The organism is Kiritimatiella glycovorans (genome assembly GCF_001017655.1).
In the GTDB taxonomy this organism is placed as follows: domain Bacteria; phylum Verrucomicrobiota; class Kiritimatiellia; order Kiritimatiellales; family Kiritimatiellaceae; genus Kiritimatiella; species Kiritimatiella glycovorans.
Genome location: NZ_CP010904.1, coordinates 2699803 through 2757473, shown reverse-complemented (window position 1 = coordinate 2757473; position 57671 = coordinate 2699803). Strand labels below are relative to the sequence as shown.

General features: G+C 61.6%; 43 protein-coding genes and 2 pseudogenes (1 of these 45 running past the window's edge). 33 read left to right on the top strand and 12 right to left on the bottom strand.

Annotation, left to right across the window (positions count from 1 at the left end; all coding sequences use genetic code 11):
* Positions 1–4 precede the first annotated feature (4 nt).
* From L21SP4_RS12605 to recN, 4 genes and pseudogenes are all read right to left on the bottom strand, one after another.
* Positions 5–802, bottom strand: a pseudogene (locus L21SP4_RS12605) (transposase); the annotation flags it as partial.
* A 30-nt stretch (positions 803–832) separates the two neighbouring features.
* Positions 833–1594: a transposase gene (locus L21SP4_RS12600; protein WP_074041416.1), complete on the bottom strand. Its 762-nt coding sequence runs from the start codon at positions 1592–1594 to the stop codon at positions 833–835.
* A 289-nt stretch (positions 1595–1883) separates the two neighbouring features.
* The gene (locus L21SP4_RS11430; RefSeq protein ID WP_052882774.1) at positions 1884–2762 is read right to left on the bottom strand and encodes a helix-turn-helix domain-containing protein; all 879 of its coding nucleotides are present in this window, start codon (positions 2760–2762) and stop codon (positions 1884–1886) included.
* 61 nt (positions 2763–2823) lie between these two features.
* The gene (gene recN / locus L21SP4_RS11425) at positions 2824–4503 is read right to left on the bottom strand and encodes a DNA repair protein RecN (RefSeq protein ID WP_052882773.1); all 1680 of its coding nucleotides are present in this window, start codon (positions 4501–4503) and stop codon (positions 2824–2826) included.
* Between the two features lie 178 nt (positions 4504–4681).
* On the opposite strand from recN, the gene L21SP4_RS11420 reads away from it, so the two are divergent.
* The 3 genes from L21SP4_RS11420 (at position 4682) to L21SP4_RS11410 (ending at position 9345) form a co-directional block, all read left to right on the top strand.
* Positions 4682–6007: a MiaB/RimO family radical SAM methylthiotransferase gene (locus L21SP4_RS11420; RefSeq protein ID WP_052882772.1), complete on the top strand. Its 1326-nt coding sequence runs from the start codon at positions 4682–4684 to the stop codon at positions 6005–6007.
* 7 nt (positions 6008–6014) lie between these two features.
* Positions 6015–7730, top strand: a complete 1716-nt coding sequence (locus L21SP4_RS11415; RefSeq protein ID WP_052882771.1) for a hypothetical protein — start codon at positions 6015–6017, stop codon at positions 7728–7730.
* A gap of 79 nt (positions 7731–7809) precedes the next feature.
* Positions 7810–9345 carry a sulfatase family protein gene (locus L21SP4_RS11410; protein WP_052882770.1) on the top strand — a complete coding sequence of 512 codons (1536 nt, stop codon included), beginning with the start codon at positions 7810–7812 and terminating at the stop codon, positions 9343–9345.
* Between the two features lie 61 nt (positions 9346–9406).
* Here the strand turns inward: L21SP4_RS11410 and L21SP4_RS11405 are convergent, their stop codons facing one another.
* From L21SP4_RS11405 to L21SP4_RS11380, 6 genes are all read right to left on the bottom strand, one after another.
* Entirely contained in the window at positions 9407–12238 is a 2832-nt protein-coding gene (locus tag L21SP4_RS11405; protein WP_052882769.1) for an alpha-L-rhamnosidase-related protein, read from the bottom strand.
* Positions 12239–12293: 55 nt separating this feature from the next.
* Positions 12294–13328: a LacI family DNA-binding transcriptional regulator gene (locus L21SP4_RS11400; RefSeq protein ID WP_052882768.1), complete on the bottom strand. Its 1035-nt coding sequence runs from the start codon at positions 13326–13328 to the stop codon at positions 12294–12296.
* A 96-nt stretch (positions 13329–13424) separates the two neighbouring features.
* Positions 13425–14921, bottom strand: coding sequence for a flippase (locus tag L21SP4_RS11395; protein ID WP_052882767.1), 1497 nt, complete (start codon positions 14919–14921; stop codon positions 13425–13427).
* A gap of 364 nt (positions 14922–15285) precedes the next feature.
* The gene (locus L21SP4_RS11390; RefSeq protein ID WP_052882766.1) at positions 15286–17205 is read right to left on the bottom strand and encodes an ATP-dependent helicase; all 1920 of its coding nucleotides are present in this window, start codon (positions 17203–17205) and stop codon (positions 15286–15288) included.
* A 776-nt stretch (positions 17206–17981) separates the two neighbouring features.
* On the bottom strand, positions 17982–18776 hold the full coding sequence (locus tag L21SP4_RS11385; protein ID WP_052882765.1) for a family 1 encapsulin nanocompartment shell protein: 795 nt from the start codon (positions 18774–18776) through the stop codon (positions 17982–17984).
* Positions 18777–18791: 15 nt separating this feature from the next.
* On the bottom strand, positions 18792–19142 hold the full coding sequence (locus tag L21SP4_RS11380; RefSeq protein ID WP_052882764.1) for an encapsulin-associated ferritin-like protein: 351 nt from the start codon (positions 19140–19142) through the stop codon (positions 18792–18794).
* 892 nt (positions 19143–20034) lie between these two features.
* Here L21SP4_RS11380 and L21SP4_RS11375 point away from each other — a divergent pair.
* From L21SP4_RS11375 to L21SP4_RS11330, 11 genes are all read left to right on the top strand, one after another.
* Positions 20035–21000, top strand: a complete 966-nt coding sequence (locus tag L21SP4_RS11375; protein WP_052882763.1) for a hypothetical protein — start codon at positions 20035–20037, stop codon at positions 20998–21000.
* Between the two features lie 166 nt (positions 21001–21166).
* Positions 21167–21661, top strand: a complete 495-nt coding sequence (locus tag L21SP4_RS11370; RefSeq protein WP_160300823.1) for a GbsR/MarR family transcriptional regulator — start codon at positions 21167–21169, stop codon at positions 21659–21661.
* Between the two features lie 12 nt (positions 21662–21673).
* Positions 21674–22240, top strand: a complete 567-nt coding sequence (nusG, locus tag L21SP4_RS11365; RefSeq protein ID WP_052882761.1) for a transcription termination/antitermination protein NusG — start codon at positions 21674–21676, stop codon at positions 22238–22240.
* Positions 22241–23399: 1159 nt separating this feature from the next.
* Positions 23400–24221 carry a 3'(2'),5'-bisphosphate nucleotidase CysQ gene (gene cysQ, locus L21SP4_RS11360; protein ID WP_052882760.1) on the top strand — a complete coding sequence of 274 codons (822 nt, stop codon included), beginning with the start codon at positions 23400–23402 and terminating at the stop codon, positions 24219–24221.
* Between the two features lie 141 nt (positions 24222–24362).
* Positions 24363–26129, top strand: a complete 1767-nt coding sequence (locus tag L21SP4_RS11355; protein WP_052882759.1) for an SLC13 family permease — start codon at positions 24363–24365, stop codon at positions 26127–26129.
* Positions 26130–26394: 265 nt separating this feature from the next.
* Positions 26395–28122, top strand: a complete 1728-nt coding sequence (locus L21SP4_RS11350) for a bifunctional sulfate adenylyltransferase/adenylylsulfate kinase (protein ID WP_052882758.1) — start codon at positions 26395–26397, stop codon at positions 28120–28122.
* Between the two features lie 143 nt (positions 28123–28265).
* Positions 28266–29549 carry a Vi polysaccharide biosynthesis UDP-N-acetylglucosamine C-6 dehydrogenase TviB gene (gene tviB, locus L21SP4_RS11345; RefSeq protein WP_052882757.1) on the top strand — a complete coding sequence of 428 codons (1284 nt, stop codon included), beginning with the start codon at positions 28266–28268 and terminating at the stop codon, positions 29547–29549.
* A 70-nt stretch (positions 29550–29619) separates the two neighbouring features.
* Positions 29620–29940, top strand: a complete 321-nt coding sequence (locus L21SP4_RS11340; protein WP_052882756.1) for a nucleotidyltransferase domain-containing protein — start codon at positions 29620–29622, stop codon at positions 29938–29940.
* Entirely contained in the window at positions 29933–30343 is a 411-nt protein-coding gene (locus L21SP4_RS11335; protein ID WP_052882755.1) for a nucleotidyltransferase substrate binding protein, read from the top strand. The genes L21SP4_RS11340 and L21SP4_RS11335 overlap by 8 nt, the downstream gene beginning before the upstream one ends.
* A gap of 401 nt (positions 30344–30744) precedes the next feature.
* On the top strand, positions 30745–30951 hold the full coding sequence (locus L21SP4_RS13005; RefSeq protein WP_144413853.1) for a hypothetical protein: 207 nt from the start codon (positions 30745–30747) through the stop codon (positions 30949–30951).
* Entirely contained in the window at positions 30941–31318 is a 378-nt protein-coding gene (locus L21SP4_RS11330) for a PIN domain-containing protein (protein ID WP_052882754.1), read from the top strand. The genes L21SP4_RS13005 and L21SP4_RS11330 overlap by 11 nt, the downstream gene beginning before the upstream one ends.
* Before the next feature lie 511 nt (positions 31319–31829).
* On the opposite strand, the gene L21SP4_RS11325 is transcribed toward L21SP4_RS11330, so the two are convergent.
* Positions 31830–32858, bottom strand: coding sequence for an IS110 family RNA-guided transposase (locus tag L21SP4_RS11325; protein WP_052881618.1), 1029 nt, complete (start codon positions 32856–32858; stop codon positions 31830–31832).
* Between the two features lie 530 nt (positions 32859–33388).
* On the opposite strand from L21SP4_RS11325, the gene ltrA reads away from it, so the two are divergent.
* The 12 genes from ltrA to L21SP4_RS11265 all read left to right on the top strand — a co-directional run bounded on the left by ltrA (position 33389) and on the right by L21SP4_RS11265 (position 49262).
* Complete coding sequence (gene ltrA, locus L21SP4_RS11320) at positions 33389–34720, top strand: group II intron reverse transcriptase/maturase (RefSeq protein ID WP_052880802.1); 1332 nt, start codon at positions 33389–33391, stop codon at positions 34718–34720.
* Between the two features lie 183 nt (positions 34721–34903).
* Positions 34904–36028 carry an ATP-binding protein gene (locus tag L21SP4_RS11315; RefSeq protein WP_052882753.1) on the top strand — a complete coding sequence of 375 codons (1125 nt, stop codon included), beginning with the start codon at positions 34904–34906 and terminating at the stop codon, positions 36026–36028.
* Positions 36029–36213: 185 nt separating this feature from the next.
* The gene (gene wecB / locus L21SP4_RS11310; protein ID WP_201774636.1) at positions 36214–37353 is read left to right on the top strand and encodes a non-hydrolyzing UDP-N-acetylglucosamine 2-epimerase; all 1140 of its coding nucleotides are present in this window, start codon (positions 36214–36216) and stop codon (positions 37351–37353) included.
* 199 nt (positions 37354–37552) lie between these two features.
* Complete coding sequence (locus L21SP4_RS11305) at positions 37553–38509, top strand: NAD-dependent epimerase/dehydratase family protein (RefSeq protein WP_052882752.1); 957 nt, start codon at positions 37553–37555, stop codon at positions 38507–38509.
* A gap of 268 nt (positions 38510–38777) precedes the next feature.
* Positions 38778–39611, top strand: coding sequence for a sulfotransferase family protein (locus tag L21SP4_RS11300; RefSeq protein ID WP_052882751.1), 834 nt, complete (start codon positions 38778–38780; stop codon positions 39609–39611).
* A 6-nt stretch (positions 39612–39617) separates the two neighbouring features.
* Positions 39618–41087 (top strand): lipopolysaccharide biosynthesis protein, encoded by a 1470-nt coding sequence (locus L21SP4_RS11295; protein ID WP_052882750.1) that lies wholly within the window; start codon positions 39618–39620, stop codon positions 41085–41087.
* Entirely contained in the window at positions 41057–42946 is a 1890-nt protein-coding gene (asnB, locus tag L21SP4_RS11290; RefSeq protein WP_052882749.1) for an asparagine synthase (glutamine-hydrolyzing), read from the top strand. The genes L21SP4_RS11295 and asnB overlap by 31 nt, the downstream gene beginning before the upstream one ends.
* Positions 42946–44178, top strand: coding sequence for a glycosyltransferase family 4 protein (locus L21SP4_RS11285; RefSeq protein WP_052882748.1), 1233 nt, complete (start codon positions 42946–42948; stop codon positions 44176–44178). The genes asnB and L21SP4_RS11285 overlap by 1 nt, the downstream gene beginning before the upstream one ends.
* The gene (locus tag L21SP4_RS11280) at positions 44168–45631 is read left to right on the top strand and encodes a hypothetical protein (RefSeq protein WP_052882747.1); all 1464 of its coding nucleotides are present in this window, start codon (positions 44168–44170) and stop codon (positions 45629–45631) included. The genes L21SP4_RS11285 and L21SP4_RS11280 overlap by 11 nt, the downstream gene beginning before the upstream one ends.
* Positions 45624–46703: a glycosyltransferase family 4 protein gene (locus L21SP4_RS11275; protein WP_052882746.1), complete on the top strand. Its 1080-nt coding sequence runs from the start codon at positions 45624–45626 to the stop codon at positions 46701–46703. Before L21SP4_RS11280 ends, L21SP4_RS11275 begins: the two co-directional genes overlap by 8 nt.
* 34 nt (positions 46704–46737) lie before the next feature.
* Entirely contained in the window at positions 46738–47919 is a 1182-nt protein-coding gene (locus L21SP4_RS11270) for a glycosyltransferase (RefSeq protein ID WP_160300820.1), read from the top strand.
* On the top strand, positions 47916–49262 hold the full coding sequence (locus L21SP4_RS11265) for a phenylacetate--CoA ligase family protein (protein ID WP_052882744.1): 1347 nt from the start codon (positions 47916–47918) through the stop codon (positions 49260–49262). Before L21SP4_RS11270 ends, L21SP4_RS11265 begins: the two co-directional genes overlap by 4 nt.
* Before the next feature lie 331 nt (positions 49263–49593).
* On the opposite strand, the gene L21SP4_RS11260 is transcribed toward L21SP4_RS11265, so the two are convergent.
* Positions 49594–50538, bottom strand: a complete 945-nt coding sequence (locus L21SP4_RS11260; protein ID WP_082116728.1) for a sulfotransferase — start codon at positions 50536–50538, stop codon at positions 49594–49596.
* Between the two features lie 443 nt (positions 50539–50981).
* Between L21SP4_RS11260 and L21SP4_RS13565 the strand changes: the two are divergent.
* From L21SP4_RS13565 to L21SP4_RS11230, 7 genes and pseudogenes are all read left to right on the top strand, one after another.
* Positions 50982–51125: pseudogene (locus L21SP4_RS13565) on the top strand (methyltransferase domain-containing protein); the annotation flags it as partial.
* Between the two features lie 9 nt (positions 51126–51134).
* Positions 51135–51464: a hypothetical protein gene (locus tag L21SP4_RS11255; protein WP_236682493.1), complete on the top strand. Its 330-nt coding sequence runs from the start codon at positions 51135–51137 to the stop codon at positions 51462–51464.
* A gap of 13 nt (positions 51465–51477) precedes the next feature.
* Positions 51478–53619: a bi-domain-containing oxidoreductase gene (locus L21SP4_RS11250; RefSeq protein ID WP_052882741.1), complete on the top strand. Its 2142-nt coding sequence runs from the start codon at positions 51478–51480 to the stop codon at positions 53617–53619.
* Positions 53620–53720: 101 nt separating this feature from the next.
* Positions 53721–55544 (top strand): alginate lyase family protein, encoded by a 1824-nt coding sequence (locus L21SP4_RS11245; protein ID WP_160300819.1) that lies wholly within the window; start codon positions 53721–53723, stop codon positions 55542–55544.
* Positions 55529–56671 carry a glycosyltransferase family 4 protein gene (locus tag L21SP4_RS11240; protein WP_160300818.1) on the top strand — a complete coding sequence of 381 codons (1143 nt, stop codon included), beginning with the start codon at positions 55529–55531 and terminating at the stop codon, positions 56669–56671. The genes L21SP4_RS11245 and L21SP4_RS11240 overlap by 16 nt, the downstream gene beginning before the upstream one ends.
* A complete protein-coding gene (locus L21SP4_RS11235) occupies positions 56671–57339 on the top strand; it encodes a sulfotransferase family 2 domain-containing protein (protein ID WP_052882738.1) in 669 nt (222 codons plus the stop codon). Before L21SP4_RS11240 ends, L21SP4_RS11235 begins: the two co-directional genes overlap by 1 nt.
* Positions 57336–57671, top strand: partial view of a polysaccharide deacetylase family protein gene (locus L21SP4_RS11230; protein WP_052882737.1) — the 5' end (the start) only. The gene runs 450 nt beyond the window's last position; 336 of the gene's 786 nt are visible here — the first part of the coding sequence; the start codon lies at positions 57336–57338; the stop codon falls past the right edge of the window. Before L21SP4_RS11235 ends, L21SP4_RS11230 begins: the two co-directional genes overlap by 4 nt.

Genomic DNA, 57671 nt, shown 5'->3' with positions numbered 1-57671 from the left:
GGATTCACCATAAAGAGCATGAAGGGGTGAACATAATCCGTGGGGATGTCCCGAATCCTGTTGAAACTCGTTGGCGGTCTCGGTCTTCATTTCGATGTAGTTCCTTGTCATTCACTTGTCCAGTCCCTGTTCGGCAGTTCGCTTCGCTCTCTGCCTGGGGGTGAGGCGTCGTGGAGTGGAGCCCGTTCCCGCCGGAGGCGGGATGGCCCGGAGGGCCAAGGGCGGAGCGGAGCGACGCCTCAACAGCTTCCGATGGCCAGCCCAGGGATTTCAAAAGCACCGGGATCTGACGATAGCCTTTGATTCGACGGAACCCTTTCTCGGCCCTCAGAAGCGAATAGGCCAGCCAGCGTTCCGCCTGATCCGTCTCTGCGCGCCAACGCTTCACCCGCCCGATTTTTGCGCGTGTGTTTCGGAACGGGTTCTCGATGCAGTTTGTGTTCGTCAACGTGGTGTGTAGAGTGGACGGCGCATTCAGCTTGTGAACCGTAATGAGCTCCTCACCGGCCTCGTGCAGGGATTCCAGGGCCTTGTGGCTGTGCCGGCTCAGAAAGCGTTCCAGATCGGCGAGTGCTTCACGTCCGGCTTCTTCGCCTTCCACGGAGCGGAGACGCTTGAAAACGTCGCTCACGCTGCCGTGATGACGCCTGGAGAGACAACGCTTAATATTTCGTTCCTTATGCACCAGGCATCGTTGAATGCGCGCTCGCGGAAAATGCTTCAAGACGCTGTTATGAAGTGCCCGAGAACCGTCGAGAACCGCCAACGGATCGCCCTCGAACTCAAGACCGCGGTGGACAAGCCGGTCGAGCCAGCGATTCTCATTATGGCTTCACCCTTTTCGGTCGGGGTGGCACCCGACCCTCCCAGTGCCCGAAAATGCGTCGGATATCGACTCGGGAGGGACGGCTGCCACGCCGTCCGCGGTCGGAATGCGGCCATAATGAGAACGGCTGCGGTCGAGCAATGCGTCACACACTTCTGTCGATTCCTGTGCGCCTATTTCAAAATCCAGCATAACTTTGCGGCCGTCCAGCGTAATGCCCAGCCCCACAATGGCGCTGAGATCCTCGGACAGTACAATGCCGTCCAGCAGCATGCAGAAGAACCTCTCGGACTTCAGGTCGCGGTCACGGAGCTTCTGTATGCGCTGTCGGCCCTCGACAATCCAGGCGCGGGAAACCCTGCTGCGTCCGGGCGCTGAATCGGGATACAAGGTTTTCTGATCACGTGAACTGACTCCGGCAGCTGTGGCACGCAAGATACGGTCACGAAGGTCGTCGGCCCTGTTGACCGCGTCGTAACTTTTAAGCCTGACCTCCTTCGATGTGTCTGCCTCATGGCGACGTACACGCGGCTTGCGGATCTCCTCATCAATACCGTCAATTCGAAGTCCTACGCGGGTTCCGCCGGCACGTCGGCAGCCTCTGTCCCCTGCCGGCTTGTAGGCCGGACCACACAATTCTGTGACCTCTTCAGCCAGAATATCGGCGATCAGGGTTCGCATTTCACCACGCAGCCAGTCACGGAAAACATCTCCTGCTGCAGACGGTTCAACTTGTCCAAGGGCTTCAAGGACGCTATTGTCACTCATGGCGGTCTCCTTTCGGGTTGGTTTGCCCCGAGCGTCCAACATGGACGCTCAGGAGACCGCCTTCAAGTTTCAACAGTCAACGGGACACTTCCTAATCCGTACTCGTACTCGCACTCGTACTCAGCGAAGCGGTACTCGTACTCGAATTCCTTGAACAGGGGAAGTGGGATCGCGCCTTCGGCGCTCCGAGTACGAATCATGTTCTCTGTGAATCCCGATCCCGATTCTGATTCTTACTCCCCCCCTCAACCAATATGGTTAATCCCATTCTCTCCTCGCGATCGCGACGTTACTCGCGGCACTCGCTGGGGGCACGTCCGGTCTCTTTCTTAAAAACGCGCGAAAAGTAGTAGATCGACTCGAATCCGAGCCGCTCGGCAATCTCCCCGATGGGAAGGCGTGTGCGGCGCAGCATATCGCCGGCCCTGCGAATGCGCAGGGCGCGCTGGTAGCGGCCGGGCGGCAGCCCCGTGAACTGCTTGAAAAGGCGGCGAAAAGCGGAGTAACTGAGTCCCAGCATGCAGGCGAGTTCGCGGTAATCGACGGGGGTGTCCATGTGCTCGATCAGGTAGGCGCGCGCACGGCGGATCAGTTTCTCGTTTTCGCGGTCGGCGAATTCACCACGGCGCAGGTCGGCGAGAGCGCAGGCGACGATCTGCGAGGTTTTTGCGGCGATCACGTGTTCAAATCCGTAGGGCTGGGTTTCCGTCGCCTCGGCGATCTCGAGAAACAGTCGCAGCAACTCGTCGTCCTCCCCGACCTGAATCACAGGCTTGCGCGGCGTAAATCCCGTGTGGCTCATAATACGACGCGCCTGTTCGCCGTCGAACTCCACCCAGTGCTCGTCCCATCCGGTCTCGGCGTCGGGGCGGTAGCGGTGCCATTCGCCGGGAAACAGGATGAAGAGATCGCCCGCCGAGATGCGCTGCTCGCCGCCGCGCACCGAGTCGAAGACCCCGCCCCCGCGGGTGATGTAGACGAGCGTATAGGAATCCAGGGTCCGTCCCAGCTCCCACCTGAAATGGTGATCCTCCGGGTGCTGGTGGGGCGGATACGGCGTATGGGGAGGGATCAGCGTGTATCCCGCGTCGAGCACATATAATCCCCAGTCCTGTGCCTCCGGGGTCACCGGCAGATAGCAGAACCAGGATTTGTTGCGATCCGGCATCGCCGTACATGATGGGCCAGGGCGCCGTGCATGTCGAGTGCCGGAATGTGCCGCCGCCCCCTCAGCGGGAGGCGTCGCGGGCGGATTCGAGCAGTTCGGCGGCGTGCCGACCCGCGGCGGCGCTGCGTTCCGCTCCGCCCATCATTCGCGTGATCTCGTCGACGCGCGCCTGTTCGTCGAGCGGTGCGACGGCCGTATAAGTGCGTCCGTCGCGGACGGTCTTGCGGACGGCGAGATGGGTCGTGCCGCAGGCGGCCACCTGGGCGAGGTGGGTGATGCAGAGCACCTGGTGCGTCGCGGCCACGCGTGCCAGACGGTCGCCGACCGCGTGAGCCAGTTCGCCGCCCACGTTGGCGTCGATCTCGTCGAAGACCAGCAGCGGTATCAGGTCGTGACGCGCCAGCACCGTCTTGACGGCCAGCATTACGCGTGAGATCTCGCCGCTCGAAGCGATCGCGCTCATCGGCCGCATCTCCTCGCCGGGGTTCGGCGCGAACCCGAATTCGACCGTGTCCGTCCCGTACGGCCCCGGCTCGCTCTCATGGACGGCGACGTCAAAAAAACCGTGTGGGAAGCCCAAACCCGCCAGTTCGCGGGTGATCGACTCCGACAGCCGGTCGGCGGCCTCGGCGCGCTGCCTGTGCAGCTCGACGCCGCGCCGCATCATGGTGGAGTACCGCTCCTCGATCCGCCGGTCGATCTCCGCGCGCTCCTCGTCGATCCGCTCCAGCGCCGCCAGCTCCTCGCGCCACTGTCCGGCCATCTCGAGCAGGGCGGGGACGTCCGCGCGGTGTTTGCGCTGCAGCGACTGGTAGGTGGCGAGCCGCTCCTCCAGCCACTGCATCCGCTCCGGCCCGGCCTCCATGCCCCCGGCCCGGTCGGCCACGGCGCGGCTCAGTTCCTGGACCCGGGCGGAAATCTCCTCCAGTTCCGCGCGCGACGACTCCGCCTCGGGAACGAGGCGCGCAAGGGCGTTGAGCTCGCGTTGCGCGGCCGCCAGCGCGTCGAAGGCGCACGGCTCGCCTTCCGTCAGGGCCTGGCAGGCGGTCCGGGCGTGCTGAAGCACTTCCTGTGCGTTGGCGAGCATGGTGTGCTCTTCACGGACCCGAGCCTCGTCCTCCTCCGAGAGATTCGCCTGCTCGACCTCTTCGAGCTGGTAGGAGAGAAAGTCGATCCGTTGCGAGGGATCGCCCGAGGCGCGCCGCTCCAGTTCCTCCCGCTCATCCTTCGCCTGACGCCATGCGCGGAAGGCCTCGCGGCAGGCGCGCAGCGGCTCGTCGAGCCGCCCGAAGGCGTCGAGGACCTCGCGCTGGATCTCCGGGCGGAGCAGCGACTGGTGGTCGTGCGGCCCGTGCATGTCCACCAGCAGATCGCCGATGCTCTTAAGGACCTGCAGCGTGACCGCCCCGTCGTTTACGGTGTTCTGCCCCGATCCGGAGTCGCGGATGACGCGGCGTATAATCAGCCGGCCGTCTTCGCACGGGGCGAGACCCCGGTCCTCCAGGAGGGCGTCCACGGCGGACGGGTCGTCGAGCTGAAACACGGCTTCGGCTGAGGCGCGCGTCTCGCCGGTGCGGATCATCGAGCGGTCGGCGCGCTCGCCCAGCAGCAGCTTGAGGGCTCCGATCAACAGCGACTTCCCGGCGCCGGTTTCTCCCGTGATGACATTGAGTCCGCGGCGGAACTCGATATCCGCCTCGTCGACCAGGGCCAGGTTGCGGATGCGCAGGGTATTCAGCATATCGGTACTCCGCGCGAAGAGTAGCGGATCGCCGTGCGGATGAAAACAGGATAGCGGATCTTCCGCAGAAATCAGGGGGCTCGTATAATCTTGGCGCGTTCTTTACAAACCGCGCCCTGTCGATATCGTGTTAGCTCCCGCCGGGCGCGGACCCCGGTGTAATTTGAAGGCGAGGTCCATGACCCGGACACACCACGACATAACTCAGCCGCCCGCGTCTGCCTTCGGCGGCGCCCTCCCGTTTCGTGTGCGCGTGCTCGGATGCAAGGTCAACCAGTGCGAGGCGGAGGAGATCCGCGGGGCGTTGAGCGCACGTGGGCTCAGGGAGGCGGGTCGCGGCGAAAGCACCGCGGTCGCGGTACTGCACTCGTGCGCGGTGACCGCCGAGGCGGTGCGCAAGACGCGCCAGGCCCTTCGCAGGCTGGCGAAAGAGGAGCCGGACAGGCTGCTGCTCTCCGGGTGCGCGGCCGGCGAAGCGCTTACGGGGGAACTGAAACCGGACCCCGTGCGCGTCCCTGCCGGTCCGGGGTGGAGAGAACGGTTGGAGACCGCGCTGGACGGGGCCGGACTGGGGCGTGTCGCCGGCGGGCCCGTGCGCGCCTCCGACCCGCGCCAGATCCGCGCTTTTCTCAAGATCCAGGACGGATGCGATCTCGGCTGCGCGTACTGCATCGTGCCGTCTCTGCGCGGGACGCCGCGCGACCGCCCGCCCGGGGAAGTCCTCGCAGAGGCGCGCGAACTCGCGGGCAGGGGTCATCGGGAGATCGTCGTCACCGGCATCAGCGTGGGGCTTTACGGACGGGACGGAGGATACGACCTGCGGGAGGTGCTCGATCCGCTGACCCGGATGGAGGACGTGGCGCGCGTACGCCTGAGCAGTCTCCACCCCTCTGAACTGACGGACCCGCTGCTCGAGTTCTGGTCGCGGACGGGCAAGCTGATGCCGCACGTGCACCTGCCCCTGCAGTCGGGTTCGGACGCGGTGCTCGCGGCGATGGGACGGGGGTACGACGGCGCGCAATTCCGCGCGGCGGTCGCCCGGATGCGCGCGGCGCGGGAGAATCCTGCGATCACCACGGACGTGATCGTCGGTTTTCCCGGGGAGACGGAGGCGGATTTCGCGCGGACCATGGAACTCTGCCGCGGGACGGGCTTTTCGAGGATGCACGTGTTCCCCTTCTCCGTGCGGCCGGGGACGCGCGCGGCGAAGATGGGTCGCAGGGTATCCCCGGACGAGACCGCGCGGCGGGCCGCTCGTCTGCGGGCGCTGGGGGCTGAACTGTCGGCGGCCTATCACGCGCAGTTCGAGGGCCGGGAGGTCCGCGTCCTGCTGGAACGGACCGTCGGCGAAAGCGCGTCCGGCCTTCGTCCCGCAGACTTCCGCGGAATGACCGAACGTTACGTGCCGGCGGAATGTCGTATGCGGGGAGCCGCGCGTGGACAGGTCGCCACCGTCCGGGTAAAGTCTTCGTGCGGCGAGGGTGTAACGGCGGAGGAGGTCTGAACAGGATATGCGCACGAAGATCGTACAGGGGCGGGTCGCGTTGAGCGGGTTGATGCTGATTGCAGGCGCGCTCGCCTCGCCGGGGATGCCTTCGTCCGAAGCGGTGAGGCAGGGCGTGGTCGACTTTCTTCCGAGGGAACGCCGGGAGGCGGGGATTGAAAAGATGAGCCGGTTCGTGGCCTCGGCGTTTGCCGAGCGCAGCCGGCCGGGGCGGACCGAACTGGAGCGCGCGGCGGTCATTGCCGACGCGGTCGAACTCCTCAGGCTGCTCGAAGATCACGAGGTGCCTCGTGACGTGCCCGCTTGGGTGCTGGCGGAGGAGTCGAGGCTGCGCTCGCTCGCGGGTCTCGTGAGCGAACACGACGACCGTGGCCGGATGTGGGAGATCATCACCCGGCTGTACAGGCACGATCCGGACCGGCGCGACAGCTTTGACCGGCTGATCTTTGCGATGGCCGTGGTCTGGGACCGGACCGACCGCACGCCGATCCATCACCAGATGGGGCCGCGCCCGCCGGAGTACGAGGCGCGGGTTGCGGAGCGGTACGATTATTTCCGTGACCTGTATGCCTCCGGCGGGGCGGAACAGAATTACGCGGATCTGAGCGCACGCGACCTGGTATTCGTTGTGGATACACCCGTGCCGCTGGAAGAGCTGTACTGGGCCCGGGACCGCGTCGAGGGCCGCGCCTCCAAGTGGGGCGAGAAATTCCATCAGATCAGCTATGATCATGACCGGCTTGAGGCCGAACAGTACGACTGGCCTCACGGGCGCTACGCGCTCGACGACATCTGGCGGCGCGGGGGCATCTGCGTCGACCAGGCCTTTTTCGCCGTGATGACCGCACGGGCACACGGAATCCCCGCGATCTATTTTAACGCGATGGGCCGCAGCGGCGGGCACGCGTGGTTTTCGTACATGAAGCGGCCCGAGGAATGGGAACTCGACGTGGGCCGGTACGAGAACCAGTTCTACACCACCGGGTACGCGGTCGATCCGCAGACCGACCTTCGGATGAAAGACCACGAGATCGCCTATACCTGCGAGCACGAGTTGCACACGGACAAATTCACCTGGGCGCGGCGCTGCTCGCAGGTCGCCGAACTGCTCGTGCGCGAAGACGAGCGCGGGGCGGCGCTGGGGCTGGCGCGCCGGGCGCGCGAACTGGTCGACCGCTACGAACGCCCGTGGGACATCGAACTCGAGATCCTGCGTGAACGCGGCGACCTCGACGAGCTGCAGGAGACGCTGGCCGCCAAGGCGGAGGCGTTCCGGAAGTACACGGATACCTATGTCGAAGCGGTGCGCGCCCGCGCGGGCGTGCTCCGGGAGACGGGCGGACACGAGCGTGCCCGGGAGCTTATTCGCATGCTTCTGTCCAGGGTGAGCGATGACGGCCGTGACGATCTGACGCGCGAGCTGGGACTTGAGCTGGTGCGCCACACGGCCGCGCGCGTCGGGCCGGTGCGGGCCCGCGAAGATCTGGAGAAGATGCTCGAGGATCAGGTGGAACAGGGCAGCAAGGTGTTCCCGCTGATCGAAGCCTACCTGAAACTTACGAAGGAAAGCGATCAGGCCCGCGCCGCCTTCGACTTTCTGATCGACTACGCGGCCGAGCTGCGAGAAGAGAGTGAATTGATTGCAGCTTACGATCGCCGGCTGGACCGGCTTATCGACCGCGCCCGGGAGAACCTCTCCGGAGCAGCGTCCCGACCGGAATGATGGGGAATGATTTGCCATTCAATTCTTGTAGGGGGTCCCGGGTTTCGCTAAGTTTCTATTTCTATATTGGAGGCGTTTCATGAGCAGAAAGCCGAACATCCTGCTGATATTCACGGACCAGCAGCGCTGGGACACGATCGCCGCGGGCGGAAATCCGTATGTGCGGACTCCGAATCTCGATCGGCTGGCGCGGGAGGGGGTGCGCTTCGACGCGGCCTATTCGCCCTGTCCCGTCTGTGTTCCGGCCCGCTGTTCCATGATTTACGGTCAGCATCCGGGAAATACGGGGTGCTTTGAAAACAACTTCTCCATGCCGGAGGACGGGCGGCGCAGCATGATGAGCGCGCTGACCGGCGCCGGTTACCGGACGCACGGGATCGGCAAGATGCATTTTACCCCGGATCCTCATGCGATGCGGGGATTGGAGTCGAGGGAGACGCAGGAGGAGCTGGTCGACGACGCGTCGCGCGACGACTACCTCTGTTATCTCAGGAAACAGGGCTGCGAGTATGCGATTGAGCCGTATGGTGTTCGCGGGGCGGCGTATTACGTGCCGCAGCTTTCGCCGGTGCCGCCGCAGCACCATCCGACGCAGTGGGTCGGCGACCGGACGGTGAAATGGCTCGAGGAGAACGCGGGTAAGGATCGGCCGTTTTTCCTGTTCAGCAGTTATATTCACCCTCACCCGCCGTTCTCGCCGCCGACCCCCTGGCACAAGATTCACCGCGGACCGGACATGCCGCTGCCCAATCTCCCTCCGGACATGGAGAAGCTCACCACGTACACCAACCGCATTCAAAATCGGTACAAGGGCCGTGATACCGGGCGCGACACCGCGCTGGTGCGGCTGATCAAGGCCTATTACTGGGCCTCGATTTCGTTTATCGACGCGCAGGTGGGCCGCACGCTCGAGGTGCTCGAACGGAAAGGCGAGCTGGACGACACGCTGATCGTTTTCACGTCCGACCACGGCGAGTTTCTCGGCGATTACAACTGCTTCGGGAAGCGGAGCTTCCTCGACCCGGCGGCGCGGGTGCCGATGCTATGCCGCTACCCGGCGCGTTTCGACACGGGCGCGGTCTGTCGGCGGCCGGTATCGCTGATCGACCTGATGCCGACGTTTCTCGCCGCGGCGGGCTCGGATGCGGAGGCCATGGACGGGGTGGACCTGGCGGAGATCGCGTCCGGGGCCGGCGACCGCGAATGGGTGTTCGGACAGTATCAGGACGCCCGGGCCGGGATTTACATGGCGGTCAGCGAGCGCTGGAAATACATCTATTCGGCGCCGGACGACAGGGAATTCCTCTTTGACCGCGTGCGGGACCCGCGGGAGACGCGGAACCGCGCATATAATATCGTCTGCGCCGACATCGTGCTCGATGCGCGGGCGCGCCTGCAGCGTCACCTGCGCGCGCTCCCGGGCGGGGAGAAGATCGTCGGCGACGACGGCTGGATCGCGAAGGAACCGGTCGAGCTGGCCGACGACCCCGATGCCGGCCTGATCGTGCAGGACCCCCCCTGCTTCAAAGGCCGCATTCGTATTCCCGGCTACCTGGACTCCGTTCCCGAAGAACCCGAAAGCGCGGGCGCCGACTTCGACCCGCTGCGGGACTGAACCCGTACCGTAAAAAAAGTCACGACTGCTTTACGGTGAGGTGTAAATTGGACGCAGCTTTTTACCGGTCGATCTCGACCTCCAGCCCGTCCATCGACTGATTCGGCACGAATCGGATATCGATGTTTTCCGGGGCATCGATCCGGATGCGCAGGGTTTCTCCACGCCGCTTCCACGACACCCTGACGGGTCCGTGCGGGGTGGCCGTCGCGCCCTGCGCCTTTTCGAGGCCGCCGATCCAGGGACTGACGGTGAACGCGCGGCTGCCGACGCCTTCCGGGCGGATGCCGAGGGCGATCCGGTTCAGGAAGTACAGCGGGCTGGCTGACCAGGCGTGGCAGTGGCTCCTGGTGGGAAATCCTTCGGGAGAGCAGGTGCTGTTGGCGAACGTCTCCCACAGCGTGGTGGCGCCCTGTTCAATCATCGGCCCGAACTGCTCGCGGATGCCTTTGAGGATGGCCTCGTAGCGGCCGCATTTTTCAAGCGCCTCGTAGTAGAACTGGAGTGCGAAGGGCGAACCGATCCGCGTCATGCCCCGTGGCGGATGGAGCAGGTTCTCGAGCGCCTGTTCGCGGTGTTCGTCCGGGATGACGTCGCACATGATCGCGAGCATGGAGGTATGTTGGGAGATCTTCGGGCTCGGGGTGCCGTCTTCATGCACGCTGTCGGGATAGCTGTTCCGGGTTTCATCCCACCAGGCGTTGACGGCGCGCGCCAGCGCGTTGCGGCGCCGCTTCAGCCGGCGACGCGCCCGGTCGTCGTTCAACGCCCCGGCGCAGCGGATGGCCGCGTCGTACGCCCCGACCATCAGCATGCTGTTGTGCAGCACCGTGCGGTGGCCGTCATCGATCGGCGCCCACTCCAGCAGGTTCCAGTGGGCGGCGCTGAACAGTCCGTGTTCATCGAGGTACCCGTGGGCGCCCTCGAGGTTCTCAAGGACGGCGGGCCAGAGGCGTTTCAGGAACCTGCGATCTCCCGTATAGGCGTAATACTCCCACACCTGCATGCCCCACAGGAAGCTCCATGCCGGAAGCAGCACCGTCCACGAGGAGGGGATCTGGCAGCCGGTGATCGGGAAACGTTCCAGCGACTCCGCGCCGAGCTCCAGCCCGTTGCGCGAAACCGCCGTATCCCCGTACGTCGCGTAGGCGTAGAGCGCCTCGTTGCGCCCGTCGCCGACCCAGTAGACCTGCTCATAGAGCGGGCAGTCGGTGAAGGTGTCCTCCATACAGAGCTTGAGCGTGCGTTCGGCGACCGCGTGGATGCGGTCGAGCTGCGGGTCGTCCGACCGGAAGACGGCGACGGGTTCGACGGGGGCGGTCGATTCGATGACGCGCAGCCGGCGCAGTTCCACCGCGGCATGCTGGTTCCGGATCGTGAGGAACAGGTAGCGCCCGGCGCGGCGTTTGAGCGAAATAAAGCGGTTCACGCCCTTCTTCGTCACGTAGCGCACGCCGTTCCGGTTGGCATGGGTATGCTGGATGACCCCGTCGTCGCGAATGTATTCGACCGCGTGGAGATCGAGGATCACCCCTTCGTCCGCCTTGACGGTGAATTCGAAATATCCGCAGGTCTCCTCGCCCATGTCGTAGCATAGCTCCAGGTCGGCGCCGCGGGGCGGCCGGAGCACCGTCCGCCCCTGTCCGCCGCGACACACGGCCCCGCCGCGGTCCACGCTGCGCGCGGCGGAACCGAGAGGATCGCGTTCCTGGAATTCGGCGGTGAAGTCGCCGAAGAAGATTTCGTCGTCCTCCACATCGCGCAGGTGTGCTGCGAGAGCGGGCACAAGCGATTCGGGATTCCGGCAGGCCGTCGCGATGGAAGCGGACTTTTCCGCCCACCGTTTTTCGGCCTGTTCGACCTCCGGATGACAGAAATCCGCCCATATCATGTCGGTCTCCACGATGCGGCAGTCCGCGACCACGGCGAGCAGCCAGGTCCGTTCCGGCGCGTCGGGGTCGGGGGCGCGCCAGCGGGCGTGTTCGGGATACAGGAACGGAAAGGGGAATTCCTTTTCATGGCCGGATTCGCAGAGCGTCCGGCTGAAAAAGACGACGGCGTGTCGGCCGGGCTGGAGCGTGACCTTTCCGGTCTTGAGGCGTTTTCCGTTCACGACCGTCTGCCAGTGGTCGGAGGTGAAGTCGTAGCGGGTCTTCCGTCTGACCTCGAGCACGGAGGCGAGGATCACGGGGGTGCCCGAGTTGCGGTTGGATTCGATGACGCCGGGGTTGGCGAGCTGCGCGACGGGCACGCAGTGCCGCGGCCGGCCGCGGCGGACGCGGAGGGCCTCCCGGAAGGAGGACGGTTTGCGCGGCCGGCGCGTGAGCGCGGGGGTTTTGCGCGGCACGAGGTCCTTCCACGGACCGCGTGTCGCGGCATACTGTTCCACGGCGGGCTGGAAGTCCGATACTGCGGCCAGGCGCGCATCATACTCTTCAACCGGCTCCATCTGGATACCGACCTTGGGGGTTCGCGGTTCGTGCCCGAACGAGGGCGAGGCCTCCCATTCGCGGTCGGTGACGATCGATTCGGTCCTTCCGCGGCGGGTCAGGTCGATCCGTGCAATCAGGCCGCCCTGCCGCGGGATCTGGTGCATCGTGCCGACGCCGAAATAGCGTGCCGTGACCTCGATCCTGTTTTCTCCGTCCCTGAGCAGGTTGGTCACGTCGAGTTCGTCGTACTGGTAGTGTTCCGGCCAGGCGCGTGCGGGGCCGTCCTCAACCCATGTCCCGTTGACGTAAAGCCGGTAGGCGCTGTCGGCCGTAATGCGCAGCACGGCCTGCTCGGGCTGCCGCGTACTGAAGGTTCTGCGGAAGCATACGGTCTGGTTATAGGCATGCGGATCGTTCCGGGCGCACCAGATCCAGTGCGCGCCGCTGAAGGGAGAGGCCATGGCGGAGGGGTCCTTTCGGGTTTATCGGGTTCGTGTTCGTGACCGGGAAGCCTTGTCAGGGCTGGGTTTTTCGTACGGGACCGGTGCTCTGGCGGAGCACGAGTTCGCCGCGCATCCAGGGTTCGTGGGGATAGCGCTCGCGCGCCGTACCTTCGATCATATCATGCACCCAGCGCGCCGCGGTATAACCCAGCTTGCGGTTCGGGATGCGCATGACCGTGAGGGGCGGGCAGAGGTAGGCCACTTCCGGAGGGTCGTCGCAGGAGAGCAGGGAGACGTCCTCGGGCACTTTGAGTCCCCGCTGATAGAAGGCGTGCAGCGCCCCGACGGCCACGCGCTCGCCCATAACAAAAAGGGCGGTGATGTCCGGATGGCGGTCCAGAAGCGCGAGCGTTTCGCGGTTTCCGAACTCCAGGCCGTCCTCGCCGAACTCCGAAGCGACAATAACTTCCGGGTCCACCCCGAGTCCCGAGTCCTTCAGCGCCTTCCGGTAGCCCTTCAGCCGGTCACGGCCGGTGACCCCGTGGGCGGGGGTGACCAGCGTTCCGATACGCCGGTGTCCGAGTTGAATCAGATACTGAACCGCTTCGCACGCCGCCTGAACATTATCGATGCTCAGCAGGCGTTCCGAACGGCCGTCGTTGGTCAGCAGCGAACAGTAGGCGAAGTGCTGCTGTTCGAATTCCGCGTAAAACGCGCTGTCTTCGTCGGTGTTGATCAGCACGGCGCCATTGATCCCGCGCCGGCCGAGCTGCCTGAGCAGCAGCCCTGCGTTCAGCTTGCTCACCTCGTCGCGGTAGAGCGAAAATTCGAGCCCCGCCTCCTGGAGATACTTCAGCATCCCCTCCATGGCCGAGACCGTGTAGGGCGAAAAGCAGCTCATCTCCGACGCCGGGGTCTGGATCAGGGCGCAGATATTGGTGGTGCGTGAGACGATCGGCCGCGGCCGGAAGCCGTATTCGTCGGCCTTTTTACGGATGCGTTCGATGGTCGCGGGACTGATTTCCGGCGAATTGTTAAGGGCTTTGCTGATCGTGGCCGGACTGACCCCAAGCTCTTCGCTGAGCGTGTACACAGTAACCTTCTTCATCCGCGAACTCCTTTCACTTTCCGAAATACTGGCGAAACTTTCGCGGCAGATCAAGAAATGTTCCGTCTGAACCTGAAAATGCGGTCAATGATCCCTCTACCGCACGATTTTCAGGGCGTGGAGCAGGTGACGGAGGTCTTTGCGGGGGGGGATGCCGAGCAGAAGCGCGGCCGGGACGTACACGGCGGCTCCGACCGCGATCACGACGAAGAGGTTGTCGGATTCGACCGCGATCACGGCCGCGGACATCAGCGCGGCGGCGAGCAGTCCCTTGAGCCCGACGACGATGCTTTGCGGGCGCAGGATGCCGCGGGGCATGAGGTAGAGTGCGCCGCCCATCATGAGCAGCTCGGTCAGCAGGGTGGCCCAGGCGGCACCGATCCCGCCGTTGCCGTAGAGTTTCTGGGTGAGCGGGATCATCCAGGCATTCATGACCGGGTTGAACGCCGCCGCGGCTACGGCCATCCAGGCCCACTGTTTCTGGAGTCCGCGGGAGATCAGGATGGAGCCGAGCATGACGTCGATACACACCAGCACGATGCTCCCGCCGAAAATCTGCAGGTTGGGGATGGTATTCAGGAACGGACCCTCGCCGTAGAGCAGCCGTACGAGCGGGCCGGCGACCAGCGCGGTGCCTGCGCCGATGGGGATGGCGATGAAGAGGAGCAGGTTGAGCAGCCGCTCGGACGCCCGGGCGAAATCGGCGCCCTGTTCCTCGTCGGCGCCCATGCGCGCGAGCGGGGGGAACACCACCGTGTTGAGCATGTGCGGGATGAACAGCAGGGTGCTGTACAGCCGGAAGGCGGCGCCGTACCAGCCGACCACCGCCTTGTCGACCATCAGCGAAAGCATGAAGGCGTCGATGCGCGCATAGATCTGGCCGAAGATCACCCAGATCAGGAAAGGAAGTCCGCCGAGAAACACGGCGCGCATGATCGCTGCGTCCCAGACGGGGCGAAAGGAGATGCGCCGGAGCAGGAGGCCCAGTACGATCGCGAAGTTGAGCGCGGCGGCACCCACGTAGACCCAGCAGACGAGGAGAAGACCGTGGCCCGTCAGGAGCAGCGCGGCGGCGATGCCGGTCGTGAGGGCCTTCTCGGCGATCAGTCCGAAGTTGGGCGGCATCATGTTCTCGAACCCCTGGAACACACTGCCGAGCGTGAGGGTCATGTCGCCGATGCATACGGCCAGGGCGATGATCCAGACCGCGCGCACGGTCTCGCGGTCGTAGGGGAGAAGCACCACGGTTACGGCCATGAGCGCGTAGACCGCGACCGCGAGTGCGAGTTTCATGGCGAACACGCTGCCGAGCAGCCGGCGGATTTTCTCGCGGAAGACGTCCTGTTCATCACCCGGCTTATCGATGGGATTGAGGACGGCGACTTCTCTGACGAGGTATTTGTTGATCCCCAGGTTCAGCAGGGTCCCGAAGATCGTGCCGTAGGACAGGGCGAAGAAGAGCGTGCCGAAGCCTTCATCCCCCAGAAACCGGGGGAGCATGATCAGTAGAACCCAGGAGAGCGACCAGGTCAGGACCTGGGAGACCCCCTGGATCGCCGAATTGCGGAGCGCTCGCTGTGTCTTTCCCGGCATTCAGGCCTCACGCGTTTCGTGTTGCGATTCCTCATACCAGACTCCGCGGGGATTAGCGAGGGCCAAGAGCGGAGTGGGAATCGCCTTCGGCGGCCCGTCGTCCGGGGAAAGGCGGGGGGGCGGGACAGCGATTCTCATTATGGCTTCACCCTTTTCGGTCGGGGTGGCACCCGACCCTCCCAGTGCCCGAAAATGCGTCGGATATCGACTCGGGAGGGACGGCTGCCACGCCGTCCGCGGTCGGAATGCGGCCATAATGAGAACTGCTGGGGGCGGGAAGAAGGGACGTGGGGAAGAATCAGAGTCAGAGTCAGAGTCAGAGTAAGAGGGAGTGGGAGACCTGAAACTTGAGACCTGAGTGACACTAGAGTTCCAGTTCGACGCATTCGGCGGGGAGTTCGCGGAGGAAGCGCGAGGGTTCGCAGGGCATCAGTCCGCCGTCGCGGGTCTGCTTGCGTTCCGGGGTGCAGAGAAACAGGCGGTCTTCGGCGCGGGTGGTGGCGACGTAGAACAGCCGGCGTTCCTCGGCCAGTTTTTCCGTGTCGGCTTCCGCGCGGGCACTGGGGAACATCTCCTCGCTGAGCCAGATCACGAAGACGATCTTCCATTCGAGCCCCTTGGCCTGGTGGATCGTGCTGAGGCGGAGTCCGCCGGCGTCGGCGCCGGGACCGGAGGTGGTGGACTCGAGGCTGCTCAGGAGGGCGGTCTCGCTGAGGAATTGCTGCGTACTGGTGTAGCGCGACGTGAAGTCGATCAGCGCATCGATATCTTCGAGCCGGTTGCGGGCGTTATCGAAGGTCTCCACGGCGTATTCGCGGTAGAATTCCCTGACGAAGCGAAAGACGATCTCGCCCGGATCCTCGTCCAGTCCTTCCTCGCGGTAGGCGAGGAAGATCGGTTCGGCGGCCATCCACGAGGCCTTGGCGGCGCTCGGAAGCGAATCGCGCACCCGCACACACTCGTCGGGAGAGCGTGCACGGAACCGGCGCCCGATCTTATCCCAAATCTTCTGCGCCGTTTTGGCGCCGACTTTGGGGAACATTTCGAGCAGGCGTGCGAACGCCAGTTCGTCGCCCGGATTCTCCAGCAGTCGCAGCAGGGTGCAGACGTCTTTTATGTGGGCCTGCTCGAAGAAGCGGACGCCGGAGGTCAGGGTAAAGGGGAGGTTTTCGCGGGTGAGTTCGAGCTGCAGGTCGAGGGCGTGGAAGTGGGAGCGGTAGAGGACGGCCATGTCTTCGAGCGAAACGCCGTTGCGCTCGAACTCGCGTACGCGCTGAAGGACGTACCTCGCCTGCCGGCGGCTGTCGAGCATGCGGGCTAGCCGGGGCCTGGGAGCGTGCTCGCGCACGGCGCGCAGGTTTTTCTGAAACTGGTGCGGGTTACCGGCGATGCAGCGGTTGGCGACCTCGAGGATCTCGGGGCTGCTCCGGTAATTGGTCTCAAGTTTATAGACCCGGGCGTCCGGGTAGCGTTCCTGGAAATGCAGGATATTGCGGTAATTCGCGCCGCGCCACGAGTAGATGCTCTGGAAGTCGTCGCCGACCACCATCAGATTGCGGTGTCCGCCGGCGAGTAGATCGACCCACTCCGCCTGGATGGCGCTGGTGTCCTGGTATTCGTCCACCAGGATATAGCGAAAACGTTCCTGGTACTGTTCGCGCAGGTCCTGCTGATCGCGGATCAGGTTCAGGGCGTGAATGAGAAGATCGTCGAAATCCATCGAGTTGAGCGACCGTTTACGCTGTTCGTATTCATGGTAGACGTCGACCACCTGTTCGGGCTGCACGTCGCTGTCCTCGAACCACTCCCGGGCGAGGTCCTCGATCCCGCGCTCGGTATTCGCGGCCACACCGAACACGCTGGAGAGCACGCCGGGTTTCGGGAAGTGCTTTCCCTTCAGGCCCAGTTCGAGCGTGACGGTGCGCAGCAGCTTTTTCGTGTCGTCGGAGTCGAGGATGGTGTAGTCGAGCCCGAACCCGAGCCGGTCGGCGTGTCGCCGCAGCAGCCGGTTGGCAAGATGATGAAACGTCCCGCCCCAAAGCCCGCTGACTTCGTCGCCCGCCATCGAACGCGCCCGTTCGAGCATCTCGTCGGCCGCCTTGTTGGTGAACGTCAGCAGCAGAATTCGGTCGGGCGGGATTTCACGTTCGCAGACCAGGTGGGCGACCCGGCAGGTAAGCGTGCGTGTCTTGCCGGTACCCGCGGCGGCAATGGCGAGTACGGGTCCGTCGGGCGCCGTGACCGCGGCGGCCTGGGATTCGTTCAGCAGTTCAGACCAGTTCATGGAGATTCCTCAGGGTTCTTGGCAGACAAACGCTGCGTGGCTCGGGGGAACGTGAGGGGGGAACGTGGCAACGGCGCTGCGCGCCTCGGGGCAACGCTTCGCTCGGGGGGGACGCTTCGCTCGTGGAAACGGCCTTCGGCCTCGGGGGGGAAACGTGAAAACGGCGCTGCGCGCCTCGTGGGAACGGCATTTCCCCCGACTGCCACGAGGCCCGAGAGGGCCGTTGACACGACTTCCTCGATTGCCACGATCTTCCACGCTTCGCTCGTGGAAACGGCCTTCGGCCTCGGGGGGGGAACGTGAAAACGGCGCTGCGCGCCTCGTGGGAACGGCATTTCCCCCGTCTGCCACGAGGCCCGTAAGGGCCGTTGACACGACTTCCTCGACTGCCACGATTTTCCACGCTTCGCTCGAGGCAACGGCCTTCGGCCTCGGGGGGGAAACGTGAAAACGGCGCTGCGCGCCTCGTGGGAACGGCATTTCCCCCGTCTGCCACGAGGCCCGTAAGGGCCGTTGACACGACTTCCCCGATTGCCACGATCTTCCACGCTTCGCTCGAGGCAACGGCGCTGCGCGCCTCGGGGGAACGCTGCGCTCGAGGCAACGGCCTTCGGCCTCGGGGGGGGAACGTGGCAACGGCGCTGCGCGCCTCGGGGGAACGACATTTCCCCCGACTGCCACGAGGCCCGTGAGGGCCGTTGACACGACTTCCCCGATTGCCACGATCCCCCCGATTTCCACGACCTCCCCGCCTGCCGCGGTTTTTTCCCGCCCGCTTACGCGAGCACGACCGCCGCCGCCGGGTCGAGCACCTGGAAGGTGAACGATTCGGTGAGGTAGAGCTGGACCGATTCGGTATCGTGGCCTTCGTAGCCGATCGAGAGATCGGCGCCGAGCGTCAGTCGGAAATCGCCGCCGCGTCCGGAGACGAGGAAGGCGTTTTTGACGTTGGGTGATACGATGACCTTTCCGCCGAGGGCGTCCTGAATGCGGTTCCTGAGCGGATAGCCGCCGACATGGCTTTCCACGGCCTTCCACCGCTTGGCGTCGATGACCAGGTTGTACGGTCCTTCGACCGATGCGGCTCGCAGCGCCTGAACGCCGTCCTGAACGGTCCCGAGCGCGTCCTCGGCCTTTTCCGGCCACTTGAGCGCCTTGTGATCCGACTCCGCCTTGAGACCCCGGATGCAGCCCGCATCGAACCCGTAATACACGGCGGCGTCCTCGAAGGCGGCGATTTTCGCGGCGGCGTCCTCGAGCGGTTCGAGGTCGATGTCCTCCGCGCCACGAACGGCGTTGTCGAGTTCCCACGTCTTCAGCTTGAACGACACCCGTGCCTCGACGAGCGGCTGCACGAGGTGGACCCCGTAGCGCACGTCATGGTCCGCCTGCTTTTCCGGAACATTCAGGCGACCGAGCGAGACGGAAGTGCAGTCCCAGCCCTTCGGCCCGTCGACGTCCGCGAAACGGCGGGCGCTGAGATTGTTGCGCAGTACGCGCCGGGCCTGCTCATTGATTTCCTGCCAACCCTCTTCGGAGATCGGCGCGAGTTCTTTCCTGAGATTATCCATGCGTTGCCTCCCCTCTTACTCGATTTTTCCGATGGCCAGATCGCCGCCCGCGGGGGCCTCTCCGCCCTCTTCGCCGCCTTCACCCTCTTCTTCGAGAAGAGTGATGTCGCCCTGCGTAAACAGATAGGTTTTCATCTGCTCGTCCCAGCCGGGCATGTTGCGTCGCAGCCACTCCAGCACCATGCAGGCGTGCTCAATCTCTTCGTCGCGGTTGTGGGCCAGAATCTTCGCAAGCTCCTGATCATTCGTAGCGTCCACACGCTGGTTGTACCAGTCGACCGCCTCGATCTCCTCCTTCACACTCTTCAATGCGCGCGAGGCGTTCATCGACGCTTCGCTGAGTTGATCTTCATGATAATCCGCCATTCCGTGTCCTCCTTTCAGTCCACTTCAACCATTTCATCCGGGCCGTCCCGGTTCAGTTTTCCGTCACTCCCCCATCATGTCAGATGCCGTGCCGGTGGTAAAGTAAGATCAAAATGAGTCGCCGGAATCGTGGAGATCGGGGGAAGTCGGGGGGGGAGTCGTGGCAACGGCCCTCTCGGGCCTCGTGGCAGTGGGGGGGGGAAGTCGTGGCAACGGCCCTGACGGGCCTCGTGAAAGTCGGGGGGAGTCGTGGCAACGGCCCAGGGGCCTCGAGAAAGTCGGGGGGAATGTCGTTTTCACGAGCGAAGCGTTGTTCCGAGGCCGAAGGCCGTTTCCCACGAGGCGCGCAGCGCCGTTCCCACGAGCGAAGCGTTGTTCCGAGGCCGAAGGCCGTTTCCACGATCCCCCCGAGGCCGAAGGCCGTTTACTCGAGCGAAGCGTTTCCCCGAGGCGCGCAGCGCCGTTCCCACGAGCGAAGCGTGGAAGATCGTGGCAATCGGGGAAACCGTGGCAACGGCCCTGACGGGCCTCGAGGAAGTCGGGAAGAGAGTCGTGGCAACGGCCCTGACGGGCCTCGTGGCAATCGGGGAAGATCGTGGCAGTCGGGGGACGTGCTGTTTCCACGAGCGCAGCGTTGTTTCGAGGCCGAAGGCCGTTTCCCACGAGGCGCGCAGCGCCGTTCCCACGAGCGAAGCGTTGTTCCGAGGCCGAAGGCCGTTTCCCCGAGCGCAGCGTTCCCACGAGGCGCGCAGCGCCGTTTCCACGTTCCCCACGAGGCGCGCAGCGCCGTTTCCACGTTCCCCCTCCGAGGCCGAAGGCCGTTCCCGCGATTTCCCCGAACCCTCTGTTGTTTCGCGGTTTCTTCCATGCTACATCCTGTTTTGTGAAATCCATGACGATCCTATTCCGACAGTTCTTCGTCGTGGCCGGGTTGACGGTCCGGGAGGTCGTGCGTCAGCCGGTGACGATGCTGGTGACGACGCTTGGCATCCTGCTGGTAGGACTGTTGCCGCTGTTCTCCCTGTATACGCTTGGCGAGTCGGAGCGGATGGTGCGCGACAGCGGCCTGGCGGTGTTTCTGGTGAGCGGTCTCCTGCTCGGCGCTTACGCCGCGGGAACGACGCTCGCGCACGAGTTGCGGGGCGGCACGGCGTCCGGGATCCTGAGCAAGCCCGTCAATCGCGCCCTCTTCTTTCTCGGCAAGGCCTTCGGGGTGGGCGCGGTGCTGGTCCTGTTCGGCGCGGCGATGTCGATGGCGGTAATCATGAGTGCGCGCATGGCGCATCCTTCGTTCCACTTCGACGGGTGGGCGGGCGTACCGCTGCTGGCGGTCCCGGCGGCGGGATGCCTGCTCGGAGGGGTGCTGAATTACGCAACGCGGCGGTCCTTTCCGGCGGCGGCTTTTTCCGGGACGGTCGCGGCGGCGGCGGCCGCTTATGTCTTTGTGGGTTTCCTGGATACACAGGGCGGATGGACTGCGTTCGGCGGGGCCTATGACCTTAGGCTGTGGCCGGTGACCACGCTGGTGGGCGCAGCGGTGCTTCTGCTTTCGGCGATCGCGCTGGCCATCTCGGTGCGGCTCGATACGCTGCCCACGCTGTTCGCGGTCACATTGATCTTTCTGCTCGGATTGAGTTCGTATTACCTGTTTGGCCGGCACGCCGATACTCATCTTATCGCGGGGGTGCTCTACGCCGTCATCCCCGACTGGCAGCACTTCTGGGTGGTCGACGGGCTCGCCGGCGGCGGCCGCGTTCCGTGGTCGTACACATGTTCCGTGCTCTCCTACGCCGCCGCCTGCCTTGTCGCGGTGCTCGCGCTCGGCATCGCCGCGATCAGAGGGGTGGAGGTTGAGTAGATATCCGAGCTGAGGTGGTCAGAACGCTATCCGCCTTTAACCCGAAACTCATCGAACCATAATGTTCAATAATAATTGAACGATATGGTTGCATCTCTTTCAAATCGGTCCTATACAGGCGCATAAGCATGAGATGCCGCCACTCTCCCGCGCGGGAGGGACGCCCGTGGACACAAAGATGGAACAGCGCACAATCAGCGATCTGGAGCGCGAGGTGATCGAACTCTTCGTTCGTATGGCCGGGATGCTCAATCTTCCCCGCTCGGTGGGCGAACTCTACGGGCTCCTGTTCATCTCCCCGGAACCGCTCTGCATTGACGACCTCATGGCGCGCCTCAACATCAGTAAGGGCTCGGTCAGCCAGGGCCTGCGCATACTGCGCTCATTCCGCGCCGTGAAACCGGTCTACCTCCCGGGCTCCCGCCGCGACTATTACGTGGCGGAGGATCAGCTGCGCAGGATCGCCGCCGGATTCGTCGATGAAGAACTCCAGCCGCACCTGGAGAGCGGCGAACAGCGCCTGAAGCGTATGCGGGAACTGGTCGGCGCAATGCCGGAGGCGCAGCGCCCGTTTCTGGAAGAGAAGGTCGAACACCTGGAAAACTGGCATCGGAAGGGCACCACCGTGCTCCCGCTGGTGATGAAGATGATCGACCGTTAAGAGAGATTGACCATGAAGGGCATGGAGGACATGAAGGCGGGGATGGAGGGGAAAGAACGCCGCTGGTATTGCGTGCGTACGCAGACCCGTCGCGAGGGGATTGCGGGGAAGATTCTTAAGGAGCGCGGATTCGAGGTGTTCGGACCTCAAATGCGCTTTCGCAAGAAAACGGTACGCGGTCCCGTCTGGTTCCAGGAGGCGCTGTTCCCGGGATATGTCTTTGCACACTTCGACCGCCGGCACGAGTGGCGCGGGGTCGGCTACGCCCCCGGCGTGCGGGGACTCGTCCACTTCGGCGAGCAGACACCGGACATCCCGGAAGAATTTATTCAAGACCTTCGCCGCGATCTCGGCGTCGACGAGACGGCGGTCATCGAGGACCTCCCGCGTCCCGGCGAGGAAGTGACGATCTGTGAGGGGCGCCTGCAGGGACTGCGGGTCCGGGTGACGAACGTCATGTCCGCCACCCGCCGCGTGCAGGTGCTTCTCGAAATGCTCGGGCGCACCATCGAACTCGAGTTCGACGCCCGGGCGGTCAGTACCGACGACCGCCATCCGCTGGAGCGGCGCCGGGGCTGAAGACCAAAGCGAGAACCGTGAGTTCCCGCCGACATTTGAAGACACGCAGGGAAGGTTTCGGGAAAGCGATCCCGATCGACCGAGGGCGGGAGCCTGTCCGGGTTGAGTGAGAGATATGAGTCGGGGGGAGAGTCGTGGCAACGGCCCTGACGGGCCTCGAGGAAGTCGGGGGGAAGTCGTGTCAACGGCCCTTACGGGCCTCGTGGCAATCGGGGGGAAGTCGTGTCAACGGCCCTCTCGGGCCTCGTGGCAGTCGGGGGACGTGCCGTTTCCCCGAGCGAAGCGTTGCCCCGAGGCGCGCAGCGCCGTTGCCCCGAGCGAAGCGTGGAAGATCGTGTCAACGGCCCTTACGGGCCTCGTGGCAATCGGGGGGAAGTCGTGTCAACGGCCCTCTCGGGCCTCGTGGCAGTCGGGGGACGTGCCGTTGCCCCGAGCGAAGCGTTGCCCCGAGGCGCGCAGCGCCGTTCTCACGAGCGCAGCGTTTCCCCGAGGCGCGCAGCGCCGTTGCCACGTTCCCCCCGAGGCCGAAGGCCGTTTTCACGAGCGAAGCGTGGAAGATCGTGTCAACGGCCCTGACGGGCCTCGTGGCAATCGAGGAAGATCGTGGCAATCGGGGGGAATGTCGTTCCCACGAGCGCAGCGTTGTTTCGAGGCCGAAGGCCGTTTCCCACGAGGCGCGCAGCGCCGTTGCCTCGAGCGAAGCGTCCTCACGAGCGCAGCGTTTTCACGAGGCGCGCAGCGCCGTTGCCACGTTCCCCCCGAGGCCGAAGGCCGTTGCCCCGAGCGAAGCGTGGAAGATCGTGTCAACGGCCCTGACGGGCCTCGTGGCAATCGAGGAAGATCGTGGCAATCGGGGGGAATGTCGTTCCCACGAGCGCAGCGTTGTTTCGAGGCCGAAGGCCGTTTTCACGAGCGAAGCGTGGAAGATCGTGTCAACGGCCCTGACGGGCCTCGTGGCAATCGAGGAAGATCGTGGCAATCGGGGGGAATGTCGTTCCCACGAGCGCAGCGTTGTTTCGAGGCCGAAGGCCGTTTCCTACGAGGCGCGCAGCGCCGTTTTCACGAGCGAAGCGTTCCCACGAGGCGCGCAGCGCCGTTGCCACGTTTCCCCCGAGGCGCGCAGCGCCGTTCCCCCGCCCCCAAAAACTGAGGAGCATCGATGAACTCTGAACAGCTGAGACTGCTGCTTGAAGCCGAACTCGAGGCCACCGCGGCGATCCTGGAGGTCTACGCGCGCGATTTCGACGTGGAGCACAAGGCCGACGATTCGCCGCTGACGGAGGCGGACCGCGCGTCGCACGACATCATCCTGAAGAAACTTGAACCCACGGGAATCCCGGTCCTGTCGGAAGAGAGCGCGGAGATCCCTTATGCGGAACGGAAGGACTGGGAACGATTCTGGCTGGTCGATCCGCTCGACGGAACAAAGGAATTCATCAAAAAGAACGGCGAATTCACGGTCAACATCGCCCTGATCGAAAGCGGTGTGCCGGTGATGGGGGCCGTCTACGCGCCCGTGCTGAACACGGCCTATCTCGGGGTCGCGGGCGAAGGGGCCTGGAGGCTCCTGAAGGGCACGCACTTCCATTCGGCGGACGATCTCCCCGGTGCGCTCGAGGAAGCGGCGCTGCCAACGCTCGGCGAGGGGCCGGGGGACCCGGGCGGCATCCGCGTGGTCGCCTCCCGCTCTCACCGCAACGAGGCCACGGAACAGTTTATTGCCGAACTCGAGGCCCAATACGGGCCGGCCGAACTGGTGTCGAAGGGCAGTTCGCTCAAGCTCTGCCTGGTCGCCGAGGGCGCGGCGGATGTGTATCCCCGTATTGCGCCCACGATGGAATGGGACACCGCCGCCGCGCAGGCCGTCGTCGAAGCCGCGGGCGGCGTGGTCCTGCAGCACGGGACGGACGTACCGCTGCGCTACAACAAGCAGGACCTCCTCAACCCGTACTTCATCGCCGCCGTGCCGGGGGTTCTGTGAGCGGCGATTGAGGAGGGGGAAGTTGGATGGGAGTGTGAAACGGTCCTCTTACTCCGGCTCTAATGCTGACTCTGATATTGTACTCAAGTTTCAGGTGAGTGCGGACTCCCCCGTGCTGCAATCCCACCTCTCCTCTGAAACATGACCCCGGACGCCGTCATCACCGTTTCCGTGGTCGCGGGAGTCTTTCTCCTGCTGGCCATGGCGCGCTGGCCGGCGGATTTCGTCTTTCTCGGCGGGTTGGCGGTGCTGCTGGTGACCGGGGTGCTCGGTCCCGGCGAGGCGCTGGCCGGGTTCAGTTCGCCGGGGGTAATCACGGTGGGCACGCTGTATGTCGTGGTGGCGGGAATCCAGGAGACCGGGGCGCTCTTCTGGATCGGTCACCACGTGCTGGGGAGGCCGTCTTCGGAACGGGGCGGCCAGCTCCGGCTGATGGCGCCGGTGATGGGGCTGAGCGCGTTTCTGAACAACACCCCGGTGGTGGCGCTATTCATCCCGGTGGTGCGGCAGTGGTGCCGGAGTCTGGATTTCAGACCGGCGAAGTTCATGTTGCCGCTGAGCTACGCGTCGATCTTCGGCGGCGTCTGCACGCTGATCGGCACCAGCACCAACCTGGTGGTCAGCGGTCTGATGCAGGACCGCCTCGGGCGCGGCATGGGGGTGTTCGAGATCACCGCGCTGGGGTTGCCCTGCGCGCTCGCGGGCGTGATCTACCTGGCCACCGTCGGGCGCCGCATGATTCCCGACCGCGAGGGAACGGACCGGCTCTTCGGCGACACGCGCGAGTACACGCTGGAGATGGAGGTCGCCGGAGGCAGCGCGCTGGCGGGGAAAACGATCGAGGACGCGGGGCTGCGCCACCTGCCCGGCGGGTACCTCGTCGAGATCGTGCGCGGCGATCACCTGATCCAGGCGCCGCCGCCGGATACGGAGCTGCGCGAGCGCGACCGGCTGGTGTTCGCGGGGAGTGTGGAGTCGATCCGCGACCTGCGCGCCCGGCGCGGGCTGCAGGCCGCGCCGGACCAGGTATTCAAGCTCGACGGCGAGGACCGCGAGCGGCGGCTGGTGGAGGTGGTGGTCTCGGACCATTGTCCGCTGCTGGGCCGCAGTATCCGGGCGGGGCGGTTCCGCGACCGGTACAACGCCGCGGTGATTGCCGTGGCGCGCCGCGGAGAACGTATTCCGGGGCGGATCGGCGATATCGTACTGCGGCCGGGCGATACGCTGCTGGTGGAGGCGCATGCGGGATTCGCGCCGCGGCAGCGCGATTCGCGCGATTTCTACCTCGTCAGCGAAGTCGAGGACTCCCGGCCCGTGCGGTTTTCGCGCGCGCCCGCGGCCGGATTGATTTTTGCCGGCATGGTGGCCGCCGCGGCGTTCGGCTGGCTGAGCATGCTCCAGGCGGCGATGCTGGCCGCGGCGCTGATGCTGCTGACCGGGTGCTGCTCGCCGGGCCGGGCGCGCACGAACATCGAGTGGAGTGTGCTGCTGGTGATCGCCTCGGCGCTGGCGATGGGGCGCGCGCTCGACCAAACCGGAGCCGCCGGATGGATCGCGGAAGGCCTGCTGGCCGCGGCGGGGAACCACCCGTGGCTGGCGCTGGCGGGGGTTTACGTGGCGACCTCGCTGTTCACCGAGCTGATCACGAACAACGCCGCGGCCGCGCTGATCTTTCCGGTCGCGGTGACCATGGCCGGCAACCTGGGCGTCAGCCCGCTGCCCTTCGTGATGTGCGTGGCCGTGGCCGCCTCGGCAAGTTTCGCCACGCCGGTCGGCTACCAGACCAACCTGATGGTCTACGGGCCGGGGGGCTACCGCTTTACGGATTACTTCCGGGTCGGGTTCGCGCTCAATGTGCTGTTCGGCGTCATCAGCGTCGGCCTCGCACCGGTGATCTGGTCCTTCTGACCCGATTCCTGCAGAGGGATCTGCTGAGGCAGACTTGTGAGCCTGATTTTATTTGCTTCGGAAAGAGAGTCGTTGGAATAAAGGGGTCCGGATTCTGAAAAGGGGTTCCGGGCACGGAGTTTGAACCGGATAAGCGCCGCGGACTATCGTCTCGGCATTCCGGTCCATTTCGGTCATGCTCCCGCGATTGAGTATGAACGATCTGTAAATGAGGGAAATACGCGGGTGTCGCGTGTTTCAAAGTTGAAAAGAAAGGAAAGAAGTAATGAGCGATCATCTCATCGCCCCGCACGGGGGTGAACTCATCGACCTGATGGTATCGGAAGAACGCGCGGCCGAGTTGAAGGCGCATTCGAAGGAATGGCCTTCCTGGGATCTGAACGGCCGGCAGATGTGCGATCTCGAACTGCTGATGAACGGCAGCTTTTCGCCGCTGCGCGGGTTCATGGGCAAGGCTGATCACGAGTCCGTCTGCAGCTCGATGCGGCTGGAGGACGGTACGCTGTGGCCCATGCCGATCATGCTCGACGTGGACGAGGAAACGGCGAAGGGGCTCGAGTCCGGCGCGAAACTCGCGCTGCGCGACCCGGAAGGCGTCATGCTGGCGGTCCTGAACGTGAGCGACGTCTGGCAGCCGGACCGCGCGGAGGAGGCGAAGCAGGTCTTCGGTACCGACAACAGCGAGCACCCCGGCGTCGACTACCTGATGAACAGCACGAACGGATGGTATGTCGGCGGCGAGGTCGAAGGGGTGTGCATGCCGGTCCATTACGACTCCAAGGATATCCGGTTGACTCCGGCCGAACTCCGCGCCGACTTCAGGCGCAAGGGGTGGCGCAAGGTGGTCGCCTTCCAGACGCGCAACCCGATGCACCGGGCGCACCAGGAACTGACCCTGCGCGCGGCGAAGGAGACCGAGGCGAACCTGCTGATCCATCCGGTGGTCGGGATGACCAAACCCGGCGATGTCGACCATTATACGCGCGTGCGGTGCTACAAGGCGCTGCTGCCGCATTATCCCAAGGATACCGTGGCGCTCTCGCTGCTCCCGCTGGCCATGCGGATGGGCGGCCCGCGCGAGGCGGTCTGGCATGCGATCATTCGCAAGAACCACGGCTGCACGCACCTGATCGTCGGCCGCGACCACGCCGGCCCCGGCAAGGACTCCTCGGGCACGCCGTTCTACGGACCGTACGACGCGCAGGAGCTGCTCCGCGAACACGAAGAGGAGCTGGGCGTGGCGATGGTGCCGTTCAAGCTGATGGTCTTCGCGCCGGACGAGGATAAGTACATCCCGCTCGACGAGGTCCCCGAGGGGACGAAGACCGTTTCGATTTCGGGGACCGAGCTGCGCGAACGGCTGGCGGAAGGCCGCGAGATCCCGGAGTGGTTCACGTTTCCGGAGGTCGCGCAGGAGCTGCGCAAGACGCATCCGCCGAAACATAAACAGGGCTTCACGGTGTTCTTCACGGGGCTGTCCGGTTCGGGTAAGTCGACGATCGCCAACGCGCTGCTCGTCAAGCTGCTCGAGATGGGCGGGCGTCCGGTGACGCTGCTCGACGGCGACATCGTGCGCAAGAACCTGTCGTCGGAACTGGGCTTCTCGAAGGAACACCGCGACATCAATATCCGACGCATCGGGTTCGTCGCCTCCGAGATCACCAAAAACGGCGGCATCGCCATCTGCGCGCCGATCGCCCCCTACAACGCCGTGCGCCAGGAAGTGCGCCGGATGATCGAGGGCTACGGCGGCTTCTGCCTCGTGCACGTGGCCACACCGCTCGAGATCTGCGAACAGCGCGACCGGAAAGGTCTCTACGCCAAGGCACGCGCCGGCATCATCAAGGAGTTCACCGGCATCTCCGACCCGTACGAGGAACCGGCGGACGCCGAAATGGCGCTGGATACCACTGACATGACCCCCGAGGAAGAAGCCCAGCAGGTGATCCTCCACCTCGAGAAGGAAGGCTACATCGGCGTGGATGAGTCGTAGAGGCAAAGGAGAAAACCGGATCCCTCCGTCGACCCGGTCATCAGGTGGATACCTGTCGAGCGGTCCCTTCGCTCCGCCGATCGAAGACCGGCGGAGTATGAAGGGGTTGAAGTGATCGGGTCGAACAGGTCGGGAAAAAACCTATGAAAATCGATTCCCCGAAAATCTGTGTGATCGGGCTCGGATATGTCGGCCTGCCCCTGGCGGTGGCCTTCGGGCGCAGGCATGAGGTCGTCGGTTTTGACCTCAAGGAGGCTCGCATCGCGGAGCTTCAGCGCGGCGAGGACAATACGCTGGAGTGTTCGTCGGAAGAGCTGGCCTCCGCGGCGAAGCTTTCGTATACGGCCGACCCCGAATCGATCCGCGACTGCGATGTCTACATCGTGACCGTGCCCACGCCGGTCGACGAAGCGCGGCGTCCCGACCTGCGCCCGCTCATCGGCGCGAGCGAGACGGTGGGCGGCGTGCTGGCTGAAGGCGATGTGGTGATCTATGAATCGACGGTCTATCCCGGCGCGACGGAGGAGGTCTGCGTTCCCGTGCTCGAGGAGCACTCCGGTCTGAGCTTCAATGAGGACTTCACGGTCGGCTACAGTCCCGAGCGGATCAATCCCGGCGACAAGGCGCATCGGCTCGACTCGATCGTGAAGGTCACCTCCGGCTCCACCCCGGAGGCGGCGGAATTCGTGGATGCGCTGTACGCCTCGATCGTGTCGGCCGGTACGCACCGCGCTTCATCGATCCGCGTGGCGGAGGCGGCGAAGGTGATCGAAAACACGCAGCGTGACGTGAATATCGCGCTGGTCAACGAGTTGTCGCTGATCTTCAATCGCCTGGGAATCGACACGCTGGAGGTGCTGGAGGCGTCGGGGACGAAATGGAATTTTCTTCCGTTCCGGCCGGGGCTGGTCGGCGGCCACTGCATCGGTGTGGACCCGTACTACCTGACGTACAAGGCGCAGCAGACGGGGCATCATCCCGAGATGATCCTGGCCGGGCGGCGGATGAACGATGCCATGGGACGCTATATCGCTGACCGGGTCGTCAAGCTGATGCTCAGGAAGCGGATTCAGGTCGTCGGCTCGCGCGTCCTGGTGATGGGGCTGACGTTCAAGGACAACTGCCCCGACCTGCGCAACACGCGCGTCGTGGACATCATTTCGGAGCTGACGGATTTCGGGGTCGAGGTGGAGGTCTGTGATCCCTGGTGCCTCGCCGAAGAAGCCAGGATCTCCTACGGCATTGATCTGATCAGCGACCCCGCCTCGCTGAAGAAAGGTTCTTACGATGCGGTCGTCGTCGCCGTCGGCCACCGCCAGTTCGCGGAGATGGGCGCGGACGCGATCCGCGCGCTGACGTCCGGCGACGGGGTCGTCTACGACGTGAAAGGCATCCTCGACAAGTCGAAGGTCGACGGGCGGTTGTAAGGCATCCCATCCGTGCGATCGGTCGTTACACAAGAATCCTGAATGGCGAAAGACGCCCCGTCGCTTTTCTATGAATACGGTCGGCACCATACCCGGGCTTGATCCCGACGAGATGGAACGAATCATGTCCATCTTCGGATCGGAACCTGAGGTTAAAGAGGTAATCCTCTACGGATCACGGGCAAAAGGCACGCATCGTCCGGGGTCCGACATCGACCTGACGCTGAAGGGTCCGAACCTCTCTCCTGAAATACTGACCGATCTTATGCTTCGGATGGACGAGTTGCTGTTGCCCTACGAGATCGACCTGTCCATATACGATCGGATAGATAATCCTGATCTGATCGAGCACATCGATCGCGCGGGAAAGGAGATAGTCCGCCGTGACTGAAGAAAGGGATATACGCTGGCAGCAACGTTTTTCGAATTACCGGAAAGCACTCAACCAGCTCAGCGAATTTCTTGAGCAGAAAGAGCTGAACAAGCTGGAGGAACAGGGGCTGGTCAAGGCGTTTGAATACACGTATGAACTCGCCTGGAACACGTTGCGCGATTACCTCGAATATCAGGGCGTCGCGGAACTGATCGGGTCGCGCGACACCTTCCGCAAGGCCTTTTCAGAGGGGCTGTTCAGCGATGGGCATGTATGGATGAAGATGATCGAGAGCCGCAACAGGACATCCCATACCTGTAACGAGGCCGCGGCCCGCGAAATCGTTCACGACGTGCGCACGGAATTCCATCCCGCCTTCCTGGACCTGGAGCAGACCCTGGCGGGCAAGACGAGCGAATAACTTCTTTCATATCGAATGCGCACGGAAGGAAGAGGACCACGGATGGCACCGATGGCACGGATAAGAAAGAGGCCTCGCGCAAAGACGCGGAGACGCAAAGGAAACGTGAACGGGGAGGGGAGGGCCCGCAAATCCGTTTGCAGGCTTTCTCCGCCCCGGTAACGTTCGGGATTTGATTCCTCTGCGAACTTTGCGCCTTCGCGAGAGTGAATGAAAACATATCTCATAATCGGCGGCGCGGCAGTCGGCGGAGCTTCATGCTGGCGGAATGAGTTCACAGACCTGACCAAAAATGGCACCCTTACTCCCGGCTCGACTGGCCGGCATAACGTAACGCAATTTCCTCTGATTTGAACTCCAGGAAGATTGCAGCCAGTCAGCCATTACAATGAGGTAAGAATATGTACACAACGATAGAAGCAGATATAGAAAATGGGCAGGTTAAAAGTCCGGAGATTCAAAAACTTCCTTCCGTCGCGCACGTGCTAATCACACTGCTGACTCCGAGCGGCGATAAGGGAAGCTATGATTTTTCATCGCTGTCCGGCCGGCTAAAGTGGTCGGGGAATGCGGTGGAGGAACAACGGAAGCTGCGCGATGAATGGTAAACGTTATTTCCTCGATACCAATGCCATCATTGCATTGCTTGCCGGCAACAACAACTTGCTGGAGATATTGAATGGGGCAGATTATGTTGCCACCTTCGTGATTTGTGAATTGGAATATCTTGCCTTTCCGGGTCTGCCCGACGAAGACAAAGCACTATTCGGACAGTTTAGGGAAAAGGTCAATGTTGTTGACTTGGCATCAGCAAATCGGCAGTTGAAAGAGCAGATTCTCACGCTGCGTACAGAGAAAAATCTCAAACTTCCGGATGCAGTCATCGCCGGGTCGGCAATGAATCAGGATTGCATCTTGCTGACAGAAGACAAAAAGCTTTTAAGTCACGAAGGAATACGCTCTGAGATCTGGTAACGAAAACAACAAGAGTCTTTGCCCGCCCCGTTCACGTTCCAATGTCGCATCCCATCCGTGCGATCCGGTGCGCCAAGCAAAGCTTGGCTGTTTCTAACTGAATGAAAGGAGTCACCCATTAGAGGTTCCGGTCAAACACAAAAGTCCCCTTCGTGCCGCTGATCAAGCGGCTTCCCTTCATGCCTTGTTTTGATCGGATTCAACCGTCGCCTCAACCGTTGCGTTCCGTACCGTGGTTTTCGTTTGCGGTTGTTTCAGTCACCCATCTGGTTTTTAGGTGAGGGCGAATCTTTTCCAGATCCATGGCCGCCACCCGTTCTCGTATTGGAGCCAGAAAACCGTTTGTTCCCGCTCGTTGCCTATTCAGTCACCGTGGTTCATCTGCACGCAGACTTCCAGACCCTTGAAGGCTGACGACAGGACAGACCGCAAAAGCTGAAGCGATGCCGCCGGTTCCAATCAGTCCGCTGATTTAAGCAGACCCCTAGCCGGTTCCCGGCAGCATCGGGTTTTAAAACAACATTCCCATTACATATTCCTCCCCGTTCATGACATGCCAAACGGCTTTGGACAATTTTGCCGCCAAGGCCTTCTTCGCCACAATCGCGTTGCGCTTTTTCTTCTTCCGGTCATACCAGGATTGAATCTCCGGATAAAAGCGCGGAGCGAAGCTCGCGGCTTCAACGAAAGCCCATGCGAGAAACGGATTGCCGTTGCGCTTATTGTTCTCACCTTTCTTCCTGCTGTTGGAACTTCGCTCACTTTTGACGGCGCGGCAGTAGGAGGCGTAGCATCCCGCGTTCGGGAAGCGGGCGAAGTTGCCGCTTTCAAGCACGATGGTCATCCCAAGCGCCTTCCCGATGCCCGGCACGGTCTGAACCTGTTCAAACGATGGGTTGGGCTCAATAAACCCCAGCACCGCTGATTCGATCTGTCCGGCCAGCCGCTCACTGCACTGGACCGCCTCAAGCAACGTGCGGAGTTGAAGCTGTACGAACGGATCAAGGCCCGTCGCCTCGACATCCGCCTGCGTCCACTGCTGAAGAGCACGCGATCCCGGCGCCTTGAATCCGTAACGCTCCAGCAGGCTTTGCAGGCTGAGCATAACCTGGGTGCGCCGCCTGACAAACAGCTGTCGGCGTCGAAGCGCGTCGCGAATCGAACGAACCTCCTTCGGATAAATGTAGCTCTCCGGGAAAATATCCAATCGGAGCAGTTCGGCCAGCCAACGAGCATCCGATGCGTCATCGGCATGTTTCAACCCCTTGTACTGTTTCATCTTCGCCGGATTCCCCAATCGCACGTCCCGGTTCTGCTCACGCAAGCCGTCCACCAGCCAGTACCAGTTGAACGTGGACTCAATCCCCATCGCCTGAACCTGCGGCCAGTAGGGATCCATCGCCTCATTGACTGCATCGAGCGTGGTTCGTACCCGCCGCCGGAAGACTTCCGTGCCTTCCCGGTCGCAAATCGAGAGAAAAACATTGTTTCCATGCAGGTCGGCTCCTGCGTACAATTCCTTTGCGCTGGTCGTTTGCATATCCGGTACTCCTTTCGTTTTTGCTTAAACAAAGAGTACGTTGCATTCGACCAGCGTCTATTTCAAAGAACCTCTATATGGTTATCAGTCGTGTGAATTGATCGTTGCACATGTAGCCGACCCAGCGGTGATCGGGGGTAACCCCGGCGTCGAAGCCTGGGAAGGCGAACGCGCGAGCCGTAGCGAAAGCGAACTTGATTCAGCCTCGTTACACAAGTCGAGGGCGGCCAGCCTATCGGATATGATGAAGCCAGCACTTGTCGGGAAGGAACGGTCATATGCACCGGCAAGGCCCTCCGGGGTAACAAGAGACGGCGCGCGCAGAAAGAACAGCCAGGAACTTGGGAGGCCCGCCGTGATGTCGGGTAAGCCGACAAGCCCGTGGGGGAATCAATAACCTCGGGGGTGATCGCGTGCGGGAGTCGGAGAGGCTCGTAGTAGTGATGAAGCGGGGTAATGCCCGTGGAGCGAAGGGGTCTCGGCGGAAGACGAGCTGAGTAAGAAGCGCGGGGGACTGATTGGTGAAACCTATGACAGAAGAAGCGACGGAGTACTATCGCATTGACGACAGACTCTTGCCGCCGAAACTCGCCGCGCTGAGACAGAAGCTGAGTCAGAAGGCCAAACAGGAGAAGCGGTTTCGCTTCTACAGTCTCTATGGCCACATTGGCCGGGCCGACACTCTGCTGGCGGCATGGAAACATGTACGCGCCAACGGCGGAAAAGAAGGCCCCGATGGTGTGACCATCGAGGACATCGAACAGAGTCAAGGAGGAGTCGAAGCCTTCCTGGCGGATATTGAACGCAGCCTGAAGGATCGAACCTACCGTGCTGGAAAAGTGCGGCGGGTCTACATCCAGAAGGTGAACGGGAAACTCCGTCCCTTGGGAATACCCTCGGTGCGGGATCGGGTCGTGCAGACCGCTACGGTTCTGATATTGGAACCGATCTTTGAAGCTGACTTCAAGGACTGCTCCCATGGGTTCCGGCCTGAGCGCTCGGCGCATGATGCGTTGAAGGCGATTGGACAGGAGCTCCGGCAAGGGCGGTGTGCGGTTTATGATGCGGATCTGGCCGGCTATTTCGACAGTATTCCACACGACAAGCTCATCGCTTGTGTGCAGATGCGTGTCACCGACCGGTCCGTGCTGAAGCTGATCCGAATGTGGCTGAAAGCGCCGGTAGAGGAAACGGAGAAAGGCAAACCGCCGACCGTGAAGCGCAACGACAAGGGCACGCCGCAAGGCGGGGTCATTTCGCCGCTTCTGGCCAACATCTATCTGCACTGGTTCGATGCGGTGTTTTACCGCAAAGACGGACCGGCACGGTGGGCGAAGGCCAAACTGGTGAGGTACGCCGATGACTTCGTGGTCCTCGCCCGGTATATCGGTCCGCAACTCGAAGCGTTCATCGAAGCCAAGATAGAAGGGTGGCTCGGGCTGAAGATCAACCGGGACAAGACCCGGATACTCGATGCTCGGGAACCGGGGCAGACGCTGGACTTTCTCGGATATAGCTTCCGCTATGACCGGGACCTCGGCGGACGCCCGTGCCGGTACTGGAACCTGACACCGTCGCGGAAAGCGCTCCAACGGGAACGTGATCGGCTTCGGGAGATGACCGGACCGGAACAATGCTTCAAACCTCTGCCGACGGTGATCGACGAACTCAACATGCAAATGCGAGGATGGGCAAACTACTTCTCGCTGGGTTATCCGCGTGTGGCATTCCGCCACGTCAATGGATACGTGCGACAGCGTCTCACGCGACATGCGAAACGACGCAGTCAGCGCGGCTACTGGCCCCCTGAAGGTATGAGCTACTACGCGCATTTCAAGAACATGGGACTGATCTACCTGTGAAACCATCCAACAAATGCCTTCCGCGAGAGCCGGATGCGGGAAATCCGCATGTCCGGTTCGACGAGGGGGAGGGCAGTCCGCGGTCATTGGCTCTAAGCCTCTCATCCCGTGGCTCCCTCTCTACTCTACTGGTTAAATAAATATATTGATCATATTCTATAATTTATATATAAATAGTAGATCGTGATCAATAGAATTGTCATAAACAGGCTTGAATCGCGGCTTTTCAAGGGCAAAGCGATTCTCCTCTACGGGGCTCGCCAGACCGGTAAGACGACCCTTGTCCGCGATCTTCTGGACAGGCGCGGCGGGGTGTACTTCAACGCGGATGAGCCCGACATACGGAGCAGGTTTGCCGGTCGCACCTCCTCCGAATTGAAGAGCCTGATCGGGGATGCGTCGCTGGTCGTGATCGATGAGGCGCAGCGCATCGAGAATGTCGGCCTGACGCTGAAGCTCCTGGTGGACAGTTTCCCGCAGATTCAGGTGCTGGCGACGGGGTCGTCGAGTTTCGAACTCGCGGATCGCCTGAAAGAGCCGCTGACGGGGCGAAAATTCGAGTTTTTTCTCCCTCCCTTTTCTTTGGAGGAAATAGAGCGGGCGAGGGGTGCGCTGGAAACGGATCGGCTGCGGTCCAAAAGCGTCGTATACGGGATGTATCCGGAGCCGGCGTTGTCGGGGGAGGCCGAGGCCGGCGAGCGGCTGCGGGAAATCGCGGCCAGCTATCTCTACAAGGATATCCTGGTGCTGGGTTCGATTCGCCACCCGGAGGCCTTGGAGAAGCTGGTTTCGGCCCTCGCCCTCCAGATCGCATCGGAGGTCTCTTACCGCGAACTGGCCGGACTGGTCGGGCTGGATCAGGGCACGGTGGAAACCTATATCCGGATCCTGGAACAGGCCTTCGTGGTCTTTCGCCTGACCCCGTTCAGCCGCAACCTCCGCAACGAACTGAAGAAGATGCGCAAGATCTATTTCTGGGACACCGGGGTCCGTAATGCCGTGCTCAATAACTTCGCTCCGCTGCAAACGAGGTCCGATGCCGGTGCGCTCTGGGAGAATTTCCTGATCGCGGAAAGGATGAAAACCCTGAAGAACCACGGTCTGCCGCGACGAAGCTGGTACTGGCGCACCTATCAGCAGCAGGAGATCGATTACGTCGAAGAATCCCCGGACATGATGAGGGCGGCCGAGATCAAACGACGCCCGGGACGCGGAGGCATCCCCAAAACCTTTACCAGGGCGTACCCCGAAGCTCAGACCCTGATGGTCTCCGAAGAGAACTGGCGCGATTTGGTTTGTGGCGATTAGACGCCCACGGGACAGAAGCGGGGAGAACCACGGATGGCCCGGATGACACGGATAAGAAAGAGTTCCCGCCCGCCTTGTTCACATCCGGGATTTGATTCCTTTGCGAACTTTGCGCCTTCGCGAGAGCAAATGAAAAAGGCAACTGCTCGTGGTTAAATAAAACCCGCGCAGAAAGGCATCAATCTATGTCGCTGAAAATAATGTCCGTCGTCGGGGCGCGCCCCAATTTCATGAAAATCGCGCCGTTCGCCCACGCCATCGAGCGGGAGGACGACCGGATCGAGCATTTCCTGGTGCATACGGGTCAGCACTACGACCCGGAGATGTATCATTCCTTTTTCGAGGCGCTGAATATCCCTACGCCGGATGTCGATCTCGAAATCGGATCGGGATCACACGCCGAACAGGTGGGGCGGACGATGATCGCCTTCGAGAAGGTCCTGCTGGAACGCCGGCCGGACTGGGTCGTGGTGGTGGGCGATGTCAACGCCACCTGCGCCTGTTCGATCACCGCGCGCAAACACCACGTCCGAGTCGCGCACATCGAGGCCGGTCTGCGGTCGTTCGACGAGCGGATGCCGGAGGAGATCAACCGGATGGTAACCGACCGCGTTTCCAATCTGTTGCTCACCCCCGACGAACTCTCCGGCGAAAATCTCCGGCGCGAAGGTGCGGAAGAGGAGCGCATCCGCTTCGTCGGCAACATCATGATCGATACCCTCGAGGCCCATCGCGCCCGGGCCGAAGCCCTCGATCTGAATGACATCCTCACCTCCCATGCGATCGATCCGGATCTGAAGACGCCGGTGGATGACGGCTCCTTCGCCGTCATGACGATGCATCGACCGTCGAACGTCGATTCGCGCGAAGTACTCGAGCCGCTGGTCCGCTGCCTGCGCGAGGAGGTAGCTTCGAAGATGCCGCTGGTGTGGTCGATTCACCCCCGCACCCGGAACCGCCTGGAGACCTTCGGACTCTGGGACGAGCTGCTTGCGGACGATCGCCTGATCCTGATCCGGCCCGTGGGATATCACGCGATGCTGAAGCTGAACATGAGCGCGCGGCTGATGCTGACCGACAGCGGGGGGCTGCAGGAGGAGTGCTGTGTGCTCGGCACCCCCTGTATCACCATGCGGGAGAATACCGAGCGGCCCGTCACGCTCGTCGAAAACGGCGGCGTCTCCGAGCTGACCGGTCCCGATCCGGAAAAGATCACCTCGGCTCTCGATACGTTCCTGAACATGGAACGGCGCGGCCATCGCCCCCCGCTCTGGGACGGCAAAACCGCGGAGCGCATCGTGACGGAATTGGAAAACAGGACTTAATCGGGGACGACCACGGATTGTCCGGATGGCACGGATAAGAAATAAGCCTCGCGCAGAGACGCAGGGACGCAAAAGAAACGTGAACGGGGAAGGGCTGCTCGATACGCGGAAAGCCCGCAAACCCGTTTGCAGGTTTTCTCCGCCCCGGTAACATCCGGGATTTGATTCCTCTGCGAACTTTGCGCCTTCGCGAGAGTAAATGAAAAAATATCTCATAACCGGCGGTGCGGGCTTCATCGGCTCTCATCTGGTCGACGCCCTGGTCGATCGCGGAGATTCGGTCGTGGTGCTCGACGATCTGTCCTCGGGACACCTCGAGAACCTGGCGCGCGTGCGCGACCGAATCGAATTCATCGAGGGGGACATCCGCGATCCGGATACGTGTCTTCGCGCGTCCGCGGGATGCGACGGCATCTTCCATGAGGCGGCACTGGTCTCCGTGGCGGATTCGATCCGTCGTCCCCGGGACAACCATGACATCAACCTGACCGGCACCGTCAATCTGCTGGAAGCGGCGCGCGAAAACGGTGTGCGGCGCATGGTGATGGCCGGGTCCGCGGCGGTGTACGGCAACGAGCCGACGCTGCCTAAGCGCGAAACGATGAATCCCGATCCGATCACCCCCTATGCCGTGGCCAAGCTCGCTTCGGAATACGAACTGAAGACCTACGCGGCAATGTATGGGATGGAGGGCGTCTCGCTGCGCTACTTCAACGTCTATGGCCCGCGACAGGATCCGTCGTCGCCGTATTCCGGCGTGATCTCGCGTTTCGCGGACGCTCTGCAGCGGGATGATAAACCGGTCATTTTCGGGGATGGCACACAGGGCCGCGATTTCATTTATGTCGGCGATGTGGTCCGCGCGAATCTGATGGCTATGGACGCCGCCCCCGGCGCATCTTTCGGGATCTACAATGTGGGTACAGGCCGCGAGACCTCGCTGCTGAAATTGATCGATGTCCTCGCGAACATTTTCGACCGCGAGGTCCAACCCCGCTTTGAACCGCCGCGCGAGGGTGATATCCGGCATTCCGTCGCCGCGATTGACGCCATCGGGTCCGCATTCGGATTTCGTCCGGAGTGCGACCTGGCGGCGGGGTTGAAGCATCTGGTCGGGAGAACCACGGATTGCCCGGATGGCACGGATAAGAAATAGGCCTCGCGCAGAGATGCGGGGACGCAAAGGAAACGTGAACGGGGACGGGTTGTTCGATACGCGGGAAGCCGCAAACGGGTTTGCGGCTTCCCGCGTATCGAGCAGCCCCGGCCCGTAATGCCGGGCCGGCGGGATTTGCCCGCCCCGTTCACGTTCCAATGCCGTATCTCATCCGTGCGATCGGTGCCATCCGTGGTGAAATCTTTTGCGTGCACGGGCGTGGCGCCCTGCTGAAACCGGTCTTAACGAGCCGAAAGTCACCCCTGCTATGCTCCCCAACTTTCTGATCGTCGGCGCCGAAAAAGCGGGCACCACGACCCTGGCGTCCATACTGGCGCAGCATCCGGACGTGTTCATGTGCGAACCCAAGGAGCCGCGTTATTTCTCGCATCCCAGCCGGGGCCGCGGTCTCGCATGGTACGCGTCGCTCTTCGAGAGCGCAGAAGGGAAGAAGGCGGTTGGAGAGGCGTCGACCGCCTACACTTGGCATCCTCACATCGCGGACGTGCCGCAGCGGATCCATGAGACCCTTGGCGATATCCGGTACATCTACATGGTGCGTGATCCCGTGGAACGGCTGATTTCCCACTACCGCCACGCCGTCTATTACCGCTGGATTCCGGAGGGGCTGAGTCTCGACGAGGCGGTGGAGCGGTGTCCCGCGCTGTTTGACTGTGGACGGTATGCGCATCAGGTCGAGCAGTATCGCGCAGTGAGTGCGTGGTCCCGTTGGAAAATTATCGCCCTCGAAGATCTCCTGCGTAATCCCGAAAAAGTACAGCGCGAACTATGTTCATTTCTCTCCATCGGAGACCATCTGACGCCTCTGCCGCATGAAAATGCCGGGGACGATCTGTTCGCGCTCCCCGAACCTCTGCGAGGTCTGCGGAATCTGCAGGCTCTGATTCCGGGCCGGATCGGGAACATGGTGCGCCGGAAGCTAAAGCAGCTCTGGGGGAGAAGAATTGAGGCGCCCGAACTCGATCCGGCGGAGCGCGATTCGTGGCGGGACCGCTACAGGGCGGAAGTCGAACGGCTCAGCGCACGGGCCGGCCGTGATTTTGCGGAGTTCTGGTGGGGTGAAGGCCACACTGAAGGCTAGGGATTTATGGGGCTTCGCGAACAAACGGTAAAGGCGCTTCTCTGGACGTTCTCCGAGCGCATCGGCATGCAGATGGTGCGCTTTGTCGTTTCCGTGGTCCTCGCGCGCCTTCTTTCCCCTGCGGATTTCGGCCTGCTCGGCATGCTTACGATCTTTATGATCCTCGGGCAGCAGCTGGTGGCTGCCGGATTCGGCAGAGCGCTGGTACAGAAGAAGGATGCGGATGACGAGGACGCCACGGCGGTTTTCTACTTCGGCGTGTTCATCGCGCTGGCCCTGATCGCCCTGCTGTTCTTCTCCGCGCCCCTGATCGCAACATTTTACGAGGAGCCGAAGCTGTTGTGGCTGACACGTGTGATGTCGCTCAACTTTCTTTTCGGCTCGCTCATGATCGTCCACAATACGCTGCTGATCAAGCGGATCCAGTTCCGCAAGAAGGTTCTCAGCAATTTTCTCTCTTTCCCCATCTCCGCTGCAGTCGGAATCGGGATGGCGCTCAAGGACTTCGGGCCGTGGAGTCTGGTCGGCATGCAGCTTTCGGCCAGTTTTTCACGCATGGTATTTATTTGGATACTTTTTCCCTGGCGACCGAAGCTCAGTTTCAGCTTTCGCTCGCTGAAGGAGATGTTCCCCTACGGTTCTCGCATCCTCGCCGCCTCACTGGTGAGCATCTTTTTCGATAACATATACCTCGTGCTCATCGGTAAGATGTACAACAAGACCGAACTCGGCTACTACACCCGAGCGCACCGCATGCATGAGCTTTTTGCGGTGGTCCTTACCCAGACCGTGGGGCAGGTGATGTTTCCCGCGTTCTCGGCGGTGCAGGATGAACAGGAACGTTTTCTGCGTGGCGCGCGCAAGGCCACCTCGTTCTGCCTCTTCGTGATCGCACCCATCCTGATGGGCCTGCTTATGACCAGCGACTCCTTTGTCGGCGTGGTCTTCGGCAGAAAGTGGCTTCCCTCCGTCCCGTTTCTTCGTGTTCTCTGTGTAGCCGGACTCTTCTATCCCCTGAATTACATCAACAACAACATCCTGCAGGCCAAGGGGCGCAGCGATCTCTTCTTTCGCCAAGAGGTCATCAAGCGCATCTTGCAGGTGGTCAATATATTCGTGACCTTCCGTTACGGGGTGATTGCCCTGCTGATCGGTCACACGGTTTGCTGTGTGATCGGATGGCTGCTCAGCGTGTACTACATGCGCTCCGTGTTCATCTATAACTTCACCATGCAGCTTCGCGATGCCGCGCCCTATCTGGCCCTGAGCGCGGCGATGATGGCGGGAGTCGGACTCGTCCGCCTGATCGCGGAAGGTCAGGTGCAGATCGGCGTTTTCGCGATCCAGGTCGCTGTCGGAGCGGCTATCTACGCGGCGGGAAGTGTTCTGTTCAAGCCTGCGGCGCACCGGGAGTGCTGCGATCTGGCCGCGTCGGCCGTTCGTAAATGGCGTGCCGGATCACAGAGGCGGGGCTGAAGAGAGAACGGGATATGTGTGGATTCGCGGGCATTGTGAAGGAAGAAGGAGCCATTGACGCGGACGTTCTGAAGCGCATGCGGGATACCATGGTGAGCCGCGGCCCGGATGATGAAGGCCTTGCCGTATGGGAAGCCCGGGCCCCCCGGGATGCGAAAGGGTTTTCGTTGGGCCTCGCTCACCGACGGCTGAGTATCGTGGACCTTTCGTCCGCAGCCCGGCAGCCGATGTCCAACGAAGACGGGTCGATATGGATCGTCTACAACGGCGAGGTCTACGGACACGAGGAAGCGAGGAGGGAGCTGAAATCGAAGGGACATGTCTTCCGCTCCCGCTGCGACACGGAGACCATACTCCATCTTTATGAGGAATTCGGCATTGAGGGGCTTCTGGATCGTCTCAGAGGGATGTTTGCCTTTGCCATCTATGACCGCGATCAGGACGCGCTCTACCTGGCGCGCGACCGGGCCGGCCAGAAGCCTCTCTATTACAGCCCGCAGGGTGGGCGGGGATTGTGCTTTGCTTCGGAGATTAAGGCGCTTCTCGCGAGCGGGGCGATCGACCGCGAGCAAATCGATGAGACGGGGTTTGCGCAGTTCTGGACCTACGGATATGCCGTGGGCGAGCGCACCTTCTATGCGCAGGTGCGCGAACTGCCTCCCGCGCACTACGCCTGCTGGCGGTCCGGTCGCCTGGAGGTGCGCCGCTACTGGAGGGTAAGGTTCGAAGGCCAGGTGAGTGGATCGCGAAAGCTGGATGAGCTTGCCGACGAATTTGAAGCGCGGCTGACAGAATCCATACGTATGCGCCTCATGTCTGATGTCCCTTTGGGCATATTTCTTTCGGGAGGCATCGACTCGACGCTTATCGCCGCCGTGGCGGCTAAACGGCTCGGTCATGCCATTCCCTGCTACACGATAGGGTTTGATGATCCGGCGTACGACGAATCGGAGCGGGCTTCCGCCGTGGCGCGTTATCTCGGGCTACGGCACCATGTACTGCGTTTGCGCGCGGATCGGATGGGTGAATTCGAGACCATCGCCCGCTATTACGACGAGCCATTCGGCGATCCGTCCGCGGTGCCTGAGCACTATGTATGCGGGCTGGCGCGCGAAAATATAACGGTGGCGCTCACGGGCGATGGTGCAGACGAATTGTTTGCCGGCTACCGGACCTATCCCCGGTTTCTGGCCTTGTGGGGGGAAGCGGAGGACCGCGCGAAAATGGCGCCGCACGCAAAGTCCCTGAATCCTGCCGTGCGATTGAGGATGAAGTGCGTGGCTCCCGAAAATCGCTGCCACAAGTTTTCTCAGCTTATTCCCGACCGGCACTTTTTCCGCATCATGTCTGCGGGACCCGCATTGCGCTGCTTCCGCGCCCGCCGCGAGGAGCGGGACGCAAGCATGGCCGATTATGTCCGGGGCAGCCTGTTGAGCAGGCTGCAGCAGCTTGATTTCAATCATTATCTCCCCGGCGAGGTCCTGAAGAAGGTCGACCGCGCGGGCATGGCGCATTCACTCGAATGCCGGAGCCCGTTCCTGGATCATGAGATGATTGAATTCGCGGCCCGGCTGCCGCGTAGCGCGCGGCTCTCTCCGGGGGGCGCGGGGAAGGTGTTGCTTCGGCGGGTGCTGGAGCGTCATGTGCCCCGGGAGCTGTGGGATCGCAGCAAACAGGGCTTCATTCCCCCTTTTCAGCAGTGGTGTGTGAACGATAATGCGGCCCGGATGCAAGAACGGTGGCGGAGCCTTTCTTCTCCGCTCGTGCGCCGTTCCGCGGCCGGACTCGTATTCGCCGAAACCGGCGGCCGCCGGAGACTCGCCTGGAACGCTTTTTCCGCGCTGCAGTTCTTGAAGTGATGCACGTCTGCATGTTCATCTGGAATTTCCGGCCCGGACCGCAGGGCGGCGCTGAACACCAGTGCTGGAAGCTGGCCCGCGAGCTCGTCCGGCAGGGCGTGGAGTGCACGGTGCTCACGCGCCGATCCCTGCTTCGTTCGCCGCGCCGGGAAGAAACGGAAGGCGTTCATATCCGGCGCATCGGGCTCTTCGGTCCGCTGAGGACCCGCATGGATCGCTGGCGCGACCGCTGGCGCGACCGACACGGGGGTGATGATGGCCATACATCGTCCGGCACAGAGAACGTTCGCGCGCACGGGCCTCTGTCCTTATTTCGCACCATCGACTACCTATGCTTTCTGGTATCGGCATACCGTTATTTTGAACAACACCGGAAAACCATTGATCTGATTCATGTCCATGGAGAATACTGGATGGCCGGATTTGCTCGTCACTTCGGTTTGAAGTGGCGAATACCGGTGTTGATGAAGGAGGCGTTGTGTCCCGTATTCCGCCCGACCAATCGCGATGTGCCGGGATGGCGCCGGTGGGAGCGTCTGCGGACGAACCACTGGTACGCGGCGATGCATGCAGGTATTCGCTCCGAACTGATGGAACGGGGCGTGCCCGGGGACCGGATTTTTGATGTTCCGAACGGTGTGGATATGCCGGGGGAGAGGTCGGCGCTCGAGAGTCCGGTGGCTCTCTGCGCCTCAAATTTTACACAGGGCGCTGCGCACAAGGGATTCGATTTGTTGTTCAGAGCCTGGGCGGGGGTCGCCGGAACTCTGGACGGGGTACGACTCGTGATCGCAGGACGCGGCTCAATGCAGGCGTGGAGGCAGTATGCGGAAGATACAGGATGCGGAGACAGCATCGAGTTCGCGGGCCATGTGAATGATATGGATCAAATATACCTGAAGGCCGCCGTGCTGCTTCTTCCTTCGAGAATGGAGGGGATATCCAACACACTGCTGGAAGCGCAGAGCTACGGGATCCCCGCAGTGGCGTTCGATCTTCCCGGCAACCGCGCCGTGATTGAGCCTGGGTTGAACGGGGAAATCGTTGCTTCGGAAGACCACGAAGCGATGGCCGCGGCTGCGACGCGTCTGCTTGGGGATAAGCGCCTGCGCAAAAGAATGGGAGATGCCGCGAGGGAAAGAGCCGAAGAGACGTTCGCCATGCCTGTCGTGGCCTCACGCATGAAGACCGTGTACACCGATATTATTCGGAAGAACGATTATGAATTATAAGCTCCGAGAAGCGCTGTTCCTGTTCTCTTTCATCCTGCTTGGACTGGTGATGTTCGCCGTCACCAAGTCGATCCTCGTCTGGGCGTTCCTTGCCGTGGCCATGATGGGCATCATCATGGTCGGCAATCCGAAAGTCCTCCTGCTGATCTACTGGATCTATCTGAACGTCTATCCCCTGGCAAAAGAAGTGGTCCCTTCGATCATCACCCAGTGGTCGGACGAGGCTTTTATCGTGATGATGCTCGGGATCCTGGCCATGCGTTATATCCGCTTTCGTGAGGTTCCTCCGGGCTGCCGTACGATGACCCGGGTTTTGTGGTTTCTGATCGGTCTTGTATTCATATCGGCGATCCTGACGGGCGGCGTGAATTTCTACCTAGTTATGTACTACAGCCACTATTTTCGATGCTTTCTCGTATTCTATTTCGCCCTGATCGTGCTTCCGCGCGAGAATTACCGTTTTTATTACAAGATGCTTATCGTGGGTGCGTTTATCCATATTATCCTGAATGCGGGGTGGTATGTCGGGGCCAATCCTCTTCCCAATCCGAAGCTGGGCGGACCGGATTTTGCGCGCGGGGGTGTGGAAGGATGTAATTACGTTGCCTACTTTACGGTCGGGGTGCTCGGGGTGCTCTTCGGGCTGATCGTTTTCGGATCGGGCAGAAAGAAACTCGCGGCGGCGGCTCTGTTCGGGATTATGCTTATCCAGCTCTATTTTACCTTCACCATCCACGCCTATTTCATCTTCGCCGCCGCCATGGCCGCACTGATGATCATAACGAGAAACTATCGTGCGCTGATTGCAGGCGCGGTGCTCCTGACCATGCTTTACACGGGCTTTTCCGCTATTCAGGCGCAGCAGAGTGAAGTGGGAAAAATGGTGAGTTCAAAGAACCTCGAGAAGCGCTGGGAACGTTTCATGCAAGGTACGAAGCTCGAATCATACCGGAGGAGTATCGTGGAACTTCCCCGGGACGCCAAATATTTCTGGCTTGTAGGGGCCGGGCCCGGCAAGGCGGGCAGCGTGATCGGCCGGGAGACGCGCCAACCCATCGCAGAAAAATATTACAATTGGATGAGGAAGGCTGTCAGCGGTCAAAGGATCAGTCTGGGGGGAAGTATAACCACGGGAATCGTCACCGCTTTGCTGACGATATGGAGCGAAATGGGGCCAATAGGTTTTGTGCTATACTGGTGGCTGTGGGGTTATGCTTTATACCGTATATATAATCAATACAGTCGAAACATGTACTGTGACCCCTATCAGAATGCGCTGGCACTGGGATTTGTTGCGTATGCGGTAACGATGTTCGGCATATTTGCGCTCGCCCCCCTGCTGCATGTGGCTTTTCTTACTAACGCTTTCTGGTTGTGGGCGGCCATTCTTTGGGTTCCCGGTTTATCCTGTTCAGGGAAGCCTGCAAAAAATACAGCACCGCACTATGCCTAAAATCCTGATACTTCAGCCCTACCTAACGCCGTACAGGGTGGGATTATTTGATGCGCTCGCAGCTGTGGATCGGGTCGACGTTCTTGTGGTGCGTTATTCACGTCCCGAAGTCCGCCGCCAATGGAATGTCCACACTGGAAGCGGCTTCGAGCAGAAAAGAATTCGCTCTCTTGTTGTTTCTGCGGGATACGAATCGAACAAGGTGTATACGAATGTGTTCCACTGGCTGTGGATTCTGCTGCGGTGGAGACCTGACGTGGTCGTGGCCTGCCCTGCAAACGAGGGAGTGATTGCCGCAGCCTTAAAGAAGCTTCTGCGTTACAGGCTTATTTTCTGGACGGAGCAGACTCCGTTCACGGCAGGGAGCGCCGCATTGCTGAAAAGGCAGCGCTTTTTCTACAGGCACTCAGACCGGTATCTCGTGCCCGGTCGCTTGTCGGCTCAGTATGTCAGGGAACGCTGTGGCGCCCGTGAAGAACAAATATATTATGCCCCTAACAGTGTGGATGACGACACCTATCATATTGATCAGAGTAGATTTGATCGGAAACACGGAGAATCTCCTTTGAAATTCATGTTCTGCGGGAGTCTGATTGAGCGCAAGGGTTTTGATCTTTTAAAGGAGGCGTTTCGTCGCCTCGCGCGGGAATGCGACCTGCCGGCCTTTGAGTGCCATGTAGCGGGTACCGGTCCTCTCGAGAAGGAACCAATCGATAACATAATATACCATGGCAATTGCGCTCAGATCGAGTGTGCCCGGATCATGCGCGACTGCCACGTCTTTGTGCTGCCCTCGAGGCGTGATTGCAATCCGCTGACGGTGATAGAGGCGGCGAAGTGCGGCAATGCCATGCTGCTTTCAGACGCAGTCGGCAATTATCCGGAATTTACGCTAAGCGATGAATGGGTTTTTGAATCCGGGAGTGTCGATGCGCTGGAAAAAGCATTGCGATGGGTGCTGACCCGTTCCGGAAGTGACATTAAGGCGGCTGCGGAATATGCGAGGAGGGTCGCCGGCGAGATCAGCCATGAGGCGACCGCCCGGGAATTCGTTCGCGCCGCGGGAAAATGACCGTCTTTCCATCTCTTGGTCCTGTAGCATTCACATGAGTTCCAGTATTAAAATCGCAATGATCGCCCCCTATCCGGCGGCGGCGGTCTTGCCGCCGGAGTACATCCGGCCGGTCCGGCGCGACGAACATCCGTCGTCCTGGGTGCGCGCGCTTTCGATGGAACTCGGCGCGCAGAGGGATTTCGAGGTGCGGATTTTCAGCCTGAGCCGGGCGGTGCGGCGACACCATATCGCCGAGCTTGGGCTCTTGAAGATCGAGTTCGTGCCGCAGCGCATCCCGGCGCGCTTCGACTGGTATCAGCTGCAATTGCTGAATGCACTCAAACTGTATCCGCATCTGCGGAGGTTCAGCCCGGATGTGGTGCATGCGTTTGGAATCGAGACCGGCAACGGGGTGATGCTGTCCTGGCTGCCTTTCAGGCGTTCATGCTTCCTCCAGGGGATTGTGGAGAAACTGCATCCTTTCGTGGACAAGCCCGAGATTATGCAGCAGATCCGTATGCGACTGGAAGGGCGCACGGTGCGGCGGATGGATGGGCTGATCGCGGAGACCCCGTTCGCGAAGCAGTGGGCGGAATCGCGCGGGGCGAAGCATGTGGTGCTGATCCCGCATGCGGTCAACCGGGAGTTCCTTGACGCCGAACCGGCACCGGGCGGGAATCACGACCTCGTTGCCGTGGGCACTCTGCTTTACCACAAGGGCTTCGATACCGTACTCCGGGCGTTCAGCCGACTTCCCGTTCCAGATGCCCGACTGCGGATTATCGGGGAGGGGCCGGCGCGCGGAGAACTCGAACGGCTGGCGCGGGAACTGCAAATCGCGGATAGGGTGGAATTCCCCGGGACGCTCAGGCGCGAAGAAGTCGTTCGCGTGATGCAACAGTCCAGTCTCCTCTGTATCGGCTCGCGGATGGACACCTCTCCGAATGTGGTCACCGAGGCCCACGCCGTGGGCCTTCCGGTGGTGGGTACGGATGCGGGCGGCATCCCGGACATGATCGAGGACGGGGTTGACGGATACGTGGTCCCGATGGATGACGATGAGGCGATGGCGGAAAAAATGGGCGCGCTCCTGAAGGAACCCGCAGGCGCGCGATCGATGGGTGAGTCCGGCAGAACGAAAGTGGCGCGGCTCAATGACGGCGGTCATGTGGCGAAACGGCACATCGAGTACTTCAGGAATCTGGTCGCGGCCGGAGCCGGATCAGGAGCATGAAACGCGGATTATACAGCATGCCGGAAAGTTTTCAGCGCCGGATCCTCTTCCCGCTGCGGCGCCTGCGTGAGTTGCGGCCTTACCGGAAGCAGAAAAGACGGCATGCGAAATTCGCGGCACTGCCCGCAGAAGAGCGGAGACGCTGGATTTTTGAACAGACCCGCGCAGCGGCCGTGCATGCGCAACGGGTGAATCCATTTTATCGGCGACTCTATGCAGAGCGGAATTTCGACGCCGGGGCGATTCGGGATTTTGAGGATTTGAGAAAAATCCCTGTCGTCACAAAAGAGATGCTCCGCGCTTCGGGAGAGGAATGGCGTCAACCGGATCGGCGGAGCCTTTCGTGCAATACCGGCGGTACCTCGGGAAGTCCTCTGAAGTTCCTCGTCGACCGCGGGAACGGCGTGCGGGAACATTATTACATGGAGCGCATATGGAGCCGCCTGGGTTGCTCGCGCCTGCACGCAAGAGCGGTTTTCCGGGGACGCAATCTCGGGACAGCGCCCTGGGTCTACGATCCCGAAGGTGACGCGTACTTCATCAATACCTATCGCCCGCTGCGCGAAACGGCAGAAGCGGTAAAACATCTCTTCGATTCCCGGTTGATTACCTATCTGCACGGCTATCCCAGCGCGCTGTATTTTTTCGCCCGCCAGCTTGAAGGCATGCGCTACGTCGCGCTGCGCGAAAGTATTCTCCGCAACCTTCGCGGAGTCCTGATGGGGTCCGAGTATCCGGCCCCCATGTACCGGGACCTCATTGAGCAAACGTTCCCGGTACCCACGATATCGTGGTATGGCCACAGCGAAATGGTCGTGCTCGCGCCGGAATGGCAGCAGCGCTATCTCTATGAGCCGTTCCAGAGTTACGGCTTCTGCGAAGCGGTGGAAACCGGGAATGGAGACCATCACCTCGTGGGCACAGCCTACGACAATCCTTACTCGCCATTCATCCGCTACGATACGGGCGACAGCATTGAGCCGGTGGGTTTTCAGCGTGGCGTACTCGCCTCATTCCGCATACGCCACGGACGGGTCGGCGAGTACGTGCTGGACCGCCAGGGCCACCCGGTGAGCCTGACCGCTCTCATTTTCGGGCGTCATCATGAGGCGTTTGCCCATGCCGATTTCGTGCAGATATCGCAGCCATCGCCCGGCTATGCCGTGCTTCATGTGACAACCGGCGAGGAGGTGTCTAAGGGGACGATGCTGTCCCGCTTCGATTTGCAGAATGTGGACATCACGTTCGATCTCCGCATTCGCAAAAAACCGGCCTACTCACCAAGCGGGAAAATACCGCTTCTCATAGACGGAGGCGCAGACAAGTCCGGTTTTGAATCATGAGGCCGCAGTGCAGGGGATGCTCTATGTGCAGCTGCCGCTTGTCGTCGTTCCGTGCCGGTGCGGAGTCACTGCGAAACACGCGAAAGGCACGATTCTGCTCCACGGATTCAAGAAACTCATGGCCAATAAATGTAGTCCGAACCAAGCGCGTGTAGGGATTCTGCTGCACAGCAGAAGGCCGTCCGCAAAAGAGCGGCGCGCTCGGAGAGCACGCCCTGCCTGAGAGATGCAGGCTGAACCAACGCGTGAAGGTAGGGCGGTTTCTCCGAAACCGCCGTGCTCGGAGATCGCGCCTTACCCGAGAGACGCAAGCCGAACCAGCGCGTGAGAGTTAAGGGAGGTGCACCTGCATTTTCTGCGGGGCATCCTGCCCCGGCATCCCGGCATCATCATAGAGTCTATCAAGACCGAAGGCTTCAAGGATGGGCTGCGCGCGCAAGAGTTCATCTTCGGAGGTATGTTTTTTCCAGGAGTCGACGAGGTTCTCTCCGGTCTTTATCGCGGAGTGTTTTTTACAGGTGGGGGATGGACGGGTTGTTTTGCGGAGCACCGCCTGATCGTAGGGGATTCCCAGGTAAGAAAACAATTGGGGGATCTTCGTCTCAGGCTGCGTACAGAAGTCCTCGTAGAACGCGATAAAAATTTCGTCCCGGCCGAGCTGTCGCAATGCGACATGGTTTATCGCGCACCATTGGAGGATATAGCGTTCGTACGGTGTTGATGCCTTATGCAGCATGGCGGCGTGTGGTCCCAGGTGATCCTCCATTAGCCGCGGCTGGTCGAGCAGGTGGTCGACTGAGCTTTTCCAACCGAACCGTCGCTTGGAATTCGCCACGGCATAGGGATTGCGGATCAAAAAGACGATTTTAAGCTCCGGGAATCGCCGCCGCAGCCATGCCAGACAGAAGTTGGCCCGAATGGCCTTGATCAGTCTGCGGTTGGTTGGAAGCCGTTTGCGGTTGTGGACGTCGGGCCAGAGTCCCCGTATCCGTCCCTGAAAGAGTTCCCGGCAGCACCGCTCGAATTCCGGGGCGTGTTCTTCCGGCCGAAGATAGGGATGGGGGGTAAATTTTTCGAACAGCGGCACTTTCTCGCCGAAGAAGGGTTCGAAAATATAGCGGAAGGACTCGTCGTGGTTGATGACCTTCGAGAGCCACGTCGTCCCGCTGCGGCCATCACCGGCGAGCAGCACCGTGGGCCCCGGCCTGTGCAGGTCAAGGTACAGGCTGCTGCGCAGGAACATGGCGGCCAATTTGATGTCACTCAGTATTTTCATGCGACGGGCAGACCCAGATCAGACAGAGGTTATTTTCTTATCTGAGGGATGTAAATAACTATACCCTTAAAGCCTGCGGATTTATTGTATCGAAGCAGCGGGCTCGAGGCTCGTGGTCTTCGGGCGCGGCGCAGAACTGAGACTGAGGCCGCTGTAGAAGCGTTGGGATAAATTTTACGGAACACGAAAAAGAACTGTTTAACCGCCCCCACCGGGGGACTGCCGCTGATTCTGAAAAAGCAAAAGGGATAATAATGAAGAAAAAGCTCATAAGGCCATGGCATGAATATGCGCGACTTCGCTTTCTTATCAGTGATCTGATTAGAAACAGAAAGCTTTTCGTCCATAAGGATAAACTCAGAAGCTGCAAATACCTGGATTTAGGCTGTGGTCGCAGTATTCATGAAGAGTTTATAAACCTCGATTAAAATTGGAGCCCCGGTATTGACATATGCTGGGACCTCTCCCATCCGCTTCCTTTAAAAAACAATTCTTTATCGGGAATATATAGCTCCCACTGCCTTGAGCATCTTGATATAGGCGAGGGGCTGAATTTGTTACGGGAATGTAAAAGAGCGCTCAAAAAAGGAGGCGTCTTGCGTGTGGTATTACCCGATCCGGATTTCTATATCGGCACATACATGAAAAAACGCAGCGAGCCTTCGAAATACAGGTTTCCCGGCGAAGATGAACATAAGCGCATATTTCCCATATACACGCCCATAATGTCGCTGAACCGCATATTCGGGGCCTGCGGAGGGACTCACAAGTGCATGTATGATTATGAACTTCTCGAGAAAGCCTTGGACAAAGCGGGATTTGATTCGATTTCACAACAGTCCTTTATGGAGGGTGACGACGCTGAGCTGCTGATTGATCTTAAAGAACGCAGCCACGAGTCTTTCTACGTGGAAGCCATAGCCTGAAAGCGAGTGTAGCATGAAGCGTATTATTTTCAGCAGCGGCGCAGCTCGGCCGGTGGACGTGCCTCCTCCGGCAGCGGAAGACGGACAGCTTCTCGTCGACGTGCGGGCGAGCTGCATCAGTCCCGGCACGGAAATGGCGGGACTTACGGCCTCGGGAAAGACGCTGTTCGACAAGATCCGCGAGCATCCCGAAAAAGTGAAGGCGGCGTTCGAACGGATGAAGACGGAAGGGGTGCTGACGGTTCTCCGCAAAGCGCAGGCGAAGCAGGGGGCGGAGTCCGCCAGCGGGTACTCGGCAGCGGGCGTTGTGAGCGACGCAGGCCGGGGGGTGACAGGTTTTGCGCCGGGCGACCGCGTGGCGATCGCCGGCGCGGGATATGCGAATCATGCGGAAATGGCGTCGGTCCCTGTGAATCTCGCGGTGCGGATCCCCGACGGGGTCACGCTGGAGGATGCGAGCACATGCGCGCTCGGAGGCATCGCCCTGCAGGGCGTGCGACGCGCGGAAGTGCAGCTCGGGGATTTCGTCGCCGTTATAGGCTGCGGCGCGATCGGGCTGCTGACCGTCCAGCTCCTGCGTGCGTCGGGCTGCCGTGTAATCGGGCTGGATCTCGACGCGCGCCGACTGGAACAGGCCCGCGCACTGGGTGCGGAGAAGGTGTTCAATCCGGAGGACGGGGATGCGGCGAGCCGGGTGACCCACCACTGCAACGGACAGGGTGCCGACCGTGTGATCGTCACCGCCGCGACGTCGTCCAGCGAGCCGCTCCTGCAGGCCTTCCGCATGTCACGGCGCAAAGGACGCGTGGTGCTCGTCGGCGTGGCAGGCATGGAACTGGACCGCAAGGAGATGTACCGCAAGGAACTGGATTTTGTTTTGTCCACATCCTACGGTCCGGGACGCTATGACGAGCAGTACGAGCGCAAAGGCCACGACTACCCTTACGCTTACGTGCGCTGGACTGAACAGCGCAACATGGGCGCCTACCTGGAACAGATCGCGTCCGGTGCCGTGAGGCTCCATGAGATCATCGGTGAAACCTTTCCCGTGGAGCGCGCCCAGGAGGCATTCAGCGCCTTGAAGGGCGGGGAGCGGCCGCTGCTGGTGTTGCTTACCTACGAACCTTCTGAAGAAGAGATCCCGCGCGGGGAGGCCTCCGTCAGCATCCCGGCGGTGGAGTGGAGCCCGCCGGCATCAGGGAAACCGCTCAAGACCGCACTGATCGGGGCCGGGTCGTTCGTCTGCGGCATGCACGTGCCGAATCTGAAGGAACTCGGCGCGCGCTACGAGGTCACGGCGATCTGTGATCAGAACGCCCTCGCCGCCCGCAAAGCGGCCCGGATGTTCGGTCGCGACCGTATCAGCATTGAAACCGATCCGCGGCGGGTGCTGGAGGGCGACGCGGACGTGGTGCTGATCGGGACGCGGCACGACTCTCATGCGGAGATTGCGGCCCGGGCGCTGCGGCGCGGGAAGGCGGTCTTTGTCGAAAAACCGATGGCGGTGACTGAGACGCAGTTCGAGATGCTTTCGAATGCGCTCGACGAGACGCAGGCACCTTACATGGTCGGATTCAACCGTCGCTTCGCGCCGGCGATCGCGCAGATCCGGCCGCGGCTTGAGGGACGCGTCAATCCGGTCATGATTCGTTACGTGATGAACGGCGGATACATCCCCTATGATCACTGGGTGCATACGGAAGAGGGTGGCGGCCGCATTGTCGGTGAAGGGTGCCATATCTTCGACCTCTTTCGCTTCCTGATCAACGCGCCCGCCGCATCGGTGAGCGTCGACGGAGTCCGGCCGCGTACCGATTCCGTGCGGGCGGAGGACAACGCGGTGATCACGGTGAGCTACGCGGACGGTTCGGTCGCCTCGCTGCTCTATACGGGGATCGGATCGAAACAGGCGCCGAAAGAGCGGATGGACGTCTTCTTCGATGAACAAATGATCGAAATGGTCGATTATAAGTCTGTGCGGGGATTCGGTGTCGCTGCGGACTGGGAGGACAAGTCGGCGGAGAAGGGTCATCGCACGGAGCTGATGTATTTCGCCGATCAGATCCTGTCCGGAACGCGGTTCCCGATCGCGCGCGCGGAGATGGAAGAGAGCTGGCGAATCTCGCGCCGGGCCGCCGATATGCTGACCGCGTGAATAGAACCATGCCGCATCACCCCGTCACATGCCGGTATAAGCTCGCCCGTCGCGCGCGTCGATTCCTCGAGCGACGCTGCCCGGAAATTATGTTTCCCGCCGTGCGTGACGACGTTGATGCGGATGTGCGTCTCGCCCGCTTTGCGGCGCGGGTGCCGTTCGGCGCACCGGCCAGAATGCGCGCCCTTCTGAAAGAGCCCCTTTCTGCGGAGGAGCGCGACGCCGTTCGCGCTGCGGCCGGGCGTGCGGCGGAAGGTTGTTTCGACCTGCTGGGAAGCGGCCCGTACCGTTTCGAGAATGCGATCGACTGGCACCGCGATATCCGAAGCGGTGCATGCTGGCGCCGGGATTTCCTCTACCTTGATGCCGCAAAACAGACCCCTGAAGGAGCGGATCTCAAGGGCCCCTGGGAGCTGAGCCGGCTCCAACACGCGATTCCGATGGGTCTGGCGTGGCTGATGGAGGAAGACGAGCGTTACCCCCGCGCATTCAGGGAGCAGGTCGAGTCCTGGATCGAGGCCAACCCGCCCGGGTATGGGGTCAACTGGGCCTGCGCCATGGAGGTCGCGATCCGCGCCGTCAACTGGCTGGCGGGATACGGGCTGATGAGCGAGTCGCTGGACGCCCCCGATCTTGCCGGGTTTCGGCGGCGCTTTTCGGGCGTGCTGCACGCGCACGGCAGGTGGATCCGCACGCACCTGGAATGGCTGGGCCCCTGCTCCCCCTCGCGCGCCAACCACTTCCTCGCCGATCTGACGGGGCTGTACACGATCGGACTCCTCTTCGGCGATCGCCCGGAGGGACGCCGCTGGGCGCAGTTCGCGCGACACCGGCTCGAAGCGGAGATGATGCACCAGTGCACGGCCGACGGGGTTCATTTTGAACGGTCCACGGGCTATCACCGCCTCGCCCTGGAGATGTTCCTCTGGTGCCGCGCTCTTGCGCGCAGCGCCGGGACCCCGTTTTCGCAGGGGTTCGACGACCGGCTCGAACGCATGCAGGGTTTCGTACGTGATTACACCAAGCCGAACGGCCATGCCCCGCTCATCGGGGATCAGGACGACGGCCGTCTGCTCGGCACCCCGATACCCGATCTGCGCGACCACCGGTACCTGTTCCCACCGGACGATTCCGGCGGGACGCCCTTAAGTGTGGATCGCGTTCTTCTGGACGGGACGCGTCCGGGTACGGCCTCCGGCCATGAAGGCTGGGTCGCGTATGAGCAGGGCGGTTTTTTCATCCGGAGGTTCGGACCCGCCTGGCTGATGGTGCGCGCCGGCCCGCTCGCCCACGCCGGAGGGCACGCGCACAACGACCAGCTTTCGTTTGAACTGAATCTGAATGGCCGCGATTTGTTCGTAGACCGCGGAACCGGCGTCTATACCTCCGACCCCGAAGTGCGTAACCGCTACCGCTCGACTCAGGCGCACAATGTTTTGAGCATCAACGCGGCGGAACAGAATTCGATTCCGGAGACACTTTTCGGTATGCCGGATGAAACGCAGACCCGGGTCGTGGAGTGTGAAAAAAATGCGCTCGAGGCAGTCCATCAGGGATTCCATTCGCTGGGAAGATCGGGTACGGAATGCGGACGCCGGTTCGAACTCGCCGCCGACGGAATGCGCCTGCGCGACCGGTTGACCGGCCTGAGGCGGGGCGACCGGCTGACGTGGCGGCTGCATCTCGCGCCGGGACTCGAGGCCATCGAGGACGAGGGCCGCTGGCGGATCGTGGAACAGGATGATGAAACGCACCGCTGTACGGTTTTGCCTCCGCGCGGCGCGCAGGTGGCATCAGAGCCTTTCGCGCACAGCCCGTCGTACGGGGTGTTTGAGGACGCCTTCGCACTCGTCTTCACGCGCGTCATCGAAGACGCGGCGGAAGATGAATCATTCGAATGGAGTATTTCATGGGCAGACGGATAAACGTGGTCTTCGTTTTTGTCGGCATGCTGCGCTACAAGGGCAGGATGCTCAAGCAGATCGGCACGCTGCGCCAGGCCGGCCACGACGTGACGGTCCTGCATGGGCGCACCGATGACGAGGAAGCGGATGATTCAACGTACGACTTCAAGATCCTCGACCGACCCCTGCGCCGTCACCCGAACAAGGTTCGCAACTACCTGAACCACCTGCGCTGGAACCTTCGCGCAGCGGAGGAACTCGTACAGCTCGAGCCCGACGCTATTGTATGCGAAGAACTTTACGGGGCACTGAGCGGAGCGCTGGCAAGACGACGGCTTCGCGCGACTCGATACATCTTTGACTGCAACGAATTGTTCATGCACATGGGCATGCGGCCGCTGAAAAAGCTGATGTGGCGTCCGGTTCATGCCGTGGTTTTTCGCGCGGCGGATGTGATCCTGCATGCGGAGCGCAACCGGCTCGAATTCTGCCGTACGCATTACCGGAGCCGTGCGCAGCACGTGTTGATCGAAAACCTGCCGCGTCCCTCGCGGCCCGTTCCTGAAAGGAGTCGTGAAACCACCGCTCCGCTCGATATCGTCTATATCGGAGCGCTGCAGCCCGAACGCTGCTGCGAGGAAGTGATCGACGCCTTTGCCGAGGTGGATCCCGCCGAGGCCCGCTGCGACTTCATAGGGTTCGGGCCGGAGGATTATCAGCGCATGCTTCACGAGAGAATTGCGGCACACGGTATCGATCATGTGCGCATTCTGCCGCCGGTTTCCCACGCCGAGATGTATGAATGCCTTTCCGGATACGACGCCGGGCTGGCCTTTTACCGAAACGACAATCTGAACCAGTATTACTGCGCACCGAACAAGATCTATGATTACTTTCTGTGCGGCCTTCCGGCGATCACCAATAATTTTCCGGGCTTGCACCAGGTGGTCGAAGACCAGCACGTAGGGATCTGTCTGGACTCGATCACCGGAGACGCCATGCGCGGGGCCCTCAAACGGATATGGAAGGACGCGCCTGCGGAGAACATCACCCCCGGGTTCCAAGCACGCTACAGCTGGTCCGCGCAGGAAAAACGCTATCGGAAGATATTCGAATCCGCCTCGTCGCAGGAAGTGCAGGAGGACTGATGCCGCGCTTTATTCATCCTGAGAGAAACTATTATCTCTCCACAAGCTGCAAGGTGCTTTACACCACGCTCACAAAGCAGGCGGGACTTCAGGAGTTGAGCAACGTGCAGTTCGCCCGCGCCCTGCTTTTTGACGCGCTGCGCGGTCACCGGCGCGAACATTACATGTTTGTGCGCAATCCGTATGATCGAGTGGTTTCCTGTTTCGCCGACAAGTTTCGCCGCAGTCCGCCGCAGAGAACGCCGGATACGGGGTGGCAGACGTGCCAGGTTCTTGCCTTCCCTTTTCTGGGTTTGAGCGAGCAGGATGATTTCGAGCAAATCCGTGAGCGATTGCTTCAGACGACTTTTATTGAGTTTGTGCGCATGCTTCCCGCGATCTACCGGGAAGAGCCGCATTTCTATCCCCAGCACTTCATGCTTCATCCCCGCTTGAAAAAGCGGATTGCGGGGCCGCGCATACGGCTCAAAAAGTGGTATCGAATTGAAACGGAACTGAAAGATGCCGCAAGGGATCTGGGGCTGGACCTGAGTATACGCACGCAAAAATCCGACCACGGGCACGCGGACGAATATTACGACTCCGAATCCAGGGCGATCGTAAACGGGATCTATCAACGCGACTTTGATTTCGGTTATCCGATGAGCACTGCCGAGAGTACCGCATGAGCGCAAAGAATCTATTCATTCGCAATGACGATGTGCGCGGATCGCTGGACGATACGCTGGTTTATTTGACGGATGCGCTGTTGGAAAAGGGGTTTCCGATTACCCACGCCGTCGAACCGGCCAATGTTTCCGAAGAAGTCGTCCGCTGGCTTCGAGACAGGATGGAGGCGTATCCCCGTCAGCTCGAGCTGATCCAGCACGGGCTGGCCCACAAGCAGCACTGCAGCAGGCCGCCGGGGGAATTCGGCGTCGGGCGTCCCCGGCGCGAACAGGCTGAGGATATCCGCCGGGGGTGTGATCTCATGAATCGCCATTTCGGCGACGGATGGTTC

Bases quoted from the DNA above. Each gene is read 5' to 3' on its own strand.
- L21SP4_RS12600 (WP_074041416.1), bottom strand. From the start codon at position 1,594: ATGAGTGACAATAGCGTCCTTGAAGCCCTTGGACAAGTTGAACCGTCT.
- L21SP4_RS11430 (WP_052882774.1), bottom strand. From the start codon at position 2,762: ATGCCGGATCGCAACAAATCCTGGTTCTGCTATCTGCCGGTGACCCCG.
- recN (WP_052882773.1), bottom strand. From the start codon at position 4,503: ATGCTGAATACCCTGCGCATCCGCAACCTGGCCCTGGTCGACGAGGCG.
- L21SP4_RS11420 (WP_052882772.1), top strand. From the start codon at position 4,682: ATGACCCGGACACACCACGACATAACTCAGCCGCCCGCGTCTGCCTTC.
- L21SP4_RS11415 (WP_052882771.1), top strand. From the start codon at position 6,015: ATGCGCACGAAGATCGTACAGGGGCGGGTCGCGTTGAGCGGGTTGATG.
- L21SP4_RS11410 (WP_052882770.1), top strand. From the start codon at position 7,810: ATGAGCAGAAAGCCGAACATCCTGCTGATATTCACGGACCAGCAGCGC.
- L21SP4_RS11405 (WP_052882769.1), bottom strand. From the start codon at position 12,238: ATGGCCTCTCCCTTCAGCGGCGCGCACTGGATCTGGTGCGCCCGGAAC.
- L21SP4_RS11400 (WP_052882768.1), bottom strand. From the start codon at position 13,328: ATGAAGAAGGTTACTGTGTACACGCTCAGCGAAGAGCTTGGGGTCAGT.
- L21SP4_RS11395 (WP_052882767.1), bottom strand. From the start codon at position 14,921: ATGCCGGGAAAGACACAGCGAGCGCTCCGCAATTCGGCGATCCAGGGG.
- L21SP4_RS11390 (WP_052882766.1), bottom strand. From the start codon at position 17,205: ATGAACTGGTCTGAACTGCTGAACGAATCCCAGGCCGCCGCGGTCACG.
- L21SP4_RS11385 (WP_052882765.1), bottom strand. From the start codon at position 18,776: ATGGATAATCTCAGGAAAGAACTCGCGCCGATCTCCGAAGAGGGTTGG.
- L21SP4_RS11380 (WP_052882764.1), bottom strand. From the start codon at position 19,142: ATGGCGGATTATCATGAAGATCAACTCAGCGAAGCGTCGATGAACGCC.
- L21SP4_RS11375 (WP_052882763.1), top strand. From the start codon at position 20,035: ATGACGATCCTATTCCGACAGTTCTTCGTCGTGGCCGGGTTGACGGTC.
- nusG (WP_052882761.1), top strand. From the start codon at position 21,674: ATGAAGGGCATGGAGGACATGAAGGCGGGGATGGAGGGGAAAGAACGC.
- cysQ (WP_052882760.1), top strand. From the start codon at position 23,400: ATGAACTCTGAACAGCTGAGACTGCTGCTTGAAGCCGAACTCGAGGCC.
- L21SP4_RS11355 (WP_052882759.1), top strand. From the start codon at position 24,363: ATGACCCCGGACGCCGTCATCACCGTTTCCGTGGTCGCGGGAGTCTTT.
- L21SP4_RS11350 (WP_052882758.1), top strand. From the start codon at position 26,395: ATGAGCGATCATCTCATCGCCCCGCACGGGGGTGAACTCATCGACCTG.
- tviB (WP_052882757.1), top strand. From the start codon at position 28,266: ATGAAAATCGATTCCCCGAAAATCTGTGTGATCGGGCTCGGATATGTC.
- L21SP4_RS11340 (WP_052882756.1), top strand. From the start codon at position 29,620: ATGAATACGGTCGGCACCATACCCGGGCTTGATCCCGACGAGATGGAA.
- L21SP4_RS13005 (WP_144413853.1), top strand. From the start codon at position 30,745: ATGTACACAACGATAGAAGCAGATATAGAAAATGGGCAGGTTAAAAGT.
- L21SP4_RS11330 (WP_052882754.1), top strand. From the start codon at position 30,941: ATGAATGGTAAACGTTATTTCCTCGATACCAATGCCATCATTGCATTG.
- L21SP4_RS11325 (WP_052881618.1), bottom strand. From the start codon at position 32,858: ATGCAAACGACCAGCGCAAAGGAATTGTACGCAGGAGCCGACCTGCAT.
- ltrA (WP_052880802.1), top strand. From the start codon at position 33,389: ATGACAGAAGAAGCGACGGAGTACTATCGCATTGACGACAGACTCTTG.
- wecB (WP_201774636.1), top strand. From the start codon at position 36,214: ATGTCGCTGAAAATAATGTCCGTCGTCGGGGCGCGCCCCAATTTCATG.
- L21SP4_RS11305 (WP_052882752.1), top strand. From the start codon at position 37,553: ATGAAAAAATATCTCATAACCGGCGGTGCGGGCTTCATCGGCTCTCAT.
- L21SP4_RS11300 (WP_052882751.1), top strand. From the start codon at position 38,778: ATGCTCCCCAACTTTCTGATCGTCGGCGCCGAAAAAGCGGGCACCACG.
- L21SP4_RS11295 (WP_052882750.1), top strand. From the start codon at position 39,618: ATGGGGCTTCGCGAACAAACGGTAAAGGCGCTTCTCTGGACGTTCTCC.
- asnB (WP_052882749.1), top strand. From the start codon at position 41,057: ATGGCGTGCCGGATCACAGAGGCGGGGCTGAAGAGAGAACGGGATATG.
- L21SP4_RS11285 (WP_052882748.1), top strand. From the start codon at position 42,946: ATGCACGTCTGCATGTTCATCTGGAATTTCCGGCCCGGACCGCAGGGC.
- L21SP4_RS11280 (WP_052882747.1), top strand. From the start codon at position 44,168: ATGAATTATAAGCTCCGAGAAGCGCTGTTCCTGTTCTCTTTCATCCTG.
- L21SP4_RS11275 (WP_052882746.1), top strand. From the start codon at position 45,624: ATGCCTAAAATCCTGATACTTCAGCCCTACCTAACGCCGTACAGGGTG.
- L21SP4_RS11270 (WP_160300820.1), top strand. From the start codon at position 46,738: ATGAGTTCCAGTATTAAAATCGCAATGATCGCCCCCTATCCGGCGGCG.
- L21SP4_RS11265 (WP_052882744.1), top strand. From the start codon at position 47,916: ATGAAACGCGGATTATACAGCATGCCGGAAAGTTTTCAGCGCCGGATC.
- L21SP4_RS11260 (WP_082116728.1), bottom strand. From the start codon at position 50,538: ATGAAAATACTGAGTGACATCAAATTGGCCGCCATGTTCCTGCGCAGC.
- L21SP4_RS11250 (WP_052882741.1), top strand. From the start codon at position 51,478: ATGAAGCGTATTATTTTCAGCAGCGGCGCAGCTCGGCCGGTGGACGTG.
- L21SP4_RS11240 (WP_160300818.1), top strand. From the start codon at position 55,529: ATGGGCAGACGGATAAACGTGGTCTTCGTTTTTGTCGGCATGCTGCGC.
- L21SP4_RS11235 (WP_052882738.1), top strand. From the start codon at position 56,671: ATGCCGCGCTTTATTCATCCTGAGAGAAACTATTATCTCTCCACAAGC.